The sequence below is a fragment of the Variovorax boronicumulans genome, assembly GCF_030812215.1.
Classification (GTDB): Bacteria; Pseudomonadota; Gammaproteobacteria; order Burkholderiales; family Burkholderiaceae_C; genus Variovorax; species Variovorax boronicumulans_C.
Genome location: NZ_JAUSSG010000006.1, coordinates 335,269 through 390,433 on the forward strand (window position 1 = coordinate 335,269; position 55,165 = coordinate 390,433).

Annotated in this window: 52 protein-coding genes (2 of these 52 running past the window's edge); 17 read left to right on the forward strand and 35 right to left on the reverse strand. The window is 67.6% G+C overall.

Translation table 11 applies throughout. The features are described 5' to 3' along the window. Nucleotides 1–585 carry the 3' portion of a VOC family protein gene (locus J2W23_RS18195; protein ID WP_307649705.1) on the forward strand. 306 nt of this gene lie to the left of the window's left edge, so 585 of the gene's 891 nt are visible here — the last part of the coding sequence; its start codon lies off the left edge, out of view; it ends in the stop codon at nt 583–585. A 37-nt stretch (nt 586–622) separates the two neighbouring features. Here the strand turns inward: J2W23_RS18195 and J2W23_RS18200 are convergent, their stop codons facing one another. Continuing rightward, nucleotides 623–958: a DUF6176 family protein gene (locus J2W23_RS18200; RefSeq protein WP_307649706.1), complete on the reverse strand. Its 336-nt coding sequence runs from the start codon at nt 956–958 to the stop codon at nt 623–625. A 9-nt stretch (nt 959–967) separates the two neighbouring features. Further along, the gene (locus J2W23_RS18205; protein ID WP_307649707.1) at nt 968–1,384 is read right to left on the reverse strand and encodes a winged helix-turn-helix transcriptional regulator; all 417 of its coding nucleotides are present in this window, start codon (nt 1,382–1,384) and stop codon (nt 968–970) included. 114 nt (nt 1,385–1,498) lie between these two features. Here J2W23_RS18205 and J2W23_RS18210 point away from each other — a divergent pair, with 114 nt between their 5' ends. Continuing rightward, the gene (locus tag J2W23_RS18210; RefSeq protein ID WP_307649708.1) at nt 1,499–2,089 is read left to right on the forward strand and encodes a dihydrofolate reductase family protein; all 591 of its coding nucleotides are present in this window, start codon (nt 1,499–1,501) and stop codon (nt 2,087–2,089) included. Nucleotides 2,090–2,216: 127 nt separating this feature from the next. After that, the gene (locus J2W23_RS18215) at nt 2,217–2,660 is read left to right on the forward strand and encodes an RcnB family protein (RefSeq protein ID WP_176661067.1); all 444 of its coding nucleotides are present in this window, start codon (nt 2,217–2,219) and stop codon (nt 2,658–2,660) included. A 71-nt stretch (nt 2,661–2,731) separates the two neighbouring features. Here the strand turns inward: J2W23_RS18215 and J2W23_RS18220 are convergent, their stop codons facing one another. Further along, nucleotides 2,732–2,995, reverse strand: a complete 264-nt coding sequence (locus J2W23_RS18220; protein ID WP_042580665.1) for a hypothetical protein — start codon at nt 2,993–2,995, stop codon at nt 2,732–2,734. A gap of 136 nt (nt 2,996–3,131) precedes the next feature. Then, entirely contained in the window at nt 3,132–4,076 is a 945-nt protein-coding gene (locus J2W23_RS18225) for a CysB family HTH-type transcriptional regulator (protein ID WP_013538536.1), read from the reverse strand. 172 nt (nt 4,077–4,248) lie between these two features. Between J2W23_RS18225 and J2W23_RS18230 the strand changes: the two genes are divergently transcribed. From J2W23_RS18230 to J2W23_RS18240, 3 genes are all read left to right on the forward strand, one after another. Further along, the gene (locus tag J2W23_RS18230) at nt 4,249–4,851 is read left to right on the forward strand and encodes a TetR/AcrR family transcriptional regulator (protein WP_307649709.1); all 603 of its coding nucleotides are present in this window, start codon (nt 4,249–4,251) and stop codon (nt 4,849–4,851) included. Nucleotides 4,852–5,062: 211 nt separating this feature from the next. After that, nucleotides 5,063–5,971, forward strand: coding sequence for an alpha/beta hydrolase (locus J2W23_RS18235; protein WP_307649710.1), 909 nt, complete (start codon nt 5,063–5,065; stop codon nt 5,969–5,971). A 72-nt stretch (nt 5,972–6,043) separates the two neighbouring features. Beyond that, a complete protein-coding gene (locus J2W23_RS18240) occupies nt 6,044–8,980 on the forward strand; it encodes an SEL1-like repeat protein (protein WP_307649711.1) in 2,937 nt (978 codons plus the stop codon). Here J2W23_RS18240 and J2W23_RS18245 read toward each other — a convergent pair. Then, nucleotides 8,955–9,905 carry a fatty acid desaturase gene (locus J2W23_RS18245; protein WP_307649712.1) on the reverse strand — a complete coding sequence of 317 codons (951 nt, stop codon included), beginning with the start codon at nt 9,903–9,905 and terminating at the stop codon, nt 8,955–8,957. The two genes, J2W23_RS18240 and J2W23_RS18245, sit on opposite strands and share 26 nt — an antisense overlap. Before the next feature lie 134 nt (nt 9,906–10,039). Between J2W23_RS18245 and J2W23_RS18250 the strand changes: the two genes are divergently transcribed. Next, on the forward strand, nt 10,040–11,689 hold the full coding sequence (locus tag J2W23_RS18250) for a rhodanese-like domain-containing protein (protein ID WP_307649713.1): 1,650 nt from the start codon (nt 10,040–10,042) through the stop codon (nt 11,687–11,689). On the opposite strand, the gene minE is transcribed toward J2W23_RS18250, so the two are convergent. The 5 genes from minE to J2W23_RS18275 all read right to left on the reverse strand — a co-directional run bounded on the left by minE (nt 11,652) and on the right by J2W23_RS18275 (nt 15,669). Then, nucleotides 11,652–11,924, reverse strand: coding sequence for a cell division topological specificity factor MinE (gene minE, locus J2W23_RS18255; protein WP_013538543.1), 273 nt, complete (start codon nt 11,922–11,924; stop codon nt 11,652–11,654). The two genes, J2W23_RS18250 and minE, sit on opposite strands and share 38 nt — an antisense overlap. A 2-nt stretch (nt 11,925–11,926) precedes the next feature. Beyond that, nucleotides 11,927–12,742 (reverse strand): septum site-determining protein MinD, encoded by an 816-nt coding sequence (gene minD / locus J2W23_RS18260; RefSeq protein ID WP_176661061.1) that lies wholly within the window; start codon nt 12,740–12,742, stop codon nt 11,927–11,929. Nucleotides 12,743–12,902: 160 nt separating this feature from the next. Next, nucleotides 12,903–13,667 carry a septum site-determining protein MinC gene (gene minC, locus J2W23_RS18265; protein WP_176661060.1) on the reverse strand — a complete coding sequence of 255 codons (765 nt, stop codon included), beginning with the start codon at nt 13,665–13,667 and terminating at the stop codon, nt 12,903–12,905. A gap of 162 nt (nt 13,668–13,829) precedes the next feature. Next, nucleotides 13,830–15,113 carry a solute carrier family 23 protein gene (locus J2W23_RS18270; RefSeq protein ID WP_307649714.1) on the reverse strand — a complete coding sequence of 428 codons (1,284 nt, stop codon included), beginning with the start codon at nt 15,111–15,113 and terminating at the stop codon, nt 13,830–13,832. A gap of 133 nt (nt 15,114–15,246) precedes the next feature. Further along, nucleotides 15,247–15,669 (reverse strand): hotdog fold thioesterase, encoded by a 423-nt coding sequence (locus J2W23_RS18275; protein WP_176661058.1) that lies wholly within the window; start codon nt 15,667–15,669, stop codon nt 15,247–15,249. 84 nt (nt 15,670–15,753) lie between these two features. Here J2W23_RS18275 and J2W23_RS18280 point away from each other — a divergent pair, with 84 nt between their 5' ends. Next, nucleotides 15,754–17,097: a hypothetical protein gene (locus J2W23_RS18280; protein WP_307649715.1), complete on the forward strand. Its 1,344-nt coding sequence runs from the start codon at nt 15,754–15,756 to the stop codon at nt 17,095–17,097. Between the two features lie 11 nt (nt 17,098–17,108). Here the strand turns inward: J2W23_RS18280 and J2W23_RS18285 are convergent, their stop codons facing one another. From J2W23_RS18285 to J2W23_RS18300, 4 genes are all read right to left on the reverse strand, one after another. Then, the gene (locus tag J2W23_RS18285) at nt 17,109–18,917 is read right to left on the reverse strand and encodes an ABC transporter ATP-binding protein (RefSeq protein ID WP_307649716.1); all 1,809 of its coding nucleotides are present in this window, start codon (nt 18,915–18,917) and stop codon (nt 17,109–17,111) included. Nucleotides 18,918–18,954: 37 nt separating this feature from the next. Next, entirely contained in the window at nt 18,955–20,340 is a 1,386-nt protein-coding gene (locus J2W23_RS18290; RefSeq protein WP_373423954.1) for a tripartite tricarboxylate transporter permease, read from the reverse strand. Then, nucleotides 20,340–20,792, reverse strand: a complete 453-nt coding sequence (locus tag J2W23_RS18295) for a hypothetical protein (RefSeq protein WP_176661054.1) — start codon at nt 20,790–20,792, stop codon at nt 20,340–20,342. Before J2W23_RS18295 ends, J2W23_RS18290 begins: the two co-directional genes overlap by 1 nt. Nucleotides 20,793–20,897: 105 nt before the next feature. Beyond that, the gene (locus J2W23_RS18300; RefSeq protein ID WP_307649718.1) at nt 20,898–22,184 is read right to left on the reverse strand and encodes a hydroxymethylglutaryl-CoA reductase, degradative; all 1,287 of its coding nucleotides are present in this window, start codon (nt 22,182–22,184) and stop codon (nt 20,898–20,900) included. A 137-nt stretch (nt 22,185–22,321) separates the two neighbouring features. Between J2W23_RS18300 and J2W23_RS18305 the strand changes: the two genes are divergently transcribed. Further along, nucleotides 22,322–23,704 (forward strand): aminotransferase-like domain-containing protein, encoded by a 1,383-nt coding sequence (locus J2W23_RS18305; RefSeq protein ID WP_307649719.1) that lies wholly within the window; start codon nt 22,322–22,324, stop codon nt 23,702–23,704. A 1-nt stretch (nt 23,705) separates the two neighbouring features. On the opposite strand, the gene J2W23_RS18310 is transcribed toward J2W23_RS18305, so the two are convergent. Beyond that, nucleotides 23,706–24,482: a crotonase/enoyl-CoA hydratase family protein gene (locus tag J2W23_RS18310; protein WP_307649804.1), complete on the reverse strand. Its 777-nt coding sequence runs from the start codon at nt 24,480–24,482 to the stop codon at nt 23,706–23,708. A gap of 85 nt (nt 24,483–24,567) precedes the next feature. Here J2W23_RS18310 and J2W23_RS18315 point away from each other — a divergent pair, with 85 nt between their 5' ends. Next, on the forward strand, nt 24,568–25,374 hold the full coding sequence (locus J2W23_RS18315) for a PaaX family transcriptional regulator C-terminal domain-containing protein (protein ID WP_307649720.1): 807 nt from the start codon (nt 24,568–24,570) through the stop codon (nt 25,372–25,374). A gap of 9 nt (nt 25,375–25,383) precedes the next feature. Here J2W23_RS18315 and J2W23_RS18320 read toward each other — a convergent pair whose 3' ends face one another. From J2W23_RS18320 to J2W23_RS18330, 3 genes are read right to left on the reverse strand one after another with little or no spacing between them, the layout of a single operon-like run. Next, nucleotides 25,384–26,631 carry a metal-dependent hydrolase family protein gene (locus tag J2W23_RS18320; protein ID WP_307649721.1) on the reverse strand — a complete coding sequence of 416 codons (1,248 nt, stop codon included), beginning with the start codon at nt 26,629–26,631 and terminating at the stop codon, nt 25,384–25,386. Then, nucleotides 26,628–27,137: a GAF domain-containing protein gene (locus tag J2W23_RS18325; RefSeq protein WP_307649722.1), complete on the reverse strand. Its 510-nt coding sequence runs from the start codon at nt 27,135–27,137 to the stop codon at nt 26,628–26,630. Before J2W23_RS18325 ends, J2W23_RS18320 begins: the two co-directional genes overlap by 4 nt. A gap of 15 nt (nt 27,138–27,152) precedes the next feature. Continuing rightward, the gene (locus J2W23_RS18330; protein ID WP_176661048.1) at nt 27,153–28,520 is read right to left on the reverse strand and encodes an MFS transporter; all 1,368 of its coding nucleotides are present in this window, start codon (nt 28,518–28,520) and stop codon (nt 27,153–27,155) included. 122 nt (nt 28,521–28,642) lie between these two features. On the opposite strand from J2W23_RS18330, the gene J2W23_RS18335 reads away from it, so the two are divergent. Then, nucleotides 28,643–29,560 carry a LysR family transcriptional regulator gene (locus J2W23_RS18335; protein WP_307649723.1) on the forward strand — a complete coding sequence of 306 codons (918 nt, stop codon included), beginning with the start codon at nt 28,643–28,645 and terminating at the stop codon, nt 29,558–29,560. Here J2W23_RS18335 and J2W23_RS18340 read toward each other — a convergent pair whose 3' ends face one another. The 4 genes from J2W23_RS18340 to J2W23_RS18355 form a co-directional block, all read right to left on the reverse strand. After that, complete coding sequence (locus J2W23_RS18340) at nt 29,561–31,369, reverse strand: feruloyl-CoA synthase (protein WP_307649724.1); 1,809 nt, start codon at nt 31,367–31,369, stop codon at nt 29,561–29,563. It abuts the gene before it with no gap. Between the two features lie 93 nt (nt 31,370–31,462). After that, nucleotides 31,463–32,413: a 3-hydroxyacyl-CoA dehydrogenase NAD-binding domain-containing protein gene (locus tag J2W23_RS18345; RefSeq protein ID WP_307649725.1), complete on the reverse strand. Its 951-nt coding sequence runs from the start codon at nt 32,411–32,413 to the stop codon at nt 31,463–31,465. Continuing rightward, the gene (locus J2W23_RS18350; protein WP_307649726.1) at nt 32,410–33,624 is read right to left on the reverse strand and encodes an ABC transporter substrate-binding protein; all 1,215 of its coding nucleotides are present in this window, start codon (nt 33,622–33,624) and stop codon (nt 32,410–32,412) included. The genes J2W23_RS18345 and J2W23_RS18350 overlap by 4 nt, the downstream gene beginning before the upstream one ends. 51 nt (nt 33,625–33,675) lie before the next feature. Further along, nucleotides 33,676–34,599 carry a 3-keto-5-aminohexanoate cleavage protein gene (locus J2W23_RS18355; RefSeq protein ID WP_307649727.1) on the reverse strand — a complete coding sequence of 308 codons (924 nt, stop codon included), beginning with the start codon at nt 34,597–34,599 and terminating at the stop codon, nt 33,676–33,678. A gap of 125 nt (nt 34,600–34,724) precedes the next feature. On the opposite strand from J2W23_RS18355, the gene J2W23_RS18360 reads away from it, so the two are divergent. Next, a complete protein-coding gene (locus J2W23_RS18360) occupies nt 34,725–35,438 on the forward strand; it encodes a Crp/Fnr family transcriptional regulator (protein ID WP_176661042.1) in 714 nt (237 codons plus the stop codon). 18 nt (nt 35,439–35,456) lie between these two features. Here J2W23_RS18360 and J2W23_RS18365 read toward each other — a convergent pair whose 3' ends face one another. Beyond that, the gene (locus J2W23_RS18365) at nt 35,457–35,681 is read right to left on the reverse strand and encodes a tautomerase family protein (RefSeq protein WP_280808794.1); all 225 of its coding nucleotides are present in this window, start codon (nt 35,679–35,681) and stop codon (nt 35,457–35,459) included. A gap of 31 nt (nt 35,682–35,712) precedes the next feature. Further along, the gene (locus tag J2W23_RS18370) at nt 35,713–36,456 is read right to left on the reverse strand and encodes an SDR family NAD(P)-dependent oxidoreductase (protein WP_176661040.1); all 744 of its coding nucleotides are present in this window, start codon (nt 36,454–36,456) and stop codon (nt 35,713–35,715) included. A 105-nt stretch (nt 36,457–36,561) separates the two neighbouring features. Here J2W23_RS18370 and J2W23_RS18375 point away from each other — a divergent pair, with 105 nt between their 5' ends. Beyond that, on the forward strand, nt 36,562–37,473 hold the full coding sequence (locus J2W23_RS18375) for a LysR family transcriptional regulator (RefSeq protein WP_307649728.1): 912 nt from the start codon (nt 36,562–36,564) through the stop codon (nt 37,471–37,473). A 3-nt stretch (nt 37,474–37,476) separates the two neighbouring features. Here J2W23_RS18375 and J2W23_RS18380 read toward each other — a convergent pair whose 3' ends face one another. The 11 genes from J2W23_RS18380 to J2W23_RS18430 all read right to left on the reverse strand — a co-directional run bounded on the left by J2W23_RS18380 (nt 37,477) and on the right by J2W23_RS18430 (nt 49,526). Then, a complete protein-coding gene (locus J2W23_RS18380; RefSeq protein ID WP_307649729.1) occupies nt 37,477–39,387 on the reverse strand; it encodes a tannase/feruloyl esterase family alpha/beta hydrolase in 1,911 nt (636 codons plus the stop codon). A gap of 105 nt (nt 39,388–39,492) precedes the next feature. Further along, nucleotides 39,493–40,371 (reverse strand): helix-turn-helix domain-containing protein, encoded by an 879-nt coding sequence (locus J2W23_RS18385; protein ID WP_176661038.1) that lies wholly within the window; start codon nt 40,369–40,371, stop codon nt 39,493–39,495. Between the two features lie 13 nt (nt 40,372–40,384). After that, complete coding sequence (locus J2W23_RS18390) at nt 40,385–41,086, reverse strand: ABC transporter ATP-binding protein (RefSeq protein WP_013538565.1); 702 nt, start codon at nt 41,084–41,086, stop codon at nt 40,385–40,387. After that, a complete protein-coding gene (locus J2W23_RS18395; protein WP_307649730.1) occupies nt 41,086–41,841 on the reverse strand; it encodes an ABC transporter ATP-binding protein in 756 nt (251 codons plus the stop codon). Before J2W23_RS18395 ends, J2W23_RS18390 begins: the two co-directional genes overlap by 1 nt. After that, nucleotides 41,838–42,800, reverse strand: coding sequence for a branched-chain amino acid ABC transporter permease (locus J2W23_RS18400; RefSeq protein WP_307649731.1), 963 nt, complete (start codon nt 42,798–42,800; stop codon nt 41,838–41,840). The genes J2W23_RS18395 and J2W23_RS18400 overlap by 4 nt, the downstream gene beginning before the upstream one ends. After that, nucleotides 42,797–43,669 carry a branched-chain amino acid ABC transporter permease gene (locus tag J2W23_RS18405; RefSeq protein WP_042580696.1) on the reverse strand — a complete coding sequence of 291 codons (873 nt, stop codon included), beginning with the start codon at nt 43,667–43,669 and terminating at the stop codon, nt 42,797–42,799. Before J2W23_RS18405 ends, J2W23_RS18400 begins: the two co-directional genes overlap by 4 nt. Before the next feature lie 149 nt (nt 43,670–43,818). Further along, the gene (locus J2W23_RS18410) at nt 43,819–44,985 is read right to left on the reverse strand and encodes an ABC transporter substrate-binding protein (protein WP_307649732.1); all 1,167 of its coding nucleotides are present in this window, start codon (nt 44,983–44,985) and stop codon (nt 43,819–43,821) included. Further along, the gene (locus tag J2W23_RS18415; protein ID WP_307649733.1) at nt 44,982–45,791 is read right to left on the reverse strand and encodes an alpha/beta fold hydrolase; all 810 of its coding nucleotides are present in this window, start codon (nt 45,789–45,791) and stop codon (nt 44,982–44,984) included. Before J2W23_RS18415 ends, J2W23_RS18410 begins: the two co-directional genes overlap by 4 nt. An 8-nt stretch (nt 45,792–45,799) precedes the next feature. After that, nucleotides 45,800–47,347, reverse strand: a complete 1,548-nt coding sequence (locus tag J2W23_RS18420) for a benzoate-CoA ligase family protein (protein ID WP_307649734.1) — start codon at nt 47,345–47,347, stop codon at nt 45,800–45,802. A 34-nt stretch (nt 47,348–47,381) separates the two neighbouring features. Continuing rightward, entirely contained in the window at nt 47,382–48,932 is a 1,551-nt protein-coding gene (locus tag J2W23_RS18425) for a 3,4-dehydroadipyl-CoA semialdehyde dehydrogenase (RefSeq protein WP_307649735.1), read from the reverse strand. A 123-nt stretch (nt 48,933–49,055) separates the two neighbouring features. Then, the gene (locus J2W23_RS18430; protein WP_176661031.1) at nt 49,056–49,526 is read right to left on the reverse strand and encodes a 4-hydroxylaminobenzoate lyase; all 471 of its coding nucleotides are present in this window, start codon (nt 49,524–49,526) and stop codon (nt 49,056–49,058) included. Between the two features lie 213 nt (nt 49,527–49,739). Here J2W23_RS18430 and J2W23_RS18435 point away from each other — a divergent pair, with 213 nt between their 5' ends. From J2W23_RS18435 to boxA, 4 genes are all read left to right on the forward strand, one after another. After that, nucleotides 49,740–50,663, forward strand: coding sequence for a helix-turn-helix transcriptional regulator (locus tag J2W23_RS18435; RefSeq protein WP_176661030.1), 924 nt, complete (start codon nt 49,740–49,742; stop codon nt 50,661–50,663). 255 nt (nt 50,664–50,918) lie between these two features. Further along, nucleotides 50,919–52,604, forward strand: a complete 1,686-nt coding sequence (gene boxC / locus J2W23_RS18440) for a 2,3-epoxybenzoyl-CoA dihydrolase (protein ID WP_307649736.1) — start codon at nt 50,919–50,921, stop codon at nt 52,602–52,604. A gap of 31 nt (nt 52,605–52,635) precedes the next feature. Continuing rightward, complete coding sequence (gene boxB, locus J2W23_RS18445) at nt 52,636–54,063, forward strand: benzoyl-CoA 2,3-epoxidase subunit BoxB (RefSeq protein WP_307649737.1); 1,428 nt, start codon at nt 52,636–52,638, stop codon at nt 54,061–54,063. A 138-nt stretch (nt 54,064–54,201) separates the two neighbouring features. Further along, nucleotides 54,202–55,165 carry the 5' portion of a benzoyl-CoA 2,3-epoxidase subunit BoxA gene (gene boxA, locus J2W23_RS18450; RefSeq protein ID WP_307649738.1) on the forward strand. 314 nt of this gene lie beyond the right edge of the window, so only the first 964 of its 1,278 coding nucleotides appear in the window; its start codon is at nt 54,202–54,204; its stop codon lies off the right edge, out of view.

The window sequence follows — 55,165 nt, forward strand, 5'->3', positions numbered from 1 at the left end:
GACGGCCCGCTCGATGGCGGCCGCGTGCGCCCCGACGGCGAGCGCCTGCGGTGGCAGACGGCGCGTGCGCCTTCGGCCGACCTGCCTTTCCTGTGCGGCGATCTCACGCCGCGCCATCTGCGCGTGCCCGAAGGCGAGGTGCGGGTGCATGCCAACGGCGTGCTCGGCGTGGCAAGCCTCGCGGTCGCGGTGCGCGATCTCGACGCCACGCTGGCACGCTACCGCGCGCTGCTGGGCCCCGTGCCCGACGACGCCGCCACTCACATCGGCGAGCCCGTGGCCGTGCCCGGCAGCAATGTGCGGGTGGCGGTCGTTGCGCTGGGCGGCAGCGTGCTGGTGCTGTCGTCGCCGCGCGAGAACGCGGCCGTTGAGAAGGAGGGAGGCGATGCGCTTGCGCAGCGGCTCGTGGCGCGCGGCGAAGGGCCGTATGCGGTGGTGTTGCACACAGAGTCGCCGAAGTCGACCGGCGTGCTCGACCTGGCGGGCACCCACGGTGCGTTGATCGAGCTCGACCTCCCGCCGGTGGATCTCCACGTGAAGCACGGCACGCGCGGCCACCGGGTCAACAGCATGGTCGGAGGCTGACGGCCCTGGCGATGGCGGCGCTCGCCAGCGTCGCTGGCTAGCGCTGGAGATCGAGCAGCAACTCGAGGCGCTCCACGCCCGCCCAGGTCTCGCTCTTGAAGGCCTGGTGGTATGCGTCGATCGCCTCCGTGGAGCACTCGGCCACCCGTCGCGCCTTGTCATGCGATGCCGAGCGCATGTAGTAGATGAGGAAATCGCCTTGTGCGGTGGATTCGAGAAAGACCGATTCGACGGTGACGCTTTCCGCGCCCAGGGTTCGCAGCGCCTCGTCACGATGGCCGGCGATGTGCGATGCCCACTCGCGCACGCGCACCAGCGAATCGGACTTGAGGCGCACGCGCACGCAGACCGGGATTTCTGAAGAAGAGGACATGGCGCGAGGCTAGCTCAAATGCGCCTTGCGCAGCGTCGCCTGCATCTTCTTCTGCAGCGCAGGCCCGCCTTTCTCGAGCGTCGCCGCGGGCGCACCGCTTTCCTTGGTCGCCGGCGTGTACTTGCGCCCCCAGATACCGATCTGCGTCACCACCGGCAGCAGGTCGATGCCCATCGGCGTGAGGCTGTAGATGGCCTTCTGCTTGTGGGTCGGATCGTCGGCCTTGCTCAGCACGCCGTGCTCGACGAGCTTGCCCAGGCGCTCGGTCAGGATGTTCGAGGAGATGCCTTCCTCGGACTGCAGGAATTCCCTGAAATGCCGCTTGCCGGCAAACATCATGTCGCGAACGATCAACAGGCTCCAGCGGTCGCCGAAGACTTCGAGCGCGAGGTTGATCGGGCAGAGCGATTTCTGTGCGGTGGCCATGGTGACTTCCGGTGCGATTGAAAAACTGCTTGCATTTTTGCATCAGTTTCAGAATACTGCGAACCGATTGCATTTCAAGAGCAGTTGTTCCAACCGATCCCAAGGAGAGCCACCATGCGAAAGCTCATATTGCAGATGCAGATGTCCGTCGATGGCTATGTCTCGCCTGCCAACGGCAACCTCGACTGGCAGGTCTGGGGTTGGGGTGATCGCTGGGCCTGGGACGACAAGTTGAAGGCGTACTTCAATACCGTCTTCGAAGGCGTAGACACGATCCTGCTGAGCCGCAAGATCGTGGAGGAGGGCTACCTCGACCACTGGGGTCGCGCGGCGAAGAACTATCCGGCCAACCCGCAGTTCGCCTTCGCGCAGAAGGTGGTCGATGCGCGAAAGGTCGTGCTCACCGGCAAGCTGAAAGCATCGCGCTGGGAGCGAACCGTCATCGCGCGCGGCGGCCTGGCCGAAGAGGTGAATGCGCTCAAGCGCGAGGAGGGCAAGGACATCCTCGTCATCGGCGGTGTCGGCTTCGCGTCTTCGCTCGTGACCGAAGGGCTGGTCGACGAGTTCCAATTCTTCGTGAATCCCACGGCCGTGGGTGGTGGGCGCTCGGTGTTTCACGACCAGCGCAAAGGGCATGCCTTGCGTTTGCTCGGATCGACGGGCTATGAATGCGGCGTCGTGGTCAACCGCTACGCGCCGCAGTAGTGAAGGACAGCGCGCCGCCCCGATACCAGCGCTTACCTGATTTCACCTGACGACGACCTGAAGTGCGCGGGGCAGACACAACGGCGGCACACAATGGACTCGTCATCAACGCATGAAGGAGTTCCAGATGAACATCAATTCCAAGAGCATGGCCGTCGCTGCTGCGGCGCTCGCGATGTGCATGGCAGCGGGAAGCGCCTTCGCGCAAGACCGCCGCTTTGACGGACGGCCCGGCGACGATCGCAACGGACGCGCCGAGCAGAGGCACGACGACCGTCGGGGCGATCGCAATTACGATCGCCGTGGTCCCCATCGCGACTACCGCGGCAACCAGGACTTCCGCGATGGCCGCCAGTTCGATCGTCGCGGCTTTCCGCAGCCGCACGCCGAATGGCGCCGAGGTGGCCGCGTGCCGGCCGAGTACCGTGGCCGCAACTATGTGGTGAACGACTACCGTGCCTATCGCCTGCAGCCGCCGCCCCGCGGGTACCAATGGGTCGGCGTCGGCGGCGACTACGTGCTCGCCGCCATTGCCACCGGCCTGATCGCGCAGATCATCGCGGGCCAGTAACCCGCCCGATCAAGCCCCCATACGAAACCGCCACAGGTGACTGTGGCGGTTTTTCTTGTGGGGGACGCTTGTCAGGCCAGCGCGGTGGATGCCGACTGGGCGCACACGTTGCGCCCGGTGATGGTGAGGCGCAAGCCGCCACCGTGCCATTCGAGCCAGTTGAGGCTCACATACGCGTCGATGTCGTTGTCGTCGATGCGGTCGGCCTGGCGGCTCTGCAGGAGCTCCACCGTGGCGGGCAATGCCCGTTTCAACCGTTCTCGTCGCTCCGCTGCATCGGCCGCCTTTTGGGCGGCCCTGGTTTGCTGTTGCTGCTGCTGCGGGGTCGATGCCATTGCTGATCCGTTCCGGAAGCCAAGGAATTAACCCGAATGTACGCCCCTTGTGTGAAGCCGCACGCTTTCTTTTGAACCCCGCCGTTTTCGCAGTACCTGCCACGCAACAGCGCCCCGGACGGCCTTGCGGCGACGGCTAGATTTCGTAGTGGGAAGCCTTGGCTTCGTCGCCCAATGCCTTCTCGACGATGGCACGTGTCAGGGTCGGTGCGAACGACTCGATGAAGGCGTAGACGTATTTGCGCAGGTAGTTGCCGCGGCGCACCGCGAGCTTGGTGAGGTTGATGCCGAACAGCCGCCCCGCATCGATCGCGCGCAGTTGCGTATCGCGCTCCGCCTCGTAGGCCACGCCGGCCACGATACCCACGCCCAGGCCCAGTGTCACGTAGGTCTTGATCACATCGGCATCCATCGCGGCGAGCACGATGTTGGGCTGCAGCCCGCGCGCCTCGAACGCCTCGTCGATGCGCGAGCGGCCGGTGAAGCCCGTGTCGTAGGTGATCAGCGGATAGCGCGTGAGGGCCTCCAGCGACAGCGGTGCATCGAGCAGCGGATGGCCCGGTGGCACGATCACCGAATGCGTCCAGCGGTAGCAGGGCAGGGCGACCAGTTGCGGGTAGTCGCCGAGCGCTTCGGTGGCGATGCCCACGTCGGCCTCGCCGTCGATCAGCATCTGTGCGATCTGCTTGGGGGAGCCCTGGTGCAGGTGCAGTTTCACGTTCGGGAACTGCGCGCGAAATTCCTGCACCGCCACCGGCATCGCATAGCGCGCCTGCGAGTGCGTGGCCGCGATGGAGAGCAGCCCGCTTTGCTGCGCGACGAACTCCTGCCCCGCGTGCCGCAGGTTGCTGCTCTCCAGCAGCATGCGCTCGATGATCGGCAGCACATGCCCGCCCGGCTCGGTCAGGCCCGTGAGCCGCTTGCCGGCGCGCACGAAGAGCTCGATGCCGAGCTCCTCCTCGAGTTCGCGGATCTGCCGGCTCACGCCGGGCTGCGAGGTGTGAAGGGTATGAGCGACTTCGGTCAGGTTGAAGCCGCAACGAACGGCCTCGCGTACCGAGCGCAGTTGTTGGAAGTTCATCTGGCGCCGAGGTGTCATCAGGACCCCGGGGTGGGGACCGACCGGCGATTCTCGGCAGAAGCGCTTATGCATGGAACGATGCGTTTGTTGGTTTCACATGAGCAAAACATCTATGAAAGGGCTTCACTCCTCGGTATTTGATATTTCGCACGACTGTGCTAAAGTTCGTCGCATGGACGCCAAGACCCAGAAAAGCGAACTCACCCGCGCCGCCATCGTCGGCGCTGCGCTGGACCTCGCCCTGGCCGAAGGCCTGGAGGCGATCTCGCTGCAAGCCGTCGCGAGCCGCCTGGGGCTCTCCAAGAGTGGCGTGTTCTCCCGCGTGGGCTCGCGCGAGGCGCTGCAGAAGGCGGTCATCGAGGAGTACGGCCGCGGCTTCCTGGCCGACGTGTTCGTGCCCGCCATGCAGAAGCCCAAGGGCCTTGCGCGCCTGAACGACATCGTGGCCCGCTGGATCGCCCGCACCCGCGACGTCGAGGCCCAGACCGGCTGCCTCTACGTGGCTGGCGCCTTCGAGTTCGACGACCGCGAGGGCGAGTTGCGCGACGTGCTCCTCGAGGAGATCACGCGTTGGCGCGCGGCTCTTCGCCGCACGGTGACGCTCGCCATCGAGGCCGGTGAACTCAAGGCCGACACCGAACCCGCACAGCTGGTCAGCGAGATCAACGGAATCATGATGAACCAGCTGCACGACGCGCGCTTCCTGCGCGACCCCCATACCGCCGACCGGGCTACGCAGACCTGGCAGCGGCTCCTTTCCAGTTACCTCGCCTGAGCCATCGCGCAGGTGGATTCATTTCGTCTTTGTTTGCCAGAATTTCGCACATCCGTGCGATAAATAGGAGGAGCAGCCATGCTGATCATTGCCCTTTGCCTCGCCATCTATGCCGTCGCCCTTGGCGTCGAAGCTGCCCGCGACACGCTGCGCAGCCTGCCCCGCAGCAACCAGGACTGGGTCTGGTACTGAGCCTCCAGGCCCGCCGCACATGACGAGTACCCCCGCTCCCTCCAATTACTACGGCGCCAGCCGGCTGATGCGCGCGATGCGCTTCGGCCTCGGCGCATCGCAACGTCTCTGGCCCGCATTGGGCGTGCGTGCGGCCTACCGCGTGTTCGGTACGCCGTTGCCGCCCAAATGGCTCTACCGCGGGCAGCACCCCGGCGCCGACTGGCGGCACGAGGCCTGGTCCTTCGAAGCTGCGAGTGTCGGCATTTACCACCTGGCGGCGCAGGACTCGGGCGCGGAATCGGCGCCGGTCGTGCTGCTGGTGCACGGCTGGGGCGGACACGCGGGCCAGATGCTGCCGCTCGCGCAGGCGATCGCCGCGGCGGGCCTCCGGCCGGTGCTGCTCGAGCTGCCGGCCCATGGCCGCAGTGAAGGCATGGCGACCAACGGCGCGCAGTTCGCGCGCGCCATCGACTACGTCACCGCCCGGCTCGCCGCGGACGGCCGTGCGCTGCGCGCGGTCGTCGCGCATTCGCTGGGCGCCAACGCGCTGGCCTACGCCGCGGGGCGCGGGCTGCCGGCCGATTGCATCGTGCTGCTCGCACCGCCCGCGTCACCGCGCGAATACACGCGCTACTTCGCACATGCCTTCGGCCTCAGCGAGCAGACGCGTGCCGCGATGCAGCGGATGTTCGAGGCACGCGAAGGCGTGCTGATGCCGCAGTTCGAACCCGCGCTTGCCGGCCCCCGCATCGCGCAGCCGACGCTGATCGTGCATGACCGCGACGACCGCGTGAACCGCTTCGCCGATGCCGAGGCTTACCGCGACGCGATTGCCCGCGCGCAGCTCGTCGCCACGCAGGGCTGGGGCCACCGCCGCATCCTCAAGGAGCAGGCCGTGCTCGCGCAGGTCACGCAGTTCCTGGTGCAGTCGCCGTCGGTCATGTGAGCGTGAAAAGGCGCCTCTAAACTGGGCGCCACCCATGGCCTTCGCCATGGACGACACACGCACCGACCACACATGGGTAATCGTTCCTGGCTCTATTTCGAACACAGTCCTTCCAACACCGGCGATGGCGCTGACAGCGAAGAAGCATCGGCCAACGAAATCGCCGAAGCCAACAACAACTTCCCCGTGCTTTGGCAGCTCCTGCTGGCCGACGGCGCGGCCAGCGACGCCATCGACCACCAGCGCGTCTTTGGCGACGCCGGAACCGACAACCTTGCCAGCGACGCGCACGCCGCGCTCGCGCGCATCCGGCAGCTGCACGCGTTTGTGGAACGGCATCCGATGCTGCACACGCTGCCGCAGATCGCGCTGCAGTTCGAGGCGCTGGCGCTGCACCTGGCCGAGCTGATCGATGAGACGCCGGACGACAGCGCGCCGCGCTTTTCCGCCAACCTGGACGAGCTGTCCTGGCTGGGTGGCGATGCCGAGGGCGAAAGCTTCATCGAACGCAACCGCCGCGAGTGCAACGAGCGGTGGACCGAGGTGCGGCGCTGCATCGACAGCGGCAACCACCCGGGCGTGGACGCGGCGCTCGGCATCCAGCGCTTTGCGGACTGGGAGGCCTGGGCCTGGCGATTCGGCTTCGGCGGCCTGTCGCATCCGTATTTCGATGGCTACGAGGCGCCGCGCGACGAGCGTTTTGCCGATTTCGAGCCGGAAGAAGACGACGACGAAGACGGCCATGAACGTCCCGACTACGACAACCACCTGGGCGGCGAACTCTGGCGCTTCGAGGCCGACGGCCGCTGGGGCGTGATGCGCATCGCGCACGACGACGACGGCACCAGCCATCGCACCACCGTGGTCGAGCCTGCGTGGGACGACATCCGCTATGCCGGCGGGAGCGATCCGCGCCTGCTCTGGATCTCGCAGGGTGAGCGCTCGGGCCTGCTGCTCGCCGACGTCGAAGCGCCGCGCGTGCTGCTCGAACCGCAGCTCGACGAGGTCTGGGCCTTCGAGGACGACATCGCCACGGCCCTGGTCGGCGACCACATCGGCCTGCTGCGCACCGACGGCAGCTGGCTGTTGGCGCCCTCGGTCGACGAGGTCTGGAGCTTTGTCGAAGGCCGGGTGCGTGCCCGCGTGGGCGAGCGCATCGGGTACATCGACCTGCAGGGCCAATGGGCCATTGCGCCGCAGTTCGAAGAGGCCGAAGACTTCACGCCCTTCGGCCTCGCCCCCGTGCGCGGTGACGAGGGCGGCTGGGGGCTGGTGCGCGCTGGCGGCGACTGGGCCGTGCCGCCGGGTTTCGACAGCCTCCAGTGGCGCCACGACTGGGAGGCCTTCGAAGCCACGCGCGACGGCAAGGCCGGACTCCTCGATGCGCAAGGCCGCGTCGTGATCGAGCCGGTGTACGCGCAGGTCGACCTGCTCGAGGAATATCCCATCGAGTTCCTGACGACCGAAGACAACGATCCGGCCAACGAGCGCGGCGCCCAGGCCCGGCCGAAGCGCTTTGCCGTGGAACGCGCCGACGGCCTGTGCGGCCTGATCGATGGGCAGGGCCGTGTGCTCGTGCCCTTCGACTACGGCCGGTTCGAGACCCTGGAGCCGCTGAGTGGCCAGGAGCGCGCCCACGCCATGGTCCGGCGCGACCTCGTGCGCGTGGCGTCCAAGGGCGGGCGCACGGCGAAGAACGCACCGTGGCTGCGCGGCATCTACGACGTGGCCGCCGGCCGCGAACTGGTGCCTTGCCGGCACCGCACGCTCCAGCCGCTGGCTTGGGGCACGCAGGACATCGGCTGGCTGGTCGCCGATCCGGCACCGCGCGGCGCAAAGGTCGAGAAGGGGCAGCTCGCCGTGGGCGTCCTGCGCGCCGACGGCTCCGTGCTGCACCCGCAGGCCTATCCGTGGGTCTCCGCCGCGGTGTCGGTCTCCGACAGCTGGCTGGCCACGGTGGTCCGCTCGGAGTTGTGCAAGCGCTGGAGCGCCGGCGAGCCGGTGAAGGCTGCGCGCAACGACACCGGCCTGTATGTCTGGCTGCATGCCGACGGCCGCGAGCAGGCACACACCGAGCACATGGCCGCGCGCCACGCCGCCGGTGACCTGCGGGCCGCCTACGAGCTGGCCTGCCATCTGCGCGACGGCGAGGGGGTCGAGGCCGACCCACGCGAAGCCCTGCACTGGATGGCGCGCGCCGCCGGCGTGCGCGAGCCCGGCGACGCCCCCGCGACCGCGTCATCCGAGGGCCTGCCCGTGGCGATGTGCGAGCTCTCGAAGATGCTGCGCTGGGACACCGCGGGCCTCGGCGCCGACGCCCCTCTGGGGCGCGCGTGGCTGCTGCACGCCATCGCCCATGGCGGCGCGGACGACGCCGCCACGCAGGCCCAGCTCGGCTACATGCTGTGCGAAGGCGAGGGTGGCGAGCGCGACCTGGAAGGCGGCGTGCGGCACTACGAACTGGCCGCCGAGAAGAACAACACGATGGCGCTCTACAACCTCGGCCTGGCGCACAAGCTCGGCGAACCCGGGGAGCCCGACCTGGCGCGCGCGATCGGCTACTTTCGCCGTGGCCACGAAGCCGGCGACACCGCCGCCACGATGCAGCTCGGCCGCACGCTGTGCCTGCACGCAGGGGCGCTGGCCGAACAGGGCCATGGAGAAGCGGAGGTGAACGCCCTGTATGCCGAAGCCCTCTACGCGCGGCAGAAAGTGGCGGAGGACAGCACCCAGCGCGAACAGGGCTGGGCCTGCTACGAACTGGGCTGGATGCGCCTTCGGGGCCAAGGCGTGCCGGAAGACGCTGCCGCCGCCGAGCGCTGGCTGCTCACCGGTGCCGCGCTCGACGACTGCGAAGAGAACCTGGAGAGCCAGCGCGCCTGCATCGAGGTCTTGGCGCAGACGTTCTACGGTGACCCCGACAGTCCGCTCTTCGACGAGGACAAGGCCCGCGAGTGGACACAACGCCTGCTGGCGCTGCCCGCTACCACGCCGGATGCACCGGCGTGAACACCGGCCTGAACAGGTGGCGCCTGACGATCTCTCCGTAGCCCCGGTAGTAGAAGTTGCCGTTCGCGGCCAGCACCGCCGCGCGATGCTGCCGGAAGTACACCGGGATCTCGTACCACGGCATCGTCGGCGCTCGGTGGTGCACGTGGTGCAGGTTGTTGAACAGGTAGAGCAGCCCGAAGACGACGTTCGACTCGACGATGGCCACGCGCTCGTGCGGCGTATCGGCCCAGCGGTGCTCGGTGAAGGTGCGCAGCGAGCCCAGCATCATCCCGGGGTAGACGAAGTACAGCAGGTACTCCCCGAGGCTCGTGCCGCAGACCCCGATGACGAAATACAGCACCGGCGCCACGCTCAGCGCATGCCAGCCCCAGGTCGGCAGTCGCGAGAAGTCGCCCGCGAGCACCTGCCCCGCCTCGAAGCGCACCAGCTTCCATAGCCGCAGGAACGGCCCGAGCACGACGCGGAACGCGATCGTCTGGTTCGCCATGTAGATCCACCGCCGCACCGGCCCATACCCCGCCCACGCGGGCGCCGAGTGGTAGGCGCTCTCGTCGTCGCGCTCCGGGTGCGTGAGGTGGAAGTTGACGTGGTGCGCACTGTGTCCGCGGTTGTAGAACGGATACGGCAGCCACAAGGTGAGCGGCGGCCACACCACCCCATGGCGCAGCCACTTGGGCAGATGGCGCATCGCATGGATGCTCTCGTGCTGCAGCGAGGAATGCAGCTGCGCGAGAAAACCGCCCAGCAGGAACAGCGCCCATCCCGGCAGCGCCGCGTGCCACCACAGCAAGGCCGCCCAGGCCCCGTACAGCGCGGCGGCGAGGGTGAGCGTCGGCACCTCGAAGTGCCACCACCAATGCCGCCTGCGCGTGCCGGACGGGGCGCGCGTCGGTGCGGTGGACGAATGGGCGGTCGATGTCATGGCTTGACGGCTCAAAGGACTGCGATCCTAGGTATGAAGACGCCGTTCGCATGCGCGCTTTTCGAATAAGCAAGGGCGCGAAATTTCGTTTCCGTCCGGCCATGAAGTGCCTACGCTTGGCGGCTTTGGCCGAAATGAACAGCAGCGCTTCCACGACCATCGCACCCGTCCGGCTGCAGGCGCTGCTGCTGGCCGAGCCTGCCGGGGAGCTGGCCTTGCTCGACGTGCGCGAAACCCGCTGGTTCGTGCAGCGCCATCCCAACCTTGCGCGCAACGCGCCACTGAGCGGGCTCGAACTGCAGGTCGGCGCGCTCGTGCCGCGGCGTTCCACGCCCGTGGTGCTCTACGACGACTACAACGCGCCCGACGGCCCCGCCCAGGCTGCGTCGGCATTGCTTGCGCGCCTCGGCTACACCGACGTGCGTATGCTCGACGGCGGCCTTCAGCGCTGGGTGACCGAGGGGCTGCCCGCCATCGACGGCTACGGCACGCTGGTCAAGGCCTTCGGCGACCGCGCGCGGCTGCACTACGGCACGCCGGGCCTTCCCATCGACGCCCTGCGCGCACGCCAGCGCAAAGGCCTGCCGACCACGCTGGTCGATGCCCGGCCGCGCGCGGAATTCGAATTCCTCTCGCTGCCCGGCGCGCGAAACCACGCCGGCATCGAGCTCGCGCTGCGCCGCTTCGAGCCGGACGGTGCGGAACATGTCTGGGCCATCAACTGCTTCAGCCGCACGCGCGGCATCATCGGCGCCACCACGCTGCGGCTGCTCGGCCGCGCGCCCGACGCGGTGTTCGTGGAAGACGGCGTGATGGCCTGGGGCCTGCAGGGTGCGCCGACGGTGCAGAACGCGGTGCCCGATGACGAGCTGCCGCCCGAATCGCCCGAGGTGCTGCGCCGCATTGCCGACGAACTGCTCGAACGCTTCGCCCTTCCCGTGGCCGACGCTGCGCAGCTCGCCAACTGGCGCGCCGACGACACGCGCACGCTCTACCTCTTCGACGTGCGCCCCACCGCCGATCCGGCCTTCGCGGGCACCGCGGTCCAGCAGGTGCCCGGCGGTCAGTTGTTCATGCATTTCGAGAACCTCGTTGGCACGCACGGCGCCCGCATCGTGCTCATCGACGATCCGGCGCATCGCCTGCGCGCCGCAGTCACCAGCTTCTGGCTCACGCAGCTCAACCAGGCCGAGGTGTATGTCTACGACGGCGCGCTGTCGCCCGAACAGGCGCCTCCCGCGCCGGCGGCCACGGTGACGGATGCACCCACGCCTCTCGACCCCGAAGCCCTCGCGCAGCTGCGCAGAAATGGCGCGGTGACGGTGATCGACGTGGGCGCCAGCCTCGACTACGAACACGGCCACCTGCCCGGCGCGCTCTACATGCTGCCGGCCTCGCTGGGCCCGCTGGCCTCGCATGCCGTGGCCGGCCGCACACTGGTCTTCACCTCGCCCGATGGCGCGGCCGCACGCCGTGTCGCGCGCGACGCGCAACAGCGCTGGCCGGGATCGGGGGCGGTGTTCACCTGGCTCCGGGGCGGAACACAGGCCTGGAAGGCGTCAGGACGGCCGCTGTCGACCGCTTTCGTTGCGGCACAACTGCTGACCCCCTTCGACGACGACTGGGGCTCGGTCATGCGCGTGTTCGGCCCGCGCCGCGATGCGGCCTGGGCCGATTACCTCGCCTGGGAGCGGGCGCTGGCCGCACGGGTCCTGCAGGACCCGTCGGTACGCTTTCGCTTCTTTCCTACCGGGCAGGGGCCGGATCGGGCAGCTCGATCTTGATGTCGAGCACTTCGAGGTTGTCCTGGGTCTCCAGGTGCACCTTGATGTCGTCGGGATTGATCGACACGTACTTGGAAATCACCGCCACCAGCTCGCGCTGGAGTTCGGGCAGGTAGTCGGGGCGCTTCTTGCCGCTGAGGCTGGAGCGCTCGTGCGCGAGGATGATCTGCAGGCGCTCTTTCGCGACGCTTGCAGTCTTCTTCTTCTCGCCAAGCAGGAACGAGAGAAACGACATGCCTACTTGCTCCCGAAAATCCGCTTGAAGAAGCCCGGCTTCTCTGCGTCGACGAAGCGCATGGGCTTCTCTTCACCGAGAAAGCGCGCCACCACATCGCTATAGGCCTGCGCCACGTCGGTGTCCTTGTCGTGGATCGCCGGCACGCCCTGGTTGGAGGCATGCAGCACGCTTTCCGACTCGGGAATCACGCCGATGAGCTTGATGCGCAGGATGTCCTGGATGTCTTCGAGCGAGAGCATCTGGCCGCCCGCCACCCGGTTCGGGTTGTAGCGGGTGATCAGGAGGTGCTCCTTGATCGGGTCGCCGCCTTCCTTGGCGCGCTTGGTCTTGCTGCTGAGCATGCCCAGGATGCGGTCCGAGTCGCGCACCGAGGAGACCTCGGGGTTGGTCACCACCAGCGCCTCGTCGGCGAAGTGCATCGCCATCATCGCGCCGGTCTCGATGCCCGCGGGCGAGTCGCAGACGATGTATTCGAAGTCCATCGCGGCGAGGTCGTTCAGGATCTTCTCGACGCCCTCTTGCGTGAGCGCTTCCTTGTCGCGCGTCTGCGAGGCGGCCAGCACGAACAGGTTGTCGCACTGCTTGTCCTTGATGAGCGCCTGGCTCAGGTTGGCTTCGCCTTGAATGACGTTGATGAGGTCGTACACCACGCGGCGTTCGCAGCCCATGATCAGGTCCAGGTTGCGCAGGCCCACGTCGAAGTCGATCACGGCCGTCTTCTTGCCCGCGAGCGCGAGGCCGGATGCGAAGCTGGCGCTCGTGGTCGTCTTGCCGACGCCACCCTTGCCCGAGGTCACCACCACAATTTTGGCCATGGCCATTCCTTCTTGTTTCGATTCTGTTGTTGGTTGTCCGATGCGCCGCGTCCGTCAGGAAACACGGTCGCCGCCGGGCCGCCCCAAGGCGGACCGTGCCTCCCCCTCGGGGGGTGGCGAATTACACGCAGCGAAGCGGAGTGAAAAGCCGGGGGGCATATCAGATCGCGTCGATCACTAGTTTTTTTCCATCCAGCCGCACCTGCGCCGACTTGCCGAGCACCGGGTCCGGCAGCGGCACCTCGTTGGTGCGGTAGATGCCGGCAATGGCCACGAGCTGCGCTTCCATGCAGGTCGAGAAGATGCGCGCCTCGGTGTTGCCGCGCGCGCCCGCAATCGCCTTGCCGCGCAATGGCGCGTAAACGTGCACGTTGCCGTCGGCGATGACCTCGGCGCCGAAGCTCACCACGGCCGTCACCACCACGTCGCCGCCGCGGGCGTAGACCTGCTGGCCCGAGCGCAGCGGCTTGTCGATGAGGAGCGTGCCGTTGGCCGGCACCGGCACCTCGCGCACGATCTGGGGGGCTTCGGCCGGCGCTTCCGCGGGCGGGGCCGGTGGCCGGGGCGCGGGGGCCGAGGGCATGGCCGCCAGCGAGAGGCCGGCGGCGCGGGCCGCGGCATTCTGGGTGTCGTTGCCGCCGCGCACCGCGATCGGCTGGGTCTGGTGGCGCGCCAAGAGGCTGCGCAGGGCCGCGAAGTCGATCTCGGCGGTGGCTTCGCCGTCCTCGTCCTGCTCGGGGAGCTGGGAGAGGTCGATCACCACCGGCTCCTGCTCGAAGAAGTCGGGTGAATCCGCCAGCTGGGCGTCGAGCGCCTCGGCCAGCACGTCCAAGTCGGACGTCTTGAGGATCACTGCGATCAGCGGCAGCGTGGCGCTCTTGAATTCGAAAACCGCCTTGGTGCGCGCGGCGGAGACATCGGCCATTGGGAAAACGTCGGTGCGAAAAGCGTTGGAGTCTAACGGGCGCGGGCTTCCGGGCGGTGACCGGGCCCCGCTTGATCCGCTCCAGACAACACTTCTTGCATGACGTTACGAGGCAAACGCCCAAGATTGCGCGCACTTCGCGCTGCGCCGCCGACCCCTCATTCAGTTCTTCGTCTTGCCCAGCAGCGCGTAGAGGATGATCGCGCCGAACGTCGCGGTCCCGATGCCGCCGAGGGCGAAGTCGCCGAACTTCAGCGTGAAGTCGCCCGTGCCGATGATCAGCGTGATCGCCGCCACGATCAGGTTCTTGTTCTGCGAAAAGTCGACCTTGTTGTCGACCCAGATCTTGGCGCCTGCAATGGCGATCAGCCCGAACACCACGATGCTCACGCCGCCCATCACCGGCAGCGGAATCGCCTGGATCAGCGCGCCGAACTTGGGGCTGAAACCCAGCACCAGCGCGATCAGCGCCGCCACCACGAACACCGCCGTCGAGTAGATGCGCGTGGCCGCCATCACGCCGATGTTCTCGGCATAGGTGGTCACGCCCGTGCCGCCCGCGGCACCGCTCACCACGGTGGCGATGCCGTCGCCGATGAAGGCGCGGCCCATGTAGGGGTCGAGGTTGCGGCCGGTCATGGCCGTCACCGCCTTCAGGTGGCCGAGGTTTTCGGCCACGAGGATGATCGCCACGGGCGCGATCAAGAGCATCGCGTTGGCCGTGAACACCGGCGTGGTGAAGGTCGGCAGGCCGAACCAGGCCGCATTGGCGATGCCGCTCAGGTCCACCGGCTTGCCCATGCCCAGCAGGTTCGTGAGCACCGCGTAGACCACCGTGGCCAGGATCAACCCGACCAGGATCAGGAGGCGCTGCAGCATGCCCCGCGCGAACACCGCCACCAGCCCGACGCACAGGAAGGTCACGGCCTGCATCCACGAATCGAAGTTGCTGGCCGCCATGTTCTTGATCGGCACGGCCGCGAGGTTCAGGCCGATCACCGCCACCACGGCACCTGTGACCACGGGCGGCATGAAGCGTTCGATCCAGCCCGTGCCGATGGCCTGCACCAGCGCCCCGATGAGGATGTAGACCACCCCGCAGGCCACGATGCCGCCCAGCGCCACCGCGATGTTGGCGTTCGGCCCCTTGCCCGCGTAGCCGCTGGCCGCGATTACCACGCCGATGAAGGCGAAGCTCGAGCCCAGGTAGCTGGGCACCTTGCCGCCGGTCACGAAATAGAAGATCAGCGTGCCGATGCCGCTCATCAGGATCGCGATGTTGGGGCTGAAGCCCATGAGGATCGGCGCCAGCACCGTGGCGCCGAACATCGCGATCACGTGCTGGATGCCCATCGCGCCGGTCTGCAGCCAGGGCAGCCGCTCGTCGGGCGCGATGACCGCGCCGTCGGCCAGTGTGGACACCGGCTTTTCAGTCCAGTTGAACATTGCTTATCTCCTCTTGTTGGTTTGTCGCGGTGCGCCCCTGCGCGCTCCGGGGCGTGATTGTGGTGGATGAACCCCGCGCTGAACACACCCGCAAGAGAAGAAGATGGCGGCCCTCCCGGACCGTCGCATCTTCTCAGCGTGGCTGGAGCACCGCCATCGTGATCCGCGACACGCAGGTCAGCTCGCCCGCCTCGTTCGTCAGGTCGATCTGCCAGACCTGCGTGGTGCGCCCCCGGTGCACCGGCCGCGCGGTGCCGATGACCCAGCCGCTGGTGACCGAGCGGATGTGGTTCGCGTTGATGTCCAGGCCCACGGCGCGGTCGCCCTCGGGGGCCGAGTAGTGCGCGCCGCAGGAGCCCAGCGTTTCGGCCAGCACCACCGACACGCCGCCATGCAGGATGCCGTAGGGCTGGCGGGTGCGTTCGTCGACCGGCACGCGGGCGCGGATGAAGTCGTCGCCCACCTCCAGGAACTCCATGCCCAGCGTGGACACGGCCGTGCCGACGTGGTTGCGGGTCAGTTCTTCGATCGAGATGTCTTTTTTCCAGATACGCATTCGGTTCTTTCGGGGACAGGGTTTCAGAAACTATAGCGATGGCGGCTGACATGGGCAGTCGCCTTTGCGTGCTAACTTGGCCCGATGAAGCACCCCCTGCGCCGCTGGCTCATCGGCATCGCCACCGTCCTGCTGATCGGCATCGGTGCGCTGGTGTGGTTCGTGAGCTCGCGGCTGCCGAGCGACGAGGAGGTGGCGGTCCGCATCTCCGAGGGCTTCGAAAAACGCTTCGGCGTCGGCCTGAAGGTCGGCGGCGCCCACTGGGCCCTGCTGCCGACGCCGGTCCTCGTGCTTTCCGACATCGCCACCGACCAGCCGCGACCGGTCACCCTGCGCCGCGTCACGGCGCAGCTCAAGCTCACCGAGTTGCTGCACCGCGTCATCGCCGTGGACGAACTGGAGATCGAAAGCCTCGTGCTGCCGCGCGAGTCGGTGCGCGCCTTCCGCGGCAAGGGGCCGAAGCCGCACGAAGGCGGCAACGTCATCGCGCTGCCCGCACCCTGGACGCTCGCGCCGATTCCGCTGGAACAGGTGCGTTGGCGTGACGTGGTCTGGATCGACCGGCGCGACATCGCGCTTGCCTATGACGGCGAGATCGCCTTCGACGCCAACTGGCGCCCGCGCCAGGCCCGCGTGGAACGCGCCGGGGCGACGCCGCCGGCGCGCCTGCGCCTGGACCGCGAGGCCGGGCAGGACCGCTGGCGCACCCGCATCGACGTGGGCGGCGGCACGTGGAACGGCGTCACGCTGTTCGAGACGCCGGCCGGCGGCAAGCTGCGCCTGTCGGCCGAGCTCGAGCCGCGCCAGGTCGACATCGAAGGCCTCGTGCAGGCCTTCGGGCGGCGCACCTCGGTGGCGGGCAAGGTCAACGGCCATTCCACGCTCGTGGCCGAGGCGGACGAAGCCAACGAATTGGGCGCGCTCGTACGCAGCCTGCACACCCGCACCACCTTCTCGGTGCGGCCCGCCACGCTCACCAGGCTGGACATCGCCAAGGCCGTGACCACCGCAGGCATCAGCCGCGGCGGCACCACGCAGCTTGACGAACTCACCGGCACGCTCGACACCCAGGGCACCGAGGACGGCATCGTGATGCGCTACACCAACCTCAAGGCGCGGTCGGGCGTGCTCACGGCAAGCGGCAACCTGCGGCTCTTCAATCGCAAGATGGAGGGTGACCTCGCGGTGGACTTGGTGGACGGCGTGGTCGGTGTGCCGCTGAAGATCGGCGGCAGCGTGAGCGACCCCGAGGTGTCGTTGACGGGCGGTGCGCTCGCGGGTGCTGCCGTCGGCAGCGCGGTGCTGCCGGGCGTGGGCACGGCCATCGGTGCGCGCGTGGGGCAGCAGGTCGAGAAGCTGTTCGGCGGCGGGGAGCCCGAAAAGAAGCCTGCGCCGAAGCCGCGAAAGCCCCCGGCCTCGCAACGCTAAGACAGCGCGCTTCAGGCGGGCTCGGCGTCGCCGGGTGGCTCGATGGCCGCAACCGCTTCGGCCTCCTGCATGCGCGGCACCGGCCGCTCGCCGATCTGCTGGCGCCACATCGCGTAGTACAGCCCCTTGCCTTCGAGCAACGCCGCATGCGTGCCGCTCTCCACGATGCGTCCTTTTTCCAGCACGTGGATCGTGCCCGCATGCATGATCGTCGAGAGCCGGTGCGCGATGAGGATGGTGATCTGCGTGCTGCGCGCCGAAATCTCGCGCACCGTGGCGGTGATCTGCTCTTCGGTCAGCGAGTCGAGCGCCGAGGTGGCCTCGTCGAAGATCAGAAGGCGCGGCTCCCGCACCAGCGCCCGCGCAATCGACAGCCGCTGCTTCTCGCCGCCCGAGAGCTTCATGCCGCGCTCGCCGATGGGCGTGTCCAGCCCCTCGGGCGACTTCTCGGCCAGGTACGCGCACGAGGCCTGCCGCATGGCTTCGAGGATCTCCTCGTCGGTCGCGTCGGGCTTCACGAGCTGCAGGTTCTCGCGGATCGTGCCCGCGAAGAGATGCGTCTCCTGCGTCACGAAGCCGATCTGCCGGCGCGCCTGGTTGTAGCGCAGGTCGCGCGTGGAGATGTCGTTGTAGAACACCTCGCCGCTCGCGGGCGTGTACAGGCCCACGAGCAGTTTCACGAGCGTCGACTTGCCCGAGCCCGAGGGCCCGACGAAGGCGATGGTGTCGCCCAGCCCCGCCTCGAACGACACCTCATCGAGCGCGTTGTCCGTCGCGCCCTTGTGGCGAAAGCTCACGTCGGCAAACCGCAGGTGCGTGACCGGCCCGATGCTGATCGGCGACTCGGGCCGCCGCTCGATGGGCTTTTGCATCAGCGCCTCGAAGTTCAACAGCGACGCCTCGGCCTCGCGGTACGCCAGGATGATGTTGCCCAGCTCCTGCAGCGGCGCAAAGATCGCCACCGAAATGAACTGCATCGCGATCAACTCGCCCGTGCTCAGCACGTTGCGAAAGATCAGCCACAGCAACGCGAACAGCACCGCCAGCTTCAGCAGGCTCAGCGTGGTGCCTTGCAGAAAGGACAAGAGCCGGATGCGCTTCACCTTCTGCATCTCGAGTGCGAAGATGCGCGTGGTCTGCGCCTGCAGCCGCCGTATCTCCGGAAAGGTCAGCCCCAGGCTCTTGATGAGTTCGATGTTGCGCAGCGATTCGGTGATGAAGCCCGAATTGCGGTTCGTCTCGCGCGTGATCGAGCGCTGCTGGCTCTTGATCTCGCGGCTCAGGAGGCCGGTGAGCCCACCCAGCACCAGCACGCCGATCAGGAACACGGGAACCAGGAGCCAGTGCTTGGTCACCGCGTACCAGACCAGGAACCCGATGCCCACGATGGCTGCGAACGCGGTGTTGATGAAGGCGTTGATGAAGCGCTCGCTGTCCGCGCGCACCTTCTGCAGCATCGACAGCGTTTCGCCGCTGCGCAGGTCCTCGAATTCGGGGAACTTCAGGCGCAGCACCTGCCGCAGCCCGTCGTTGAAGATCTGCGTGCCGAACTTCTGCACCACCAGCCGCGTGATGTATTCCTGCAGCGCCTTCGCGAGCCGCGATGCGATGGCCACGCCTACCGCGAGCGCCAGCAGCCGCAGCACGCCGGAGACCAGTTCTTCTTCCGTCTTGCCGTCGCGGTGGATCGCATACTGGTCGATGATCTTGCCGAAGATGATCGGGTCGACCAGCGCCAGCACCTGGCTGATGCCCGCCAGCAGCAGGGCAAGCAGTGCGAGGCGCGCGTGCGGCCGGAGGTACGTCCAGAGGATGTGCATCGCGCCAGTATGCGACGCACCCCTCGCACCTGCGAAATCAGCCGAACGCCTTGATCACCGCCGGCACCGTCAGCACCGCCGTGTAGTACCCCATGAACTGCACGCCGGTGTTGAAGCCGATGGCGCGCGACAAGAGCCCGCCGAGCAGGCCCATCGTGAGGATCACCAGCAGGCCGAGCAGCTGGCCTTCCCACACGCTGATCACCACGATCAGTCCGACGAAGGTCGCGATGATCGCCTCGTGGCTCACCTTGCGCGAGACGAAGAGCGCCGCGCGGCGTGCGAAGTTCATCGTGAACGGATACGCCACCAGCGCTGCGAGCACCACCGCCAGCATGCCGTAGCCGAGGAACTCCCAGTGGTTCAGCAGGTTGTGCAGGTTGTGCGTCTGGCCCGTGGTCGAATCGATGGTGAACACCGGTGGTGCATTGAAGAGCGGCGCGGCCGGGCCGGCCGCCACCGGGCTCAGCGGCAGGCCGATGGCGATCAGCGGGATCAGCGCCTCGGCGATGTAGGTCGCCTCGGTCACGCCGTTGCGCGCGGCCAGCGTGGTGGTGAGGCGGTGGTACGCATGCTTGATGCGCGAGCCCACCAGTTCGCCCAGCACCACTGTCATCGCGACCGGGCTGAAGACGAAGGTCGCGCTGGAGATCGTGGCGGTCGCGAAGGTCCACTTCACCTGCGTGCGGTCGAGCACCTTGAACGGATTCGGGAAATAGCCCGTCCAGCCTTTCACGTCGGGCGCGAGCGAGAAGGTGCGGACCTTGTCGCGCTTCATGCGCGCACGCGCCGCAGGCGAGATCACCGAGAACAGGTCCGCCACCAGCGGCCCGATGGCGATGCCGAGGAAGTAGCTGATGCTCAGTTTCACGCCGTATTTGCCGGTGAGCGCCTGCAGCGCGACGATCACCATCACGAACGGCACCAGCGTGGCGACCGAGGCCCAGCGCCCGCTCGAGAAGTAGGCAATGGCCACCGCCGCCGCCACGAAGATCCACGGCGCCGCCTTGGTGATGGCCGCGCCGTAGGGCGCGAGCAGCACCGCGAAGAGCACGGCCAGCGGCACCGCGATGAAGGCCGCGATGATCGCGCCCGACACCATCTTGCGCAGCGCGATGTGCGGCACGCCCAGGTTGCGCAGCACGTTGGCGTCCTGCAGCAGCGGCGTGGCCATGGTGTCGCCCGGAATGCCGAGCAGCGCCGTGGGCACCGCATGCGTCATGTGCTTGGCCACTGCCGCCGCAAGGAAGAAGGTGAACACGCCTTCGGGCGGCACGCCGAGCAGCACGACCAGCAGCGTGAGCGGTGCGAGCGTGGTGGTTTCGTCGGTGCCCGAGACGAGGCCGATGGCCGCGAACACGACGGCGCCCACGAGGCCCATGCCGGTGGCAACGAGGATCTGGTTGAGGAGCGCGGCTTCGATCACGATGCGGCTCCTTCGGTAGTGCGGGCGCGGGGCTTGTACGACGCGAACAGGTCGTAGATCTCCAGCTCCTTCATCTCGCGCACCACCGAGGGCGGCAGGTCGTCCACCGAGCCCAGGTCGCCGTGCTCGCCGGCCAGTTCGGCCAGCACCTCTTCGCGCCAGCGCGGATCGGGGTCGGTGCCCTCGACCACCTCGCGCTTCGGCGCGAAGAGCTTCGCGCAGATCAGCCCCGAGACGACGCAGCCGCCGAGGCCTGCGAGCATGGCGTAGGCACGCGCCAGCTCGGGCGTGCTCACGGCGCTCGCGAGCAGGCGGCTCGCCACGAGGTAGCCCGCGAGGCTCACCGCGACGCCGATGACGATCGACCAGGCGAGGTGGCCCAGGTCGGCGGTGTCGCCCCATATCTCCACCAGCCGCCACCGCGCGGGCGTTGCACTGTCTGCGTTCATGTGTGATGTCTCCGTCTATGGTTATGTGACGGCCATTTGCATGGCCGCCGCGCTGCGCCCGGTTTGGGCCGCGGTCCGTTCGCGGGGCTCTCCCGCCTTGCCTGCTTACTTCTTGCGCAGCGCTTCGAGCAGCGCCACCGCGCGGTCGGTGCGCACGTCGTGCTCGGCGGCCATCTGCTTGGCGATGCTGTCGATCTCGTCGCCGGTGGCGCCCGCGACCAGCGCGATGTTGCGGGCATGCAGCGCCATGTGGCCGCGCTGGATACCTTCGGTGGCGAGCGCGCGCAAGGCGCCGAGGTTCTGCGCGAGGCCGACGGCCACGGCAACTTCGCCGAGCTCCTGCGCCGACTTCACATCGAGGATCTTCAAGGCGAGCCGTGCGAGCGGATGCGTCTTCGTCGCGCCGCCGACCAGCCCGACCGGCATCGGCATCTCGATGGTGCCGACGAGCGCGCCCGTCGTGTCTTTCTCCCAGGTTGTCAATGAGGTGTAGCGCCCGCTGCGGCAGGCATACGCATGCGCGCCGGCTTCCACCGCGCGCCAGTCGTTGCCGGTCGCGACGATCACCGGGTCGACGCCGTTCATGATGCCCTTGTTGTGCGTGGCCGCGCGGTACGGGTCGATGGCCGCGAAGGTGTACGCATCGATCACGCCCTCGAGCACCTCTTCGCCGCTGCGCTCGCGTGTTGCTAGAACAGAAGGCGCGAGCCGCACGCGCGCACGCGCCAGCCGCAGGTCCGCCAGGTTCGACAGGATGCGAAGGCGCACCGTGCCGCCCGTGAGCTTTTCGACCAGCGGCGACACCGCCTCGGCCATGGTGTTGACAGTGTTCGCGCCCATCGCGTCGCGCACGTCGACGATCAGGTGCATCACCACCATCGCGCCACGCGGCGTGTCGCCGAACACATGCACCTCGATGTCGCGGCAGCCGCCGCCCAGGCCGATCAGCACCTTGTCGCGGCTGTTCGCCACGGCCAGGATTTCTTCGCGCGCACGCAGCAGCGCAAGCCGCGCACCGTACGGGTCGGTGATGCCGATCACCTGCACCTGTGCGCGCATCAGCGGCCCGGTGCTCGAGGCCTCGAAGCCGCCGCCTTCGCGCGCCAGCTTGGCCATGAACGACGCGGCGGCCACCACCGAGGGCTCCTCCACCGCCATCGGCACGAGGTAGTCGCGGCCGTTCACCGTGAAGTTGCCGGCCACGCCCAGCGGCAGCTCGAAGGTGCCGATCACGTTCTCGACCATGCCGTTGGCGCGGTCCACGCTCAGCGCGCCGGGCTGGGCGAGCAGCGCCACCTCGTCGTCGGTGAGCGATGCGGCCTGTGCGATGTGGGCGAAGCGCTGCGCGGGCGTGAGTGCGCGGAAATTGGGAATGCGGGAGTCGGCGACCATCGTTGCTTGTCTCTTCGGAAGATGAATTCGGGAGCAGGCAATTTAGGTCGGCTGTACCGCCGGCGGAAGGCACAGTTTGGCGGGACAGTGCGGACAGTGGTGCGCCGAAGCGGCCCGCTGTGTCACAGTCTCGGCCCATGACCACCATCGCCGATTCGCTCGCCGACACCCTCGCGCGCCAGATCGCGAGCGGCGCCTACAAGGCCGGCGACAAGCTGCCGTCGCTGCGCGAACTCGCGCAGCTGCACAGCTACGCCAAGAACACCGTGGTGGCCGCGTTCGAGCTGCTGGTGTCGCGCGGGCTCGTCGAGCCACGGCGCGGTTCGGGCTACTTCGTGCTCGCGCAATCCAACCCCAAGCCACCCGAGGAAGACGCGGGCAGCCTCGGCCGCGCGATGGACATCGTGTGGCTCATGCGCGAGCAGCTCAAGACGCAGCCCGATGCGGTGGCCGTGGGCGACGGCTTTCCGCCCGTCGAATGGCTGGCCGACGTGCGCCTGGACAAGTACCACCCCAAGGTCGTGCGCACGGGGCTCGGCGCGCTGTTCCGCTATGGCAGCCGCTTCGGCTATGCGCCGCTGCGCGACCACCTCGTGCGCAAGCTCGCGGACTTCGGCATCGGCGCCGAGCCGCGGCAGATCGTGCTCACGCACGGCGCCAACGAGGCGATGGACATCGTCATCCGCTACTTCGTGCCGCCCGGCGGCAAGGTGCTGGTCGACGACCCGGGCTACTACCCGCTCTTCGGCAAGCTCAAGCTCGCGGGCGCGCAGATGCTGGCGGTGCCGCGCCTGGCGGACGGGCCCGACCTCGACGTGCTGGAGCAGTTGCTCATCACCGAGCGGCCGCGCCTTTTCTTCACCCAGTCGCTCGCGCACAACCCCACGGGCTCCGACATTTCGCCGGCCAAGGCCTTCCGCGTGCTGCAGCTCGCGCAGAAGTACGACCTGCTGATCGTGGAGAACGATCCGCTGGCCGATTTCAAGCCGACCGCGTTGCCGCGGCTCTCGGCGCTCGATCAGCTGGAGCGCACGATCTACATCGGCAGTTTCTCGAAGTCGTTCTCGGCGGCGCTGCGCGTGGGGTTCATCGCCTGCGGGGCGGATCTCGCGAGCGATCTCGCCGACCTGAAGGCGCTGATCCACGTGAGCAGCTCGGAGTACAGCGAGCGCACGGTCGACGTGATCCTGAGCGAAGGCCACTACCAGCGGCATCTCAACCGCCTGCAGACGCGCCTCGGCGAGGCCACGCGCAAGGCGCTGCAGCTCTTCGATTCGGTCGATGCGGAGGTCTTCGCGCGCACGCCGCAGTCGCTCTACATCTGGGCCGCGCTGCCCGGCGTGGCCGACTCGCTGGCCTTTGCCAAGGAGCTGCTGCCGCGCAAGATCGTGATGGCGCCGGGGCGCATCTTCAGCGTCGATTCGACGCAGGTCTCGCGCTGGTCGCGCTTCAACGTCGGCGCCATGGCCGACCCGCGTTTCGCGAAGGCGCTGCGCACCGCGCTGCGGCGGCGCGCCTGAATCAGGCCTTGAACGTGCCGTGCCGCCCGGCGCCTCCGGCGAATCGCGCGGCGCCAGCCTCGCCCTCGGCAAAAACGATCGGCACGCCCTGCGCGCCCTCGCGCCGCAGCGCCTCGGCCAGCGGCAGGTCCCACTGTTCGTAGGCGGAGCGGCGGTCGGCGAGCATGCATTGCTGCGGAAACGCGGCGATCTGCAGCGCCAGTTCCCGCGCCGCGGCGAGCGCGCCGCCCGGTGGCGTGACGCGGTTGACCAGGCCCATCGCCAGTGCCTCGGTCGCGGAGACGGGGCGGCCGGTGAGGATCATGTCGAGCGCCCGCCCCATGCCCACGAGGCGCGGCAGCCGCACCGTGCCGCCGTCGATCAGCGGCACGCCCCAGCGGCGGCAGAACACGCCGAACACTGCGTCGTCGTCGGCCACGCGCAGGTCGGCGAGCAGCGCGAGTTCGAGGCCGCCTGCCACCGCATAGCCGTTCACGGCCGCGATCAATGGCTTGGACAGGGCCATGCGCGTCGGCCCCATGGGGCCGCTGCCGCCGCCTTCGGGATCGAGTTCGTTGCGCTCGTCCGGGTTGCCGACGGCGCCCAGGTCGGCACCCGCGCAGAAGTGGCCGCCCGCGCCCGTGAGGATCGCCACGCGCAGCGCGTCGTCCGCCTCGAAGCGCTCGAAGGATTCACGCAGTTCGGCGGCCACGGTGCCGTTGACGGCATTGCGCTTGTCGGGGCGGTTCAACGTCAGGGTGCAGACCGCCCGATCCGTGTCGTAGGTCACGTATTCCATAGCCATGTTCGCGTTCCCCTGGAGGCAGAATTACTTACTCAATAGCTCTCGGTCATCGTAGGAAATATTTCTCCGATGCGCAAACGTGGAAAAAATATGCAATGTCCCGGTCACCATTCCGAGTGCGCCGGAGCTGATCCTCGACCTGCTCGTCGCCCATAGCGGCATGTTGAGCGCGCAGTCGCTGTGCCGCGCCGGCGCCCTGATGGGCATCGGCGAATCGACGCTGCGCGTGGGCCTCACGCGGCTCGCGAGCGACGGCAAGATCGAACGCAGCGAGCGCGGCAGCTATGCGCTCAACCGCGCGGGGCCGGCGCTGTCGCGCGCGGTCGATGGCTGGCGGCAGCGCGGCGCACAGGCCGTCGCGTGGCGCAACGACTGGCTCGCGGTGCACGACGGGGGCGTGCCGCGTTCGGACAAGACGGCCTGGCGGCACCATGGCCTGGCGCTGTCGCTGCGCGGCTTTGCCCCGTTGCAGGCCGGCCTGCACATCCGGCCCGACAACCTCCGGGGCGGGCTGGCGGTCGAGCGCGAACAGCTGCGGGGCCTGGGCCTGTCCTCGAAGGCGCTGGTGTTCCGCCTTGCCGACATGGACGACGCCACGCAGGCGGCCGCGCGCAAGCTGTGGAACGTGCGCGCGCTGACGGTCGGCTACCAGCGCCTGCAGACCGGCATCGAGCGCAGCGAGAAGCGGCTGGACAAGCTGCCGCTCGAAGCGGCCGTTCGCGAGTCGCTGCTGCTCGGGCGTGCCGTCATCGCGCACCTCATCCGCGATCCGCTGCTGCCGGCCGAACTCATGCCGCCGGCGCCGCGCACCGCGCTGCAGGCCGTCACGCGCCGTTATCAGGACAAGGCGCGCAGGCTGTGGCGCGCGTGGTTCGCAGAGGCCTGACCGAAAGCTTCAGCCCAGTTCGTCGAACTGGACAACGCCTTCCTTCATGACCAGCGGAATGCGCTCGCCCTGCCCGAGCAGGCATTCGACATCGCGCAGCGGATTGCCATCGACCACGAGGATGTCGGCGAGCGCACCGGGCACGAGACGGCCGAGGCGATCCGGCATGCCCAGCACCTCCGCACCGACGATGGTGGCGCTTGCGATGGCCTCGGCCGGTGAGAGCACATCGGCGCGCAGGCGGAACTCGTCGCTCTGCAGGCGCTGCGACTCGCCCAAGAGGTCGGAGCCGAAGCCCATCTTCACGCCAGCCTTCCTGTAGATCTCCAGCGAGCGCAGACCCGCCTCGCGCACGTCGGCCACCTTGGCCACGCTTTCCTTCGGCAAGCCGAAGCTCTCGCCTTCGTTGGCCAGCGCGTCGTAGGTGACCAGCGTCGGCACCGCGTAGGCGCCCAGCTCCGCCATCAGCGCGGCCGTGGGCGCATCGACGAGGTTGCCGTGCTCGATGGTGCGCACGCCGCAGCGCACCGCACGCGCGATGGCGGCGGCGGTGTAGGCATGCGCCATCACGTAGGTGCCGCGCCCCGCGGCTTCTTCCACGATGGCGCGGATCTCGTCCTCGCTGTAGCCGAAGGCGCCCACCGGATCGGTCGGCGAGGCCACGCCGCCGGAGGCCATGATCTTGATCTGGTCCGCGCCCATCTGCAGCTCTTCGCGCACGGCCCGGCGCACCGCATCGACACCGTCGACCACGCGCGCCAGCGCGCCGACCCGCACGCAGGTCGAGCAGGTCGCGGCGGGGTCGAGGAAGTCGGAGCGTCCGCGCATGTCGCCATGCCCGCCCGTCTGGCTCAGCGCACGGCCCGAGACGAAGAGGCGCGGCCCCTGTGCGAGGCCTGCGTCCACCGCCTGCTTGAACGCGAAGCCCGCGCCGCCCGCATCGCGCACCGTGGTGAACCCTCGGCGCAGCATGCCGCGCAACATGGGCACGCTGCGCAGCGTGATGAGCACGTTGGGCATGTGGACCTGGCGCGAGAGATTCAACTCCACCGCAATCACGTGCACATGCAGGTCGATGAGGCCGGGCATCACCGTCTTGCCCTTCGCGTCGATCACGCGCGCCGTCTTGCTCTGCAGCGGCTTGTCGGAAACCTCGCGGACCACGCCGCCTTCGACCAGGATGTCGTGGCCTTCGAGCAGTTCGCTGCGCAGCGGATCGAGCAGGTTCGCGTTCCTGAAAAGGACCGTGTTCGTCATGCAATGGTTTCCTTGGTCTGTTGCGCCATCACGGCTGGCACCGCCAATTGCGCGAACACCCGCGCGAGTTCGACGTGGCCATCGCCGTACCAGTTCTCCTCGTGCAGCATGTTGAGCGTGCCGAGTGTTTCGCCCTGCCAGCGCAGCGGAATGTTCAGCACGCTGCGGCAGCCCAGCGACACGATGAGCGCGTGGTCGTAGAACACGTCGCGCAGGTCCTCCGCGTTGCGGCCGATGTAGGGCAGGCCGCGTTGCATCACCTGCTGCATCCATGGCGAATCGGTGATCGGCTTGCGTCCGCCCACCGGGTAGGCCTCGCGCATGTTGGTGTACACGCGCTCGGATTCGCGCGCCTCGCGATGGTGGACGAGGATCGTGAAGAGCCGGTGGCCGATGGTCGATGCGACCGCCTTGTCGATGGCATCGAAGGTGGCGTGCGGCTGGATGGTCTCGGCATGGGCGAGCGCCACGGCCGAGAGGGAATCTTCGAGAGAGGTCGATGGCATGGTTGTCGGATGTCGTCAGGAAAGTTCGCCGGCCGCAATGTCTTCGAGCGAGCGGCCGCGCGTGGGAATGCCCATGAACGTGACGGCCGCCGCGCCCAGCAGCAGCACCGCCGTCGTCATGCCGAACACGCCCGCGAAGCCGGCCGTCGGGTAGATGAAGCCCACCAGGATCGGCGCGGTGATGCCGCCGATGCGCCCGATGGCCGAGGCCAGGCCCGAGCCCGTCGCGCGCACCTGCGTCGGAAACACCTCGGGCGTGTAGGCATAGACACCCGCGTACGTACCGTTCATGAAGAAGGACAGCAGCACGCCCGCCACCATGATCTGTGCATCGCTGTGCGTGAACGCGAGCCCCAGCGCGCAAAGCCCGCCCAGCAGCATGTAGCTCACGATGGTGGCCTGCCGGCCGATGCGCTCGTTGAACCACGCGGCCGAGAAGTAGCCCGGAATCTGCGCGATGTACATCACCAGCGAATAGCCGAAGCTCTTGGTGATCGTCATGCCGTTCTGGATCAGGAGGCTCGGGATCCAGGTGAAGAACGAGTAGTAGCTGAAGGTGATCGACAGCCACATCAGCCAGGTCATGGTGCTGATGCGGATGAGCTTTTTGGAGACCAGCGTTGCGTAGTTCGTCAGCAGGCTGCCGCGCGTGGTACTTGGCGGTGGGGCGGCGACGTCTTCGGCATTGAGCACGGGCAGCGCCTGGCCGCGGCGCAGGTGGTCGGACTCCATTGCATCCATGATCGCGTCCGCCTCGGCGGCGCGGCCCTGGCTCTCGAGCCAGCGCGGCGACTCCGGCAGCGCCCGGCGCCACCACAGCAACAGCACCACCGGCAGCGCCGTGATGAAGATGACGATGCGCCAGCCCTGCGGGTGCGCGGGCACGATGAAGTAGCCCAGCAGCGCCGCGGCGACGAAGCCGAACGAGAAGAAGCCCGCGAGCGCGCCGGTGAAGGTGCCGCGGTAGCGCCGCGCCACGAACTCCGAAAGGTACGGCGCGATGATCGCGCTCTCGGCCCCGGCGCCGAAGCCGGCCACGATGCGCAGCGCGAGGAAGAGCGTCCAGTCGTTGACCATGCCGCTGAAGAGCGAGGCCACGCAGTAGATCGCGAGCGCCGACATCATCACCTTGCGCCGCCCGATCAGGTCGCCGCAGGTGCCGGCCGCGAGCGCGCCGAAGAAGAAACCGATGAAGTTCGCGCTGGCCAGCACGCCGATCTGCACGCTGCTCAGCCCCCATTCGGTGCGCAGCACCGGAAGCACGAAGGCGATCACGGCGGCATCCATCGCATCGAAGGTGTAGCCGAGGCCCCCCATGAGGAGCAGGCGTCGATGGAAACCAGAGAAGGGCAGGCGCTCGATGCGCGCCGACAGCATGGTCATGGGGATCCCTCGGCTTCAGGTGGGGTAGGGGTGAAGCGGCAGATCGTAGGATCGGGGAGATATCACGACAAATTTATATGCGTGATTGTGTTTATTGAGCCGGTGAATGAATGGGACGCACGATGAACTACCGCAATGCCGATCTCAACCTGCTGAAGGTGTTCGAAGCCCTGATGACCGAAGGCAATGTCACGCGCGCAGCCAGCAAGCTGTCGCTGACGCAGCCCGCGGTCAGCAATGCGCTGCGCCGGCTGCGCGACACCTTCGACGATCCGCTCTTCGTGCGCAGTGGCGTGGGCGTCAACCCGACCCGGCGCGCCATCGATCTCTGGGAGCCGCTGTCGCAGTCGCTGCATGCGATCCGCGCGACGATGGACGACGAGCGCTTCGACGCGCTGCGCAGCACCGCGAGCGTGAGCATCGCGATGTCCGACTACGTGTCCTCGATCGTGGTGCCGCGGCTGGCGGCCCGGCTGGGCAAGGTCGCGCCGTCGATGCAGGTTCATGCCATTCCGAACACGCTGGTGGATTTCGGCCCGGTGCTGGCCGACAACAAGGCCGACTTCGCGATCAGCGTCTACAACGAGGAGGTGCGGCGGCCGGCGTTCCTCAAGTCGAGGGCCTTGTGGTCGCCCGACTTCCTCTGCTTCATGCGCGCAGGGCATCCGCTGGCGCGCACGGGCAAGATTCCGCTGAAGAAATTCCTCGCGGCGCGGCATGTGGATGTGAGCCTGGTCGGCAAGACCACGCCGACCTACGACCTCTTTCTGCGCAGCCGCGGGCTGCAGCGCAACCTGGTCGCGACGGTGAACCACTACGGGGCGGCGTACGAGGCGGTGCGCCGTTCCGACCTGCTCGCGGTGCTGCCATGGTCGGAGAAGTTCGAACCCTCGCGCCTCGCGGGCCTGCGCATGGTGCCGGTACCGCTGGAGGCGCCGCCGCGCATCATCGAACTGTTCTGGCACCAGCGGCACGAGACCTCGGCGCTGCACCAGTGGGTCAAGGACACGCTGCTCGCGCTGTTCGAGCAGCCGTCCTGATCAGCCGCGCAGGCGCACCACCTGCGGGTCTTGATCTGCAGAGTGCAGGCGCGCCACCTCGGCCGCACGCCGCGCGAGCACCGCGCGCTGGTTGATGTACCCCTTGTCGGTGATCTCACCCGCGTCGAGGCTCGGCGGTTCGGCCAAGACCAGCGCGCACGCCGGGCACTGCGACGAGCCCGCGCCTTCATCGCGCAGCGAACGCAGCACGCCGGCAATGCGCTCGGCCAACGCTTCAGATGCGAGCGACGTGGCCTGCGGACCTGGAAACACCAGCATGCCGATCTCGTCGCGGTCGTGGCCGGTGAGCACCACGTCCTGCACATGCGGCGCGAGCATCGACACCAGCTTCACGCGCAGCGTGCCCACCGAGACCCAGGTGCCGGTCGAGAGCTTGAAGTCCTCGGCCACGCGGCCGTTGAAGATCACGCCTTGCGCGGGCTCCGCGGCGTTCGCGAGGAAGCCGGCGTCGCCGATGCGGTAGTAGCCTTCCTCGTCGAATGCCTCGGCCGTTTCACGTGGCGCATCGCGGTAGCCCGGGAACACCGAGACGCCCTTGACCCGCATCTCCAGCTTCTGCCCGTTGGGCACGAACTTGAGTTCGAGCCCCGGCAGCGGCGCGCCGATGCAGCCTGCGCCATCGAGCTTCCAGTGCGCGGAGGTGATGGCGGGCGAAGTCTCGGTCGCGCCCCACGAGGTGGTGAGCCACAGCGGGCGCGCTGGCCGCACGCGCTGGGCCACCGCTTCGAGCCGTTGCCACGTCGAAGGCGCGAGCGCCGCTGCTGCATAGAAAGCCAGCCGCAGTCGCGAGAACACCTCGGTGGCAAGTGCGTCGTCGGCTTCGAGAAAGGGCAGCAGCATGTCGAAGCCCCGAGGCACGTTGAACAGCAGCGTGGGCCTCACCTCGCGCAGGTTGCGCACCGTCTTCTCGATCAGGCCCGGCGCGGGCCGGCCCTCGTCGATGTAGAGCGCGCCGCCGTGGCACAGCACCATGTGCAGGTTGTGGTTTGCGCCGAAGGTGTGGCTCCACGGGAGCCAGTCGACCAGCACCGGTTTCTCCTCAGTGAGGAAGCGCCAGGTCTGCGCCATCATCTGCTGGTTGGCGCACAGCATGCGGTGCGTGTTGATCACCACCTTGGGCTTGCCGGTGGAGCCCGAGGTCAGCAGGTACTTGGCGTGGGTGTCGGGGAGGATGGTTGCGAAGGCTTCCATTACCGCCGGTGTTTCGCGGGCCGCGAGTAACCGCTCGAAGGCCATTGCACCCGGATGCGCATCGGCGTTGCGGCTGAACACCGTGACGGCCTCGACGCCGCAGCCCGCAAGCGCGCCGCCATACACCTTGGCGTCGGACGCGTAGATCAGCGCAGGCCCGAGCGCCTTCAGCATGCCGTGCAGCCGCGACGGGTCCTTCGCCATGCGCGAGTACGCGCTGGAAAGCGAGCACGCCGTGCGGCCGATGTGCATCGCCGCGAGCATCAGCACCGCGTGGTCGATCGCGTTGTCCGAGAGGATCACGATGGGCTGGCCCGTGGGCAGCTTCAGGTCGAGCAGACCCTGCGCGACCGCGCCGACGGCATGGCGCAGCGCGTGGTAGTCGAGCTTGCGCCAGCCTTCGCCGCTTTCATCGCGCTCCGCGAAGGCCAGCGCATCGGGTGTCTCGCGCGCCCAGCGCTCCAGCCATTCGCCGATGCAGCGCGCATAGGGCTTCAGCGCCTGTGGCGAGCGCAGCGCGAAGGAACCGTCGTCGAAGTCGATGCGCACCGTGCGGGGTGGGGCGATCAGGCTTTTGTCGTTGAGGAAGTCGGTCATATGTGGTCGCTGCCGGGCCGCCCCAAAGCGAACCACGCCTCCCCCATGGGGGGTGGCGAAGCACACGAAGTGGCAAGCCGGGGGGCAGTCATTTCAATCGAGTTTGCCGGTGTCGGCCTTGGCGCGAATCAGGTTCAACAGCAGGGTGTCGCGTGCGGCTTCGAGGTCGCTGGTGCGGCGTGCGCCCAGTTCATCGGCAACGCCCTCGGTCACTTTCTGCTTGAGCGCGGCCGTCATCGATGGCGCGCCCAGGTCCTTCCACCAATCCTCGATGGGCCCGCCCAGGTGCGCGAGCACATGCTCGATGCCGCCCGCACCACCCGACAGATGCAGGTTCATGAACGGCCCCATCACCGCCCAGCGCAGGCCGGGGCCGTGCGCAATCGCGGTGTCGATGTCCGCGACGCTCGCCACGCCTTCGTCGACGAGATGGAAGGCCTCGCGCCACAGCGCCGCCTGCAGCCGGTTCGCGATGTGGCCCTTGACCTCGCGCTTCACGTGGATCGGCCGCTTGCCGATGGCCGCATAAAACGCCATCGTGCGTTCGATGGTTTCGGCCGACGTCTTCTCGCCGCCGATCACCTCCACCAGCGGAATCAGGTGCGGCGGATTGAACGGATGCCCCAGCACCACGCGCTGCGGGTGCGCGCAGCCCGACTGCACGCCGCTGATCGCAAGGCCCGACGAACTCGACGCAAGGATGGTGTCCGGCGGCGCAGCCGCGTCCATGCGGCGGAACAGATCGATCTTGAAGTCCATGCGCTCGGGGCCGTTCTCCTGCACGAAGTCGGCGACCGATACCGCGTCTTCCAGGCTGTCGTGAAAGCGCAGCCGGTCGACCGATGCGCTGGGCGCGAGGCCGAAGCGCTCCAGCGTCGGCCAGTGTTGTGCCACTGCGGCACGCAATCTGTCTTCGGCGCCGGGCGACGGATCGGTCGCGTTCACGTCGAGCCCGTGCGCGAGAAAGTACGCGGCCCAGCTCGCACCGATCACGCCGGTGCCGACGACCGCGACGCGTTTCACATCCAGGGTGTTGCTGCTCATGATTTCCACCGCGCGCAGCGGCTCTCTGCCTTCGTCGTCCATGCGGCCTCGCCGCGGATCGGCTCGACCACCTTGTAGTAATCCCACGGCTCCTTCGATTCGTCGGGCGTCTTCACCTGCATCAGCTGCATGTCGTGAACCATGAGGCCATCGTCGCGCAGCCACCCGCCCTTGACGAACATGTCATTGAACTTCGTCTTGCGAAGCTGCGCCATCACCTTGTCGGCGTCGTCGCTGCCGGCCGCCTTCACCGTCTGCAGGTATTGCAGCGCGGCCGAGTAGTCGCCGGCGTGGAAGGAGGAGGGCATGCGCTTGTGCTTGTCGAAGAAGCGCCGCGCCCAGGTGCGCGCCTCGGGGCTCTGGTTCCAGTACCAGCTGTCGGTGAGGTACATGCCCTGCGAGGTCTTCAGCCCCAGCGCGTGCACGTCGTTGATGGTGATGATCATGCCGGCCAGCTTCATGTTCTTGCTGATGCCGAACTCGGCGGCCGACTTGATCGCGTTCACCGTGTCGCCGCCCGCATTGGCGAGCGCCAGCACCTGCGCCTTGGAGCCCTGTGCCTGCAGCATGAACGACGAGAAATCGCTCGCGCCGAGTGGATGCTTCACCGAACCAGCGACGGTGCCGCCGCTGGCATTGATGATCTTGGCCGCGTCGGTCTGCAGCGCGGCGCCGAAGGCGTAGTCGGCGGTCACGAAGTACCAGCTCTTGCCGCCCGCCTTGACCACCGCGCTCGCGGTGCCGCGGGCCATCGCCACCGTGTCGTAGGCGTAGTGCACCGTGTAGGGCGAGCAGTATTCGTTGGTGAGGCTCGATGCGCCCGAGCCGACCACGAAGTACGGCTTCTTCTTGTCGGCCGCCACGCCCGCCATCGCGATGGCCGCACCCGAGTTGACGCCCGCGATCAGCATGTCGACCTTCTGCACGTCGAACCATTCGCGTGCCTTGGCGGCTGCGATGTCGGGCTTGTTCTGATGGTCGGCGGTGACCAGCTCGATCTTCTTGCCGTCGATGGCGCCGCCCATGTCGGCGATCGCCATGCGAATGGCTTCCGCGCCGGCCGGGCCGTCGTAGTCGCGGTAGATGCCCGACATGTCGCTGATGAAGCCGATGCGGATGGTGTCGTCCGACATCTGCGCCGAAGCGCCGGTGGTGGCGAAGGCGGTGGCCAGGGCGATGGCGAGCGCGGTGCGCGAGAGGGTGGTGGTCATGGTCTTGTCTCCGGTCGTTGTACTTGTTGGTTCGTTCGCTCGCTGGCTCGGTCAGCCCAGCGCGAAATTGGGCCGCGGCGTGCCGGTGCGCGGCAGCCCCATCATCTGGCGCGCCTCGGCGGGCGTGGCCACTTCCATGTCGAGCTCGCGGATCACCCGCACGATGCGCTCGGTGAGCTGCACGTTGGTGGCCAGTTCGCCCTGGCGGAAGTAGAGGTTGTCTTCGAGCCCCACGCGCGCATGCCCGCCCAGCAGCAGCGCCGCCACGTTGGCTTCGAGTTGCGAGGGGCCGATGCCGCTCACGCAGAAGATGCTGCCCTTGGGCAGCGTGTCGACCATCATCTGCAGGAAGCGCGGCGAGTACGGCATCGCGTTCTGGAAGTTGCGGTGCACGTTCATCACGAGGTTGATGAAGTAGGGCTCCTCGTCGTGGCCCTCGCCGATCAGCGTGGTCGTGTCCTGCAGGATGTGCGTGGGGCTGAACACCTCCCACTCGGGCTTGATGCCGCGCGCCTTCATGCCGGCGGCGAGTTCGCGGCCCTTGGTGATGGGCGTGTCCATGAGGATCTGCTTGCCCTCGAAGCTCAGGTTGAGCGTGGTCGCGTCCAGCGTGCACATCTCGGCGCCGGCGTCCATGCCCTTGATGCGCTCTTCCCACGCGATTTCCCAGCGGTCGCCCGCCAGCGGCTTGACCATGTCGCCGTGCACGCCGCCGCCGGTGGAGTTGTTGATGACGATATCGCTGCCGCCCGCGCGGATGCGGCTGTTGATGTCGCGGTACACCTCGGCGTTGCAGGTGGCGCCGTCGTCGGGCCGGCGCGCGTGGATCGCCACCACGCTCGCACCGGCGTTCCAGCAGCGCAGCACGTCGGCGGCGATCTCGGCGGGCTGGGTGGGCAGGTGCGGGTTCTGCGACTTGTGCGCCATGCCGCCGGTGGGGGCGATGGTCACGATCACTTTGCGCTTGGACGACATGGCGTTTTCCTGGTGTCTTGCATGAGGGGCGCGCTATTATTTTTGGCAGCGAAGGCACACTCAGTCATCGCGACGACATTTGGGCTCAGGGTTTACGCACCCGTGCCTCCAGGAGCTTTCATTCCATGCCCTCGAAGAAGGCGGAGCAGCCCATCACGGCGGCATCGCTGACCATTCCACAACTGCTGCAAGGCTCGGCCTGGTTTCCGCTGCTCGATGCGGTCGCACGCGAGCGCGTGCTCGACGAGATGCGCGAGGTCGAGGTGGCCCCCGGCGCCGCGCTGTGCCGGCGCGGCGACACGCCGCTGCACTGGTATGGCACGCTCGAAGGCCTGCTCAAGTGGTCGATCACCTCCAGCGACGGGCGCTCGGTGACCTTCGGCGGCCTGTCGGTCGGCAGCTGGTTCGGCGAGGGCACGCTGTTGCGCGCGGTGCCGCGCTCGGCGGACATCATTGCGCTGCGCGCGAGCCGCGTGGCGCAGCTGCCGCTAGAGACCTTCGAGTGGCTGCACCGCACGCAGCGCGGCTTCGATCATTTCCTGCTGCAGCAGATCAACGAGCGGCTGCACTGGTTCATGGGTAATTACGCGGCGCACCGGCTGCTCGATGCGGACAGCCAGGTGGCGCGGGCGCTCGCCGGGTTGTTCCATCCGTGGCTGCATCCGGGGAGCGAGCCGCACCTGCAGACGTCGCAGGAGGAGATCGCGAATCTCTCGGGCGTGTCACGGCAAAGGTGCAATGCGGCGCTGAACCGTTTGAAGGAGGCGGGGTTCCTGCGGATCGAGTACGGGGGCATCACCGTCATCGATCTGGAAGGGCTGCGGCGGTTCATCGAGTAGGCCGCAGCCCGCGCGCCTTCACTGCGGCTTCTTCGCCTGTTCCGCGAGCCGCTTGCGGTACTCGGTGGTGGTCACCCCCCCGAACCCCCAGTCGTCCGTATCAATCTCCTCGATCACGATATGCGTCCACTCCGGCGGCTTCTTCAGCACGCGTTCGAGGACCTCGGTGAACTCGGCGATGACCTGGGTCTTCTGCTCACGCGTGACGCCGTCGCGGGTGATCTTCAGATTGACGAAAGGCATGGTGTGCTCCTTGGTTGTGTGAACGGTGCGACTACCAGGTGCCGGCGCTCGCGCCGCCGTCCACCGCCAGCACCACGCCCGACGTGAAGCCCGCGCCGGTGAGGTAGAGCACCGCATCGGCGATCTCGCGCACGGTCGCGATGCGGCCTGCGGGCGCCAGGCCGCTCAGAAAACCATGGTTCTCGGACGGGTGCATCGGCGTGTCGACGATGCCGGGCGCCACCGCATTCACCTGGATGTTGTGTGGCGAGAGCTCCAGCGCCAGCGCGCGCGTCGCGGCATTGATGCCGCCCTTGACCAGCACCGGCACCAGGGCCGGCACCTTCAGGTTCGGTTGCAGCGCGATGCCCGCGGTGATGTTCACGATGTGGCCCTTGCGGCGCGGGATCATGTGCTTCGCGGCGGCCTGCGAGGCGTAGACGAAGCCCTTGAGGTTCGTGACCACCAGTTGGTCCAGCTCTTCCTCGGTGTAGTCGACAAAAGGCTTGGCATTGAAGATGCCCGCGTTGTTGATGAGCACGTCGACCTGGCCGAAGCGTTCCACGGCGCGGGCGATGAGTTGCTCTGCGGTGTCGCGCTTGCCGATGTCGCCCGCGACGCCGAGGAAGCGGGCTGGGTTGCCCAGTTGCTTGGCGGCGGCCGCGAGCCGCTCGTCGGTGCGCGCATTGGCGACCACGTTGAAGCCGCGTTCGAGGTACGCCTCCGCGAGGCCCAGCCCGATGCCGCTCGAGGCGCCGGTGATGACGACGGTGGGGGATGAATTGCTGTCTTGCATGTCGGTTCTCCAGAAGTTGATGACGTGAGGAGAACTGTATTGATGACGTAGCCGTAGATAAATCACTAGACTCGTACTTCACTTGATACATGGAGTCATCAAACCATGCAAAGGCAGTTCGGCGACATCCTCCTCGGCAGCATCGAACTCTTCTGCCTCGCGGCGGAGACGGGCGGCTTCACTTCGGCGGCACTCGCTGCGGGCGTGACGCCGGCGGCCGTCAGCCGCTCGATCTCGCGCCTGGAAAAACGATTGGGCCTGCGCCTGTTCGTGCGCACCACGCGCAGCGTGCGGCTCACCGACGCGGGACGCTCCTACTTCGCGCAGTGCCGCCAGGCGCTCGCGCAGCTCGCCGAGGCCGAACGCGAGGTGATGGGCCAGCAGGCGCAGCCCTCGGGCACGCTGCGCATCAGCGTGCCGACCACCTACGGCCACCACCGCATCCTGCCGATGCTGCCCGCGTTCCGCGAACGCTTTCCCGACATCCGGCTGCATGTGCACCTGAGCAACCGCAACATCGATTTCGTGGAAGAGGGCTACGACATGGCCGTGCGCGTGCGCGCCCAGCCCGACTCCACGCTGATCGCGCGGCACCTCGAGGACGCGGGGCTCGTGGTGGTCGCGACGCGCAAGTACCTGAAGGCGGCCGGAACCCCCCGCACGCTGGACGACCTTGCCGCGCACGAATGCATCCAGTTCGAGCTGCCCAGCAGCGGCCGTCGCATCTCGTGGCTTTTCAAGGAGGACGGCAAGGACCGCGAGGTCTTCGCGGACAGCGCCTACAGCTGCTCCGATGACGTGCTCGGCGGCGTCACGCTCGCGAAGAGCGGCGCCGGGTTGTTCCAGACCTACCGCTTCGTCGTGGAGAAGGAGCTTGCCGACGGCTCCCTCGTCGAGGTGCTGAAGCCGTTTGCGGGTCGCTCGCGGCCCTACACGCTGCTGTACCCGGACGGGCGGCATGTGCCGCTGCGCATGCGGGTGTTCATCGATTTCCTGATGGCGCAGCGGTTCGACTGAGGCTCAGCGGCAGGCGAAGCTGGCCGCCGATTTCACGTCGCCGCCGACATACGCGATCTTCTTCGGGTAGGTGCACAGCGGCCGCGCGAGCGACTTGTCCGCGTTCTGCAGCACGAGGTTGTCGGGCGCCACGCCTTTCTCGACCCAGTCGGTCAGCGCCGCGAACAACTGGTTCGGTGCCGGCAGCGGCGGGTTGGCCGCGGGGCTCACACCTGCCAGACCGTTCACAGAGCCCACGCCCGCGCAGTGCCCCATCGCCGGAATCTCGACATAGCGGTAGAACTTCTGCATCGCATCGATCCCGCCCATCGCCTTGGCCGCGCGTTCGTAGTAGTTGGCCGTGCCCGAGTTCGCGATCAGCGGGTCGGCCAGGCCGTGATAGGTCAGCAGCTTGGCGCCACGGTCGCGGAACCTGGCCAGGTCGGGGTTGTCGGCGTTGATGCTCGCGAACGCGGCCTGCAGCGCCTTGCCGCGATCGCTGGCGTTGGCCAGCTGCGCGTACGACAGCCCCTTCCAGTTGTTCGCGCCGTTGCCCGTCGCATTGACGAAATCGGGCGTCGCGATCGTCGGATCCTGCAGGTTCAGCGCCACTTGGTGCGCCGCGATCGGGAACGGGTTGGGCACGCCGCCGGTGGAATCCGCCAGCGAGAACCCTGGCATGCCGGGGCTGTTGAGTGCGGTGCCGCGCGTGAGGCCGTACCAGAGCTGGCCCGACGCCAGCGTGGCGCCGTAGCCGATGTCGCTCGCGGGCGCCGGTGCGCTGCCGTCGCGCGTCTGGCCGTACCAGATCTTGTTGACCGCCTGTGCCTGCACCGTGCTCAGGCAGGCCGCGGTGACATTGGTGCCGCCGCTGCCCGTGCACAGCACGGCCTTGTCCTGCACCGGATCGTATTTGCAGGCGGCCGGGTCGCTGATGAAGCCGTCGTGCTGGCCGGTGAGCCCGCTGTCGCAGGCGCTCACCGCGGCGGACGAGACCAGCGTCATCTGGTCGGGCGTGAGCGGCGTGCCTCCGAGGTCGCGCTGCATCACGACCTGCGGATACAGCTCGGAGGTGATGAAAGTGGTCCAGTTGATCGCGCTGTTGCCGGCCAGGATGCCATCGAAATCGTCGGGGTTCACCTGTGCCTGCATATGGCCCTGGCGGCCGCCGGTGGAGCAGCCGTCCCAGTAGGCGTACTGCGCGCTGCGCTGGTAGAAGCCGGACGCCAGCGCCTTGGACTTGACGGCCATCTCGTGGATGCCGCGGCTCGCGAAATCGGCCCACAGCGTGGTGTTGATGGTGCCGTCGGGGTTCATTGCGAACGAGCCGTCCACCGAGGCGAATGGCAACTTCGAGGCATGGCCCGCATCGGTCACGGCACTGACCGAGCCTTCGCCCGCGGCGATGGCGGCCGCGCCGGCGCCGCCGATCTGCGTCCTGGCGCTGATGCCCGCATCGCCAACAAAGCCGCCGCCGCCAAGCACGCGCACGCGGTTGTTCCACTTGGCCGTCGTCGGCAGCCACACCTCGATGCCGATGCCCGGCGAGGTCGATGGTGCATCGGCCGGCCCCGCATGGCCCGGTCCGACATTGAGCTTGACCATGCACACGTCGCTGGCGGCCACTGTGCCCGAGGCCTTGCCGTCGAGGTTCAGGTCATCGCCTTGCCTGAATTGCTTCACCACGGTGACGGTGGTGTTCGCATCGGGCTTGAACGCGGTCTTGAGGCTTTCGTCGCAGGCGAGGGCGACGGGAGCAACCGGGCCGGCTGGCGGTGGCGATGCGGGGATGAAGGGCAGCACGGTTCCCTGGGAATCGCTGCCGCCGCACGCCGTGAGCGCTGCGGCGGCGCACATGCCCATGCACAGGGCGGCCAGCGTCGTGAAGTTGCTGCGCGATGGTTCGGGTCCGGGGCGATGGGGCGTGAGTGGCATCTTCTTGTCTCCTGTTGTGTGGACATCGAATTTGCCCTCGCCCCGTCGGATGGTCTATCGACAAGCGATCACCGCTTGCAGGATCCCTTCACACTGCACAGGGACTTACCCGAGCCGGGCGCGCGCGGGCGTGGTGCCCACCAGCTGCTTGAACACCTGCGTGAAGTGCGCCTGGCTCGAAAAGCCGACGACATGCGCGATCTCGGCGAGCGACAGCCGGCCCTCCAGCAGCGACAGCGCATGGCGCACGCGTTGCTCCATCACATAGCGGTACGGCGTCGCGCCCGTGCTGGCCCTGAACAGGCGCGTGAAATGGACGGCACTCATGTGCAGCTCGGCCGCGAGTTCGTCGATGCCGAAGTCTTCGCCCAGGTGTTGCATCACCCAGTCGTACACCTTGCGCAGGTCCGCCTGCGAGAGGCGCCCCGGCGGCCGTTTCGCATTGCCCGCGCTGCCATAGCGGCTCTGCAGGTAGCTCACCAACGCCATCGACAGACCTTGCGCGTGCATGCGGCCCGAGGTGCAGCCGCGCTCCACCTCGTCGCGCATCGCGATGGCGAGCGACGATAGCGTGGCGTCGGTGGTCGAGAGATGCGTCTGCAGGTGAAGCTCGCCGTTGCCTTCGGGCATCAGGTCGCGCAGGGTCTCGGGGCGGATTTCCAGCGCGATCATTTCCCCGGCCTGGCCGGACCAGGTGACATGGTCGACCTCGTAGCCTTGCTCGAACATGCACAGGCTGCCGGACCGGATCTCGATGTGGCTGGTGCGACGCCCTGTGGTCATCGTCGACTTCCCGTGCCCGCGCGTGCAGAAGGCGAGCAGCGGGTGGGGGTTGTAGCAGGCCGGGTTCTCGCCGTCGCCATGCATGGCGCGCACCTCCAGCGCAAAGCCCTGCCACGGCGTGGCAGCCGCGTTCATCAGCATCTTGCCTTCGAAGCGCACGGGCTTGCCCGAGGGATCGAGGAGGCTGATTTCGCGCGTCATCGCCATGCGCCTCTTACACGCCCAGCAGCTCCTCGAGCGCCTGCGGCTCCGCCAGCAGATCGGCCGATGCCCCATGCCGCACGATCTGCCCCTTCTCCATCACCACCGCGAGGTCGGTGTGCGCGAGCACCTTGCGGTAGTCGCGGTCCACGATCAGCGTGGCGATGCCGGTGCTGCGGATCTCGCCGATCACGCGCCAGATCTCGGCCACGATCAGCGGTGCGAGGCCTTCGGTGGCTTCGTCGAGGATGAGCAAACGCGGGTTGGTCATGAGCGCGCGGCCGATCGACAGCATCTGCTGCTCGCCGCCCGAGAGCTGCTGGCCGCCATGCGAGAGCCGCTCGGCCAGCCGCGGAAAGGTGGCCATCACGCGGTCGAAGGTCCAGGCGCGGCGGCCGTCGATGCCAGCGCGCTCGCTCATCACGAGGTTCTCGCGCACCGAGAGGTTCGGGAAGATGCCGCGGCCCTCGGGCACGTAGCCGATGCCCAGGCGCGCCATCTTCTCGGGCGGCCAGCCGGTGACGGTGCGGCCGTCGACCTGCACTTCGCCCGAAGCGGGCCGCACGTAGCCCATCATGCTGCGGATCAGCGTGGTCTTGCCCATGCCGTTGCGCCCGAGCAGGCCCACCGAGGTGGCCGTCGGAATGCCGGCATGCACGCCGCGCAGGATGTGGCTGTTGCCGTAGTAGGTGTTGAGGTCGCGGACGATCAGCATCAGTGGTCTTCTCCGAGATAGGCCGTTCGCACCTCCGGGTTCTCGCGGATCGAGGTGGGGTCGCCGGTCGCGATGACCGTGCCGTTCACCATCACCGTGATGCGGTCGGCGATGCGGAAGACCGCGTCCATGTCGTGCTCCACCAGCAGGATCGCGTGCGTGGCCTTCAGGCGCGCGAGCAGCGTGAGCATGCGGTCGGTTTCCTCGGCGCCCATGCCGGCGAGGGGCTCGTCGAGGAGCAGCACGCGGGGTTGCGTGGCCAGGCACATCGCCACTTCGAGCTGGCGTTGCGCGCCGTGGCTCAACGTGCCGGCGATGCGCAGGGCCTCGTTCGAAAGACCCGCCGCTTCGAGCGCCCCGTCGGCCGCTGCGTTGCTTGCAGCACAGCGCTGCGATGCCTGCCAGATCGCCCACGGCCGCGCGGTCGCAGCCTGCGCCGCGAGCCGGCAGTTCTCGTGCACGCTGAACTCCGGAAAGATCGTCGTGCGCTGGTAGCTGCGGCCCACGCCATCGCGTGCGCGCCGTGATTGCGCGCGCTGCGTGATGTCGATGCCGTCGAGCGCGATGCGGCCTTCGGAAGCCTCGATCTCGCCCGAGAGCATGTTGATGAGCGTCGACTTGCCTGCGCCGTTGGTGCCGATCACCGCGTGCACTTCGCCGATGTGCAGGTCTAGCGTGACGGCGTTCACTGCGGTGAGGCCACCGAAGCGCCGCGTGAGGCCTTCGACCGAGAGGAGGGCGGTTGTGTTGTTCACGACGTGGCTCCTTCGCCCTTGGGCGAGATGCGCTTCACCAGCCCGATCAATCCCTTCGGCAACCAGGCCACGAACACGATGATCGCGATGCCCAGCGTGAGCTGCCAGTGGTCCGCCAGCGGGCCCATTACGGCATGCGTCGAGAAGATTTCCTTCAGCAGCGTGAACGCGACCGCGCCGATCACCGCGCCGCGCAGGTGGCCGAGGCCGCCGAGGATCACCATCAGCAGCACCTCGCCCGAGTTGTGCCAGGCCATCAGCTCGGGGTTGACCACGCCGTCGCGCGAGGCCAGCAGAAAGCCCGCGAGCCCCGCGAGCGCACCCGCCAGCACGAAAGCCGCGAGCTTGTAGCCGTACACCGGGAAACCAGCTGCGCGCATGCGCTGCTCGTTCACGCGGATGCCCGCGAGCGCCGCGCCGAAGCGGGAACGGCGGATCAGCGCGAGCAGCCCGTAGGTGAACGCGAGCGATGCGAGCACCACGTAGAACAGCACCATGCGGTTCTCCATGTCGAGCGCACCGAGGGCCGGGCGCACGTACATGTAGATGCCGTCGCTGCCGCCGCCGACCTTGGTGTCGTGGAACACGAAGAAGGCCATCTGCGCGAAGGCCAGCGTGACCATGATGAAGTACACGCCGCGCGTGCGCAGGCTCAGCGCACCGACGAACAGCGCATAGAGCGCCGCCGCCCCCATGGCCATCGGCAGCAGCAGCGCGACGTTGCCACCTTCGCTGCCCGATGCGAGCACCGTCACGTACGCGCCGATGCCGTAGAAGGCCGCATGGCCCAGGCTCACGAGGCCGGTCATGCCGACCAGCAGTTCGAGGCTCAGCGCGAAGATCGAGAGGATCATCACCTTCACGATGAAATCCGAGGCGTAGTTGCCCATCAGCGGGCCTGCGATGCCGACGAGCACCGCGCAGGCCACGGGCACGAGGAAAGCGCTCTTCTTCATCATGGCCGCCTCCCCATCAGCCCTTCGGGCTTCCAGATCAGCACGATGGCCATCAGGAGATAGATGCCGATGCCGCTCAGGTCCGCGAAGAAGACCTTGCCGAAGGTGTCGACGAAGCCCACGAGCAGCGAGGCCAGCAGCGCGCCGGTGATCGAGCCGATGCCGCCGATCACCACCAGCACGAAGCAGATGATGAGCACGCTCGCACCCATGTTCGGATACACCGAGGACATCGGCGCGGCGATCATCCCGGCCAGCGCCGCGAGCGCCACGCCCGCCGCGAACACGATGCGGTAGAGCCGCTTCACGTCGATGCCGAGGCCCCGCACCATGTCGCGGTTGCTCGCACCGGCGCGGATCATCATGCCCAGGCGCGTGCGGTTCACCACCCAGTAGAGGCCGACCGCGAGCACGATGCATGCGGCCGACGCGAAGAGCCGGTACCACGGGTAGCTCATGACGTTGCCGAGCGCGAAGCTGCCGTCGAGCCAGGCGGGCACCTTCACGCCATGCACGTCGTTGCCCACGAGGATGGAGCGCAGCTCCTCGAACACCAGGATGAGCCCGTAGGTCATGAGCACCTGCTGCAGGTGGTCGCGCTGGTAGAGGTAGCTGAAGAACGCCCATTCGAGCAGGTAGCCGAAGATCGCGGCGAGCACCACGCCGGCCACCAGCATCAGGAGGAACTGGTCGCCGAACAGCGGCGCGAGTGAGAACGCCAGGTACGCGCCGATCATGTAGAAGCTGCCGTGCGCGAGGTTGATCACGCCCATGATCCCGAAGATCAGCGTGAGGCCCGAGGCCACGAGAAAAAGCAGCAGTCCGTACTGAACGGAGTTCAGGCACTGGACAAGGAAGGTTCCGAAATCCACGTTGGAGGTTCTCTCTGGGCGGGATCGTTGAGGAAAGGACGCACTGCGGGAGACACCGCGGAACCGGCTTTGCCGGACCGCAGGTGTCGCCCCCGGTGAGGGGGTTGGCGAAGCGACACGAAGTGCGCGAAGCCTGGGGGAGAGCCCAGTTACATCCGGCAGCCGCGTGCCGGGTCGGCGAGACTCTTGATGGCCGTGCTCACCAGCTTGTTTTCCTTGCCATCCACCTTGCGCAGATAGATGTCCTGCACCGGGTTGTGCGACTTGCTCATGGTGAACGTGCCGCGCGGGCTGTCGATCTTGGCCTTCTCGATCGCGGCGGTGAACTCGGCCTTCTTGCCGATGTCGCCCTTGGTGGCCGCAAGGCCCACGCCGAGCATCTGCGCCGCGTCGTAGCCTTGCACCGCGTACACGTCGGGCTGCAGCTTGAACGACTTGGCATACGCCACGCGGAACGCGTTGTCGCGCGCGGTGTTCAACCCGTCCGCGTAGTGCAGCGTGGTCAGCATGCCCTGCGCCGATTCGCCTTGCGCATCGAGCGTGCCGTCGGTCAGGAAGCCGGGGCCGTAGAGCGGAATCGTCTTGTTGAGGCCCGCGGCCTGGTAGTCCTTGACGAACTTCACCGCGCCGCCGCCCGCGAAAAAGGCATACACCGCATCGGGCTTGGCCGCTGCGATCTCGGTCAGCAGCGCCTGGAACTCCACGTTCGGGAAGGCCAGCGTGAGCTGCTTGTCGACCTTGCCGCCGTTCTTCTCGAAGCCTTCCTTGAAGCCGTTGACCGATTCGTCGCCGGCCGCGTACTTCCAGGTGATGGTCATCGCCTTTTTCTTGCCCTGCTGCTTGGCCGCGACCTCGCCCATTGCATAGGCCGGCTGCCAGTTGCTGAACGAGCTGCGGAAGATGTTGGGTGCGCACATCGGGCCGGTCACCGCGTCGGCGCCGGCATTCGGCACGATCAGCACGGTGCCGCTTTCCTTGGCGGCCTTGGCCATCGCCATCGCGACGCCGGAGTGCACCGTGCCCACGATCACGTCGACGTTGTCGCGCTTGATGAGCTTGTTGACGTTGTCGGTGGCCTTGGCGGGATCGGATTCGTCGTCCACCTTGAAATATTCGATCTCGCGGCCCGAGAGCTTGCCGCCTTGTTCGTCGACGTAGAGCTTGAAGCCGTTCTCGATGGCCACGCCCAGCGCGGTGTAGGTGCCACTGTAGGGAAGCATCAGGCCGACCTTGAGTTTGCCGGTGCCCTGTGCGCCGGCAGCCGATGCGAGCGCGGCGAGGGCGATCGCGGTGAGCGTGGTGCGAATGGTTGTCATGGTGTCTGTCTCCTGTTCTTGGTGATGAAAGCGGCGGTAGCGACGGTGACACGTTCCGGCTGATCGCGATGTGGGGAATGCCCGCATTCAGGGATTTCCACCAGTTCGCAACCGCCGCTCACGCGCGCGGCGATGCCGCGGATCTGCGCGAGCGTGCCGTACTCGTCGTCGATGCCCTGGATGGCGAGCACCGGGCAGCGGATGGCGTCGAGCTCGGCCTCGATGTTCCAGTCGCGAAAGGGCGGGTGCAGCCAGATGCGGTTCCAGCCCCAGAAGGCGGAATCGGCGCTGTCGTGGTAGCGGGCAAGCTTCTTCGGCAGGTCGGTCGAGAGGTAGGCGGTGCGCGCGAGCTCGATGTTCGCGACGGTCACCTCTTCCACGAAAATGTGCGGTGCCAGCACGACGAGGCCCGCCACACGATCAGGGAAGCGCGAGGCGTAGAGCAGCGAGATCGAGCCGCCGTCGCTGTGGCCGAAGAGCCAGGGCTTTTCGTCGTCGAGCTTCAGCGCGGTGAAGAGGGCGGGGAGCACCTCGTGCGCCTGGCGGTGCATGAAGTCGACATCCCAGATCTCGTTGTCTTCGCGCGGCGTGGAGCGGCCGTAGCCGGGGCGCGAGAACACGAGGCCGCGCGCGTTGGCGGCTTCGCAGACCTGCGCGGGAAAGTCCTTCCACATCGCGACGGAGCCGAGGCCTTCGTGGAGAAAGACGATCAGCGGCGCATCGGTGCGCTCGGGTGCGATCCACGCGCACTCGATCTGCACGGCGCGGCCGCGCCAGTCGATGGTGGCAAAGGCTGGCGTGTTCATTCCCGTGCTCACGCCTGCTTCTCGCGCTCGCGGAGGCGAAAGCGCTGGATCTTGCCCGTCGCCGTCTTCGGCAGTTCGCTCACGAATTCGAGGAAGCGCGGGTACTTGTAGGGCGCGAGGCGTTCCTTCACGAAGGCCTTGAGCTCGTCCTCCGTGGCGGCGCTGCCGTCCTTCAGCACGACGAAGGCCTTGGTCTTGGTGAGGCCCTCGGCATCTTCCTTGCCGATCACCGCGGCCTCGAGCACGCAGGGGTGCTGCATCAGCGTGGCCTCGACCTCGAAGGGCGAGACGTAGATGCCGCTGACCTTCAGCATGTCGTCGCTGCGGCCCGCGTAGGTGAAGTAGCCGTCGGCATCGCGCGTGTACTTGTCGCCGCTCTTGGTCCAGCCGCCCTGGAAGGTGTCGCGCGATTTCTCGCGGTTGTTCCAGTACATGAGCGCCGAACTCGGGCCCCGGATGTAGAGATCGCCCACTTCGCCATCGGGCACCGGGCGGCCGTCTTCGCCGCGCAGCTCGACCTCGTAGCCTTCGACCGGCTTGCCCGTGGTGCCGTAGCGCACATCGCCCGGACGGTTGGAGATGAAGATGTGCAGCATCTCGGTCGAGCCGATGCCGTCGATGATCTCGCAGCCGTAGTGCGCCTTGAAGCGCTGCGCGATCTCGCCGGGCAAGGCTTCGCCGGCGGAGGAGCACATGCGCAGTGCGACCGCATCGCGTGCCGGGAGCTTCGGCGAAGCGAGCATGCCCGCGAAGCCGGTGGGCGCGCCGAAGAAGACAGTCGGCTTGTGCGCTGTCCAGCGGCGGAAGGTGGCGTCGGGCGTGGGGCGCTCGGCCATCAGCACGACCGTCGCGCCGACCGTGAGCGGGAAGGTCAGCGCGTTGCCGAGGCCGTATGCGAAGTACATCTTGGCGGCCGAGAAGCACACGTCGTCTTCGGTGAGCGCGAGCACCGGCTTGCCGTAGAGCTCCGCCGTCCACCAGAGGTTGGCGTGCGTGTGGACCGTGCCCTTGGGCTTGCCGGTGGAGCCGGAGGAATAGAGCCAGAAGCCGGGGTCGTCGGACGCGGTGTTCACCGGTGTGGCCAGGGGCTCGACCTTGGCGAGCGCATCGTCGAAGGCCTGTGCGTTGTCCGGCAATGCACCCGTCGGCTGCGAGACGATCAGCGCCTGCACCTCGTGCGCGCCGCGCCCCATCGCATCCTGCAGCACAGGGAGCAGCGCACCCGACACCAGCGCAGCCTGCGCGCGGCTGTGGTCGAGCATGTAGGCGTAGTCGTCGGGCGTGAGCAGCGTGTTGACCGCGACGGGCACGATGCCGGCATACAGGCAGCCGAGAAAGCTCACCGGCCAGTCGTTGTTGTCGAGCATCAGCAGCAGCACACGCTCTTCGCGGCGCACACCCGTTGCCTTGAGTGCGGCGGCGAGGCGGCGCGCGCGGTCTTCGAGCTGGCCGTAGGTCAGCGTGCCGCGGTCGTCGATGTACGCGGTGCGGTCGGCGCGGCCGCGGTTGAGGGCGAACAGGTGTTCGGCGAAATTGAATCGTGCGGGCAGGCTCATCGTGTGGTCTCCTTGGGGCCTCTCTTTGTTTCTTCTAGAGGCCGAGGGCGGCGAGCACGCCGGGGCTCGCCTGCACCGCGGTCTTGCGGTGATAGAAATCGAGCGCGCGCAAGCCGCCCAGTTCGGCGCCGCCGCCTGCGCGTCCGGGGCCGCCGTGCATCGACATCGGCATCACGTTGCCGTGGCCGGTGTGGGCCTGCGTGACCTCGGGGGTGACCACGTGGATGCGGCCGTGGCTCGGCGCGACGGCGAGCGCGGCCTGTGCGAGCGCGGCGTCGTCGCTGCCGTAGAGCGAAGTCACGAGAGAACCTTGTCCGCGATGCGCGAGCGCGATGCTGTGTGCGAGATCGCGGTACGGCAGCAGCGTGGCGACCGGGCCGAATACTTCCACGTCATGCACGCGCTGCGCCGCATCGGCATCGCGTGCGCCCAGCAGCACCGGGCCAATGCAGGCGGCGACAGCCGGGTCCGCGTCGATCAGTGATTTGTTGCGGCCGTCGTGCAGCACGGTGGTTTGCGCGGCGAGCGCGCCGAGCCCTTCGCGCACCGCATTCAGTTGCGCGCGGCTCACGAGCGAGCCCATGCGCACGCTCTCGTTGCGCGGGTTGCCGACCGTGACGCCCGCGAGCTTTGCGCCGATGGCTTCGGCCGCGGCGTCGTACACCTCGGTCGGCACCAGGATGCGGCGAATCGCCGTGCACTTCTGGCCGGACTTCACCGTCATCTCACGCACCACTTCGCGCACGAGCAGGTTGAACGCGTCGCTGCCCGGCGCGGCACCGGGCAGGAGCAGGGCGCTGTTGAGGCTGTCGGCCTCGATGTTTGCGCGCACCGAGCGCGCGGCCACGGCCGGGTGCGAGCGGATCACCGTCGCGGTTTCTGCCGAGCCGGTGAACGAGACCACGTCGAAAGGCTGCAGCTGGTCCATCAGGCCGGCCGAGCTGCCGCAGATGACCGAGAGCGCACCGGCGGGCAGCACGCCCGCATCGATCACGTCCTTCACCATGCGCTGCGTGAGCCAGGCGGTGGCCGTGGCGGGCTTCACGATCACGGGCACGCCCGAGAGCAATGCCGGCGCGGCCTTTTCCCACAAGCCCCACGACGGGAAGTTGAAGGCGTTGATGAACAGCGCCACGCCGTGCGTCGGCACCTGCAGGTGCTGCGACTGGAACACTGGCTCCTTGCCGAGCTTGACCGCATCGCCGTCGCGCAGCGCGCGCACGTCGCCGAGCGCATCGCCCCATTTGGCGTACTGGCCGAGCGTGAAGATCGCGCCGTCGATGTCGACGGCCGAGTCGTTCTTCACCGTGCCGGAGTTCGCGGTGGCGATCTCGTAATAGGCGTCGCGGTTCGCCTGCAGCACCTTGACGACCGCGCCGAGCAGCCCGGCGCGCTGGCGGTAGGTGAGGGCGCGCAGTGCGTTGCCGCCCTGTTCGCGCGCAAAGCGGAAGGCTTCAGGCAGGTCGAGCCCGGTGGCGTCGACGCGCACGAGCTCGGTGCCGAGCACCGGATCGAAGAGCGGCGTGCCGGCGCCCGAGCCGCTTTGCCAGCGGCCGGCGACGTGGTTGGGGAGGAGCTCAGTCATGGACCTGGATCTCGATGGGGTCGATTAGGGGAACACCGCGGAACCGGCTTTGCCGGGCCGCCGGTGTTGCCCCCTGCAAGGGGCTTGGAGGCCACACGCAGTGGGCAAGCCTGGGGGTGTGCTTCATGCTGTGAACTTGATCTGCCCTTCGGGCAGCAAATAAAGAACGAGCGCGCGGCCCTGCGCGACGGTCGGGCGGTGCGCGGTGCCGGGTGCGTAGACGCACCAGCCGGCAGGGCGGCCGTCGAAAGTGGCGGGGTGGTCGTCGAGCGGCATGATCAGGTCGATCTCGCCGTTGGGATGCGTGTGGTGCGGGCCGGCGATGTCCTGCATGTCGACCACGTCGACCGAGAAGCGGTGCAGCGCGTCTTCGGCCTTGAAGACGCGGCCGTACCTGATGCCGCCGCCTTCGCGCTCGCACAGCCACCCTTCGGCCACGCCGCCGATGCAGGCCTCGCGCAATTGCGCGAAGCGGGCGCTGCCCGCGCCGTGGGTGGCGTTGAGCCACTGGTCGAGCTGCGCGTCGAGCGGCCGGCCTGCGATCTCGGCGGTCAGGCCGGCGATCAACTGGTGAAATGCTTCCTTGCTGGACATCGTGGCAGGCTTCCTTCGTGGAGGCTGGCTGGCGGGGCGAGCGGGGAGCTGGCGCCGCAGCGAACTTATGAACTACCTTGCAGGATCGCTGTGCGTGCAGTATCTTGCTTGTGGCCGAACAATAAGCACCGAGTCATTGGGTGTCAAGCAATATAGTGCATATATGGTGTTTACCCTGAGCGCGCACAATCCCGGCGAAGAACGAGGACTTGCATGAACGAGCATGTAGACGCGGTGCTGGCCACCGCGCCAGAAGGCGGCGCCAATGCCGCGTCGGCCGGGGAGGCCAAGAATCCGCTGCTGGTCGCACTGGGCGACCGCGTGCGCAACCTGCGCGCGCAGCGCGGGCTCACGCGCAAGGCGGTGGCGGTGGCGGCCGATGTGTCGGAGCGGCACCTGGCCAATCTCGAATACGGCATCGGCAACGCGTCGATCCTGGTGCTGCAGCAGGTGGCCGGCGCGCTGCACTGCTCGCTGGCCGAACTGGTCGGCGACGTCACGACCAGTTCGCCCGAGTGGCTGCTGATCCGCGAGCTGCTCGAGAACCGCAGCGAAACCGACCTGCGCCGCGTGCGCGTGGCGCTGGGCGAACTGCTGGGCACGGCTTCCGTCGATCCGGCGCGGCACCGCCGCATCGCGCTCGTGGGCCTGCGCGGCGCGGGCAAGTCGACGCTGGGGCAGATGCTGGCCGACGACCTCGACGTGCCCTTCGTGGAACTGAGCCGCGAGATCGAGAAGCTCGCGGGCTGCAGCGTGCGCGAGATCCACGACCTCTACGGCACCAACGCCTACCGCCGCTACGAGCGCCGCGCGCTCGAAGAGGCCGTGCAGATCTACAGCGAGGTGGTGATCGCCACGCCGGGCGGCATCGTCTCCGACCCCGCCACCTTCAACGAGCTGCTCGCGCACTGCACCACCGTGTGGCTGCAGGCCGCGCCCGAGGAGCACATGGGCCGGGTGGCCGCGCAGGGCGACACCCGCCCGATGGCCGCCAGCAAGGAGGCGATGGAAGACCTGCGCCGCATCCTGAATGGCCGGGCCGCCTTCTATTCGAAGGCCGATCTGTCGGTGGACACCAGCGGCAAGACGCTCGCCCAGAGCTTCCAGCTGCTGCGCGCAGCAGCCCGCGAGTTGTAAGGCTCGCCCCCAGGCTTCGCGCACTTCGTGTCGCTGCGCCAACCCCCTGCCGGGGGCAACACCTGAGGCCCGGCGAAGCCGGTTCCTCGGTGTTCGCTGGAAAAGAGACCGCTTCCTTCGCGCCTGTCGCTTGAGATCTGAAAAAAAGCACAACAGGCATTGACTTGCTTGTTTGCATGCAGCATGATGCATGTCATCGGAACCAGAAGATGCATTATTCTTCAGGTTTGCATCTGCCCCACAGGAGACTTCCGTATGACCGACACCGCGACCCCCACTTCGCTCCAGGCGCCCACCCGCGTGGACTACCGCACCGAACCCGGCCAGTACCGCCACTGGTCCCTGAGCTTCGACGGCGCCATCGCCCGCCTGGTGCTCGACATCGCGGAAGACGGCGGCATCCGCCCCGGCTACAAGTTGAAGCTCAACAGCTACGACCTGGGGGTGGACATCGAACTGAACGACGCGCTCAACCGCGTGCGCTTCGAGCACCCCGAGGTGCGCAGCGTGATCGTCACCAGCGGCAAGGACCGCATCTTCTGTTCGGGCGCCAACATCTTCATGCTGGGTGTCTCGGGCCATGCCTGGAAGGTCAACTTCTGCAAGTTCACCAACGAGACGCGCAACGGCATCGAAGACTCGTCGAAGCACTCGGGCCTGAAGTTCCTCGCGGCCGTGAACGGCGCCTGCGCCGGCGGCGGCTACGAACTGGCGCTGGCCTGCGACGAAATTCTGCTGGTGGACGACCGCTCTTCCGCCGTCTCTCTGCCTGAGGTGCCGTTGCTCGGCGTGCTGCCCGGCACCGGCGGCCTGACCCGCGTGACCGACAAGCGCCATGTGCGCCATGACCTTGCCGACATCTTCTGCACCAGCGTCGAAGGCGTGCGCGGTCAGCGTGCTGTCGACTGGCGCCTGGTCGATGCGGTGGCCAAGCCCGCGCAGTTCGCGGCCGCCGTGCAGGACCGCGCTTCGCAGCTCGCCGCCGGCAGTGACCGGCCCGCGGGCGGCAAGGGCGTGGCGCTCACGCGCCTCGAACGCACCGACAGCGTCGACGGCATCGCCTATTCGCACGTCAACGTGCAGATCGATCGCAGCAAGCGCACCGCGACGATCACCGTGAAGGCACCGAGCGGCGCGCAGCCGGCCGATATCGCCGGCATCGAAGCCGCAGGTGCCGCCTGGTGGCCGCTCGCGATGTGCCGCGAACTAGACGACGCGATCCTCAATCTGCGCACCAACGAACTGGACATCGGCACCTGGCTGCTCAAGACCGAGGGCGACACGGCCGCCGTGCTCGCCTCCGACGCCGTGATGCTTGCGAACAAGGACCACTGGCTCGTGCGCGAAACCATCGGCGCGCTGCGCCGCACGCTCGCGCGGCTGGATGTGTCGTCGCGCAGCCTGTTCGCGTTGGTCGAAGCGGGTTCGTGCTTCGCCGGCACGTTGGCCGAGCTGGCCTTCGCGGGCGACCGCAGCTACATGCTCGCGCTGCCCGACGATGCCGAGCGCGCGCCGAAGCTCGTGCTCAACGAATTCAACTTCGGTTTCTTCCCGATGGTGAACGACCAGAGCCGCCTGCAACGCCGCTTCTATGAAGAAGCCGCGCCGCTCGAAGCCGCCCGCGCGGCAGCCGGCAAGCCGCTCGATGCCGACGAAGCCCTGAAGCTCGGCCTGGTCACCGCCGCCCCCGACGACATCGACTGGGACGACGAGATCCGCATCGCCATCGAGGAGCGCGTCGCCATGTCGCCCGATGCGCTCACCGGCCTCGAAGCCAACCTGCGCTTCGCGAGCAAGGAGAACATGGCCACCCGCATCTTCGGCCGGCTCACCGCCTGGCAGAACTGGATCTTCAACCGCCCGAACGCCGTCGGCGAGAAGGGTGCGCTGAAGGTCTACGGCACCGGCGAGAAAGCCGGCTTCGACATGAACCGCGTCTGACCCCGCAGTCCGTACAACCCAAGGAACAACGATGAGCACGATCAACTACAGCGAGAAGATCCCCAACAACGTCAACCTCGGCGAAGACCGCACGCTGCAGCGCGCGCTCGAAGGCTGGCAGCCGAACTTCATCAACTGGTGGGACGACGTGGGCCCCGAAGGCTCGACCAACCACGAGGTGTACCTGCGCACCGCGGTGAGCGTCGACCCGCAGGGCTGGGCGCAGTTCGGCCACGTGAAGATGCGCGACTACCGCTGGGGCATCTTCCTGAACCCGGGCGATGCGAACCGCGAGATCCACTTCGGCGACCACAAGGGCGAGAAGGCCTGGCAGGACGTGCCCGGCGAGCACCGCGCCAACCTGCGCCGCATCATCGTGACGCAGGGCGACACCGAGCCCGCGTCGGTCGAGCAGCAACGCCACCTGGGCCTCACGGCGCCCTCGATGTACGACCTGCGCAACCTGTTCCAGATCAACGTGGAAGAAGGCCGCCACCTGTGGGCGATGGTCTACCTGCTGCACAAGCACTTCGGCCGCGACGGCCGCGAGGAAGCCGAGGCGCTCTTGCAGCGCACCTCGGGCGACGAGAACAATCCGCGCATCCTGGGCGCCTTCAACGAACGCACGCCCGACTGGCTCGCGTTCTTCATGTTCACCTACTTCACCGACCGCGACGGCAAGTTCCAGCTCTCGGCGCTGGCCGAAAGCGCGTTCGATCCGCTCGCGCGCACCACGAAGTTCATGCTGACCGAAGAGGCGCACCACATGTTCGTGGGCGAGAGCGGCGTGTCGCGCGTCATCGCACGCACCGCGCAGGTCATGAACGAACTGAAGACCGACGACCCGCAGAAGGTGCGCGCCGCAGGCTGCATCGACCTGGGCACGATCCAGCGCTACCTGAACTTCCACTACAGCGTGACCATCGACCTGTTCGGCGCCGACCAGTCGAGCAACGCCGCCATCTTCTACAGCTCGGGCCTGAAGGGCCGCTATGAAGAAGGCAAGCGCACCGACGACCACATCCTCAAGGGCCAGACCTACAAGGTGCTGGAGGTGAAGGACGGCCAGCTCGTCGAGAAGGACGTGCCGATGCTCAATGCGCTCAACGAAGTGCTGCGCGACGATTTCATCAAGGACTCGGTGGCCGGCGTGGGCCGCTGGAACAAGGTGCTCGAGAAGGCCGGCATCCCGACCCGTCTGGTCGTGCCGCACAAGGCCTTCAACCGCCAGATCGGCGCGCTCGCCGGCATCAAGATGTCACCCGAAGGCCGCGTGGTGAACGAGATCGAATGGGCCGCCAAGCGGGACGAGTGGTTGCCCAGTGCCGAAGACTTCGCTTTCGTGGCATCGTTGATGGGCCGCGTGGTGGAGCCGGGCAAGTTCGCGGGCTGGATCTCGCCACCTGTCATGGGCATCAACCGCCAGCCCGTCGATTTCGAGTACGTGCGTTTCGGCTGAAAAAATTAGGTACACCCCCAGGCTGCGCGCACTTCGTGTCGCTTCGCCAACCCCCTTGCAGGGGGCAGCACCTGCGGCCCGGCAAAGCCGGTTCCGCGGTGCTTCGCGAATGGGCCCGGGGTGAAAAAGGAGAACACGATGGATATGGCCGTTGAAGCCGGGGTCATCAAGCAGCACCTGATCGACCCCGAGATCTGCATCCGCTGCAACACCTGCGAGGCCACCTGCCCCGTCAACGCGATCACGCACGACGACAACAACTACGTCGTGCGGGCCGACGTCTGCAATGGCTGCATGGCCTGCATCTCGCCGTGCCCGACGGGCTCCATCGACAACTGGCGCACGATGCCGCTCGTGCGCGCGTACACCATCGAAGAGCAGTTGACCTGGGAGTCGCTGCCTGCGGAACTGACGCCCGAAGAGCTCGAAGCCGCGGGTGTTGCCGCCGATGCGGGCGATGAAGCCGCCCCCCCTGTTGCAACGGCTCCGACGCAGATCACTGCCGTCGAAGCCGTCTTCAACTCCGCGCAGTACGGCGCCACCGTGCCGCCGTGGTCGGCCGCGCATGCGTACACCAACCTGTTCCCGCCCAAGACCCCGACGACCGCCACCGTGGTCGGCAACTTCAACTGCACCGAAGCGGGGTTCGACAGCGAGACGCACCACATCGTGCTGGATTTCGGCGTGGTGCCGTTCCCGGTGCTCGAGGGCCAGTCGATCGGCATCGTGCCGCCGGGCGTCGACGCCATCGGCAAGCGTCACCATGCGCGCCAGTACTCGGTGGCCAGCCCGCGCAACGGCGAGCGGCCCGGCTACAACAACGTCTCGCTCACCGTGAAGCGCGTGACCGAAGACCACCAGGGCGACCCGGTGCTGGGCGTGTGCTCCAACTACGTGTGCGACCTGAAGGTGGGCGACACGGTGCAGGTGGTGGGGCCCTTCGGCGCCTCGTTCCTGATGCCCAACCATCCCAAGTCGCACATCGTGATGATCTGCACCGGCACCGGCAGCGCACCCATGCGCGCCATGACCGAGTGGCGCCGGCGCCTGCGCAAGAGCGGCAAGTTCGAAGGCGGAAAGCTCATGCTGTTCTTCGGCGCGC

Bases quoted from the DNA above. Each gene is read 5' to 3' on its own strand.
- J2W23_RS18200 (WP_307649706.1), bottom strand. From the start codon at position 958: ATGTCCTCTTCTTCAGAAATCCCGGTCTGCGTGCGCGTGCGCCTCAAG.
- J2W23_RS18205 (WP_307649707.1), bottom strand. From the start codon at position 1,384: ATGGCCACCGCACAGAAATCGCTCTGCCCGATCAACCTCGCGCTCGAA.
- J2W23_RS18210 (WP_307649708.1), top strand. From the start codon at position 1,499: ATGCGAAAGCTCATATTGCAGATGCAGATGTCCGTCGATGGCTATGTC.
- J2W23_RS18215 (WP_176661067.1), top strand. From the start codon at position 2,217: ATGAACATCAATTCCAAGAGCATGGCCGTCGCTGCTGCGGCGCTCGCG.
- J2W23_RS18220 (WP_042580665.1), bottom strand. From the start codon at position 2,995: ATGGCATCGACCCCGCAGCAGCAGCAACAGCAAACCAGGGCCGCCCAA.
- J2W23_RS18225 (WP_013538536.1), bottom strand. From the start codon at position 4,076: ATGAACTTCCAACAACTGCGCTCGGTACGCGAGGCCGTTCGTTGCGGC.
- J2W23_RS18230 (WP_307649709.1), top strand. From the start codon at position 4,249: ATGGACGCCAAGACCCAGAAAAGCGAACTCACCCGCGCCGCCATCGTC.
- J2W23_RS18235 (WP_307649710.1), top strand. From the start codon at position 5,063: ATGACGAGTACCCCCGCTCCCTCCAATTACTACGGCGCCAGCCGGCTG.
- J2W23_RS18240 (WP_307649711.1), top strand. From the start codon at position 6,044: ATGGGTAATCGTTCCTGGCTCTATTTCGAACACAGTCCTTCCAACACC.
- J2W23_RS18245 (WP_307649712.1), bottom strand. From the start codon at position 9,905: ATGACATCGACCGCCCATTCGTCCACCGCACCGACGCGCGCCCCGTCC.
- J2W23_RS18250 (WP_307649713.1), top strand. From the start codon at position 10,040: ATGAACAGCAGCGCTTCCACGACCATCGCACCCGTCCGGCTGCAGGCG.
- minE (WP_013538543.1), bottom strand. From the start codon at position 11,924: ATGTCGTTTCTCTCGTTCCTGCTTGGCGAGAAGAAGAAGACTGCAAGC.
- minD (WP_176661061.1), bottom strand. From the start codon at position 12,742: ATGGCCAAAATTGTGGTGGTGACCTCGGGCAAGGGTGGCGTCGGCAAG.
- minC (WP_176661060.1), bottom strand. From the start codon at position 13,667: ATGGCCGATGTCTCCGCCGCGCGCACCAAGGCGGTTTTCGAATTCAAG.
- J2W23_RS18270 (WP_307649714.1), bottom strand. From the start codon at position 15,113: ATGTTCAACTGGACTGAAAAGCCGGTGTCCACACTGGCCGACGGCGCG.
- J2W23_RS18275 (WP_176661058.1), bottom strand. From the start codon at position 15,669: ATGCGTATCTGGAAAAAAGACATCTCGATCGAAGAACTGACCCGCAAC.
- J2W23_RS18280 (WP_307649715.1), top strand. From the start codon at position 15,754: ATGAAGCACCCCCTGCGCCGCTGGCTCATCGGCATCGCCACCGTCCTG.
- J2W23_RS18285 (WP_307649716.1), bottom strand. From the start codon at position 18,917: ATGCACATCCTCTGGACGTACCTCCGGCCGCACGCGCGCCTCGCACTG.
- J2W23_RS18295 (WP_176661054.1), bottom strand. From the start codon at position 20,792: ATGAACGCAGACAGTGCAACGCCCGCGCGGTGGCGGCTGGTGGAGATA.
- J2W23_RS18300 (WP_307649718.1), bottom strand. From the start codon at position 22,184: ATGGTCGCCGACTCCCGCATTCCCAATTTCCGCGCACTCACGCCCGCG.
- J2W23_RS18305 (WP_307649719.1), top strand. From the start codon at position 22,322: ATGACCACCATCGCCGATTCGCTCGCCGACACCCTCGCGCGCCAGATC.
- J2W23_RS18310 (WP_307649804.1), bottom strand. From the start codon at position 24,482: ATGGAATACGTGACCTACGACACGGATCGGGCGGTCTGCACCCTGACG.
- J2W23_RS18320 (WP_307649721.1), bottom strand. From the start codon at position 26,631: ATGACGAACACGGTCCTTTTCAGGAACGCGAACCTGCTCGATCCGCTG.
- J2W23_RS18325 (WP_307649722.1), bottom strand. From the start codon at position 27,137: ATGCCATCGACCTCTCTCGAAGATTCCCTCTCGGCCGTGGCGCTCGCC.
- J2W23_RS18330 (WP_176661048.1), bottom strand. From the start codon at position 28,520: ATGACCATGCTGTCGGCGCGCATCGAGCGCCTGCCCTTCTCTGGTTTC.
- J2W23_RS18335 (WP_307649723.1), top strand. From the start codon at position 28,643: ATGAACTACCGCAATGCCGATCTCAACCTGCTGAAGGTGTTCGAAGCC.
- J2W23_RS18340 (WP_307649724.1), bottom strand. From the start codon at position 31,369: ATGACCGACTTCCTCAACGACAAAAGCCTGATCGCCCCACCCCGCACG.
- J2W23_RS18345 (WP_307649725.1), bottom strand. From the start codon at position 32,413: ATGAGCAGCAACACCCTGGATGTGAAACGCGTCGCGGTCGTCGGCACC.
- J2W23_RS18350 (WP_307649726.1), bottom strand. From the start codon at position 33,624: ATGACCACCACCCTCTCGCGCACCGCGCTCGCCATCGCCCTGGCCACC.
- J2W23_RS18355 (WP_307649727.1), bottom strand. From the start codon at position 34,599: ATGTCGTCCAAGCGCAAAGTGATCGTGACCATCGCCCCCACCGGCGGC.
- J2W23_RS18360 (WP_176661042.1), top strand. From the start codon at position 34,725: ATGCCCTCGAAGAAGGCGGAGCAGCCCATCACGGCGGCATCGCTGACC.
- J2W23_RS18365 (WP_280808794.1), bottom strand. From the start codon at position 35,681: ATGCCTTTCGTCAATCTGAAGATCACCCGCGACGGCGTCACGCGTGAG.
- J2W23_RS18370 (WP_176661040.1), bottom strand. From the start codon at position 36,456: ATGCAAGACAGCAATTCATCCCCCACCGTCGTCATCACCGGCGCCTCG.
- J2W23_RS18375 (WP_307649728.1), top strand. From the start codon at position 36,562: ATGCAAAGGCAGTTCGGCGACATCCTCCTCGGCAGCATCGAACTCTTC.
- J2W23_RS18380 (WP_307649729.1), bottom strand. From the start codon at position 39,387: ATGCCACTCACGCCCCATCGCCCCGGACCCGAACCATCGCGCAGCAAC.
- J2W23_RS18385 (WP_176661038.1), bottom strand. From the start codon at position 40,371: ATGACGCGCGAAATCAGCCTCCTCGATCCCTCGGGCAAGCCCGTGCGC.
- J2W23_RS18390 (WP_013538565.1), bottom strand. From the start codon at position 41,086: ATGCTGATCGTCCGCGACCTCAACACCTACTACGGCAACAGCCACATC.
- J2W23_RS18400 (WP_307649731.1), bottom strand. From the start codon at position 42,800: ATGATGAAGAAGAGCGCTTTCCTCGTGCCCGTGGCCTGCGCGGTGCTC.
- J2W23_RS18410 (WP_307649732.1), bottom strand. From the start codon at position 44,985: ATGACAACCATTCGCACCACGCTCACCGCGATCGCCCTCGCCGCGCTC.
- J2W23_RS18415 (WP_307649733.1), bottom strand. From the start codon at position 45,791: ATGAACACGCCAGCCTTTGCCACCATCGACTGGCGCGGCCGCGCCGTG.
- J2W23_RS18420 (WP_307649734.1), bottom strand. From the start codon at position 47,347: ATGAGCCTGCCCGCACGATTCAATTTCGCCGAACACCTGTTCGCCCTC.
- J2W23_RS18425 (WP_307649735.1), bottom strand. From the start codon at position 48,932: ATGACTGAGCTCCTCCCCAACCACGTCGCCGGCCGCTGGCAAAGCGGC.
- J2W23_RS18430 (WP_176661031.1), bottom strand. From the start codon at position 49,526: ATGTCCAGCAAGGAAGCATTTCACCAGTTGATCGCCGGCCTGACCGCC.
- J2W23_RS18435 (WP_176661030.1), top strand. From the start codon at position 49,740: ATGAACGAGCATGTAGACGCGGTGCTGGCCACCGCGCCAGAAGGCGGC.
- boxC (WP_307649736.1), top strand. From the start codon at position 50,919: ATGACCGACACCGCGACCCCCACTTCGCTCCAGGCGCCCACCCGCGTG.
- boxB (WP_307649737.1), top strand. From the start codon at position 52,636: ATGAGCACGATCAACTACAGCGAGAAGATCCCCAACAACGTCAACCTC.